Raw genomic sequence first — 43,033 nt, forward strand, 5'->3', positions numbered from 1 at the left:
CACAGAAGAGTTAACCACTGCTGCAATGGTAATGATGGAACTCGCCCATTCAATTGATCTAGGGGAGGACCTTATTGATATTGTTGGAACTGGCGGCGATGGAAAAAATACTTTCAATGTCTCAACTATTAGCAGTTTTGTAGTTGCAGCAGCCGGTGTTCGAGTTGCAAAACACGGCAACCGCTCCGTTTCAAGCCGCAGCGGCAGCGCTGATTTATTATTGCAAGCAGGTTTTGAACTGCAGCTTAGTGATGAGCAATTCCAGAACTGTATGCAGCAGTGTGGGGTTAGTTTTTTATTTGCACCTCATTTTCACCAAGCAATGCAGCATGCGCGTAAGGCCCGCCAACAACTCGGTATTCGTACTTTATTCAATCTTCTTGGTCCACTCATAAATCCTGCACATGTCAAAAAGCAGGTGGTTGGGGTGTATACAAAACATTGGCTTGAGCCTTTGGCTAGAGTTTTAGCAAATTTAGGAAGCCAACATGCTTTAGTTATCAACTCTCGTGACGGTATGGATGAGGTCAGCGTTTCAGCCATTACTGACGTCATAGAATATCAACATGGGGAATTAAAACATTGGACTATCAATCCAAAAGAGTATGATTGCTACCATCTCTCCCTGGATGAAATAGTTGTTGAATCGCCAGCTCAGAGTTTAGCCTTAGCTGAAGAAGTATTTAGTGGCCAACAAGGCCCTGCCCGTGACATCGTTTTATTAAATACAGCTACCGCACTTTATTGTGCCGATCCCAGCATGAGTTTTGGTGAGGCAATTGAAAAAGGAAAAAAAGCAATCGATAGCGGCGAAGCTGGACGCAAATTTCAGCAACTAAAAGAATTAACCCATATGAGCAAAAAATAATGACGAGTATTCTCAATAAAATAGCAGAGCATAAAAAATTAGAGGTTGCCGAAGCGAAACAACGGATTCCCTTGGAAATTTTAATGGAACATCAGGGTTCTACCATCCGAGATTTCATCACAAGTCTTCAAAAAACAAGTCCTGGTATTATTGCCGAAATTAAAAAGGCATCTCCTAGTAAAGGATTAATTCGTGCTGATTTTAATGTGGCTGAAATTGCCACAATCTATGAGCAAAATGGAGCAAGTTGTTTGTCGGTTCTTACCGATGTTAATTTTTTTCAGGGTGATCCCGCTTATATAGCTCTGGCAAAACAATACACGCGTTTGCCCATTCTTCGCAAAGATTTCATTATTGATCCCTACCAAATTTATGAAAGCCGTTTTTTAGGTGCTGACTGCATTTTGCTTATTGTGGCTATGCTTGATGACTCTCAACTCAATGACTATTGCCAATTAGCTCAAGAACTTAATATGGCCGTTTTAGTAGAGAGTCATACACTTGAAGAATTACAACGCGCACTTAAGCTCCCTACTCCTTTAATGGGGGTAAATAATCGTAGCTTACATACTTTCACCACCGACATCAGCACAAGTATTGAATTAGTTCACTATCTCCCTGAAGATAAGATCATGATTACTGAAAGTGGCATTAATTCGCGTGAAGATATCGAATTGATGTTAGACAATGACATCCATTGTTTCCTTATTGGCGAAAGTTTAATGCGAGCTCCAAATATAGGAGCAAAATTACAAGAATTTTTGTCACAATAATATTCACCTACCGTGGGGCTCCTTTGCTTGGAAATGCATACGGTAAAGGGCCTCTATTCAATTAGTCCACAAATCCCATTCGTGTAAGCCCCCTGAACTTCCATCTAAATTTGCCCTTTTATTTGTATTAGTGTGCTAAATTTAGCATAATGCAACCCCATTTTTTCTACTAGAGAGTCTATGACACAGAATAAAATAACTGTTGATCTCTTGAAACAACTGGTGAGCAAAGCAGAGCTTAGCCAGGAAGGCGATACAGCCAACTATATCCCTGAACTAGCGAACGTTAATAAGGATATTACTGCCATGGCTGTTCATACTTTGGGTGGAGAAACGCTATCCTATAGCAACCAACCTCTTGCACCAGTAACCCTACAAAGTACGGGTAAAATGATTACGCTCATTGGCCTACTTGAAGAGTTCGGTGCAGAACAGCTTTTTGAGTGGGTTAAAGTTGAGCCATCAGGGGATGATTTTGCGTCTATTACTCGCCTTGAACAGTTTGGCCCCAAACCCTCTAATCCGATGTTAAATGCGGGAGCCATTACTTTATGCTCTCATATTCCTGGGGTAAGTGAACAGCAATTTGCCTGGCTAGAACATTGGGTACAAAAACTTTTTAACCAGAAACTTAGCATTAATCCATTGGTTTTTGCTTCTGAGAAAAGAACAGGGAATCGCAACCGTTCTCTTGCTTATTTACTTAAAAGCAGAAACAACTTAGGCGCAAACGTTAACGAAACGTTAGATTTGTATTTTACTCTCTGCTCTTATGAAGCAATGCTTGAACAAATGCTTTATTTGCCCACTATACTTGCCAACGCAGGAAAAGATCCTGCAAATGGCGAACAAATTATTTCATTGGAAACTTGCAAAATCACCTTGGCTATTATGGCAACTTGTGGTTTATACGATGAAACAGGAACTCACATGGTTAAAACCGGTATGCCTGCCAAAAGTGGCGTTTCTGGTTATACTATCGCAGTAGTTCCCGGCAAGGCTGGTATTGCTGTTCTTAGCCCTCGCGTGAACTCAAAGGGCAATAGCATTCGTGGGGAGATTATGTTGGAAGAGTTATCCAAAGCAATGAATTGGCATTTTGCTCTTCCCTAAGTGAGTAACTTTAAACTATCTCCGATTTTATAAGCCGCAGTGTAATGTTGTATGGATGGAAGTCCGACAACATTCACAGTCAAGCCCTACTCTATTAGCAAATTACGATACGCATACCCTCATTTTTTTATAAACTAAGATTAGAGGCTGAATTTTTTAAAAGTTAAAGATATCTTCGTAATACAGAGAAAAGATAATGGAATACTGGAAATGATAGATGACCAAAATTATTTCGATCATGATGCGGATATTGGCATTATTGGACAAGGTGCCACAGTAGAGGAAAGTTTTGAGCAAGCAGCAAAAGCGATGTTCGCTTTAATGGGCGATTTATCGCAAGTTTCTGCCAACAAATCCATTTCTTTCGAATTTACAGAAAACGATATTGAATTGGCATTGGTGACATGGCTAAATTTGCTTCTCGCAAGTGCACAAGCAAATAATCTAATATTGTCTCATTTTAAAATTAGAAAAAAAGCTGACCTCTGGCACGGCAAGGCTCAAGGCGAAGTTTGGAGGCAGGATATTGAGCGAGGAATTGATGTAAAAGGTGCAACATTAACCATGCTCTGTGTTCAGCAAGTTGCTGATAGATGGGAAGCAAAATGCGTTGTTGATGTTTAAGGGTATACATCAAAGGAGAATTAGTTTATGGACATGGGCCGAATAAAACAACTTGATGATTATCGATGGGCCCCCATAGAAAGGCCCAATGCGGTCATCATGTACGGTACTCAAGAGTTGATTGCTGCTATGGATGAAAAAGTCCGTGAGCAAATTGTCAATGTGGCTAGTTTGCCTGGACTTGTAGGTCAGGCAATGACAATGCCTGATGCGCATTGGGGTTATGGGTTTCCTATTGGTGGTGTAGCCGCATTTGATGCTCATCAAGGTGGAATTATCTCAGCAGGAGGAGTAGGTTTTGATATTTCCTGTGGCATTCGTTGCTTACGCACAAATCTTTTTTTAGATGATGTTTTATCACACCTAGAAGATTTAGCTGAACAACTATTTTTTCATGTTCCTTCGGGTGTTGGCTCAACAGGGAAACTGCGTTTGAGCTTCCCCCAGTTGGACTCTCTCATGTGTAGTGGCGCCCAATGGGCTGTTAATCAAGGATACGGAGAAAAAGCCGATTTACAATATGTTGAAGAAAATGGCTGTATGCCAGGTTCTTTTCCCCAGTATGTTTCCGAACATGCTAAAAAACGTCAACTGCAAGAAATGGGAACCTTAGGATCAGGTAATCATTACCTGGAAATTCAACTCGTTAAAAAAATTTATGATCAAAATGCAGCCGAAGCATTTGGCCTTCAGGAAAATCAAATTGTCATTGCGATTCATTGTGGTTCAAGAGGATTAGGGCATCAAATCGGTTCAGACTATCTAGTCTCATTGGCCAAAGCAGCCAATAAGTTGGGTCTTCATTTACCCGATCGCGAACTTGCTTGTGCTCCTATCCTTTCAGATGAGGGTCAGCGATACCTTGGAGCCATGTGTGCTGGTATCAATTGCGCCCTTGCTAACCGCCAAATTATTGTTCATTTAACCCGTGAGGCGGTTGCCAAAGTAATTCCTAAAGCTCATCTCGAAACCTTGTTTGATGTGTCTCACAATACTTGTAAGCAGGAAAAGCATTTAGTGAGTGGCAAAGAAAAAGAAATTTATGTTCATCGTAAAGGTGCTACACGCGCTTTTGGACCACAACACCCTGAGTTACCTATACGCTATAAGCAAGTAGGTCAACCTGTTTGTATTGGGGGAAGCATGGGTACAGGATCGTTTATCCTGGCTGGAAACTCTGCCGATACGAATCATGCCTTCGCCTCAGCCTGTCATGGTGCAGGACGTCAAATGAGTCGTAGACAAGCTCTAAAACTTTGGCAAGGAAGAGCCCTTGTCGATCAATTAAGAAATGAAGGCATTTACATTCGCAGTTGCTCAATGCGCGGCATTGCAGAGGAAGCTCCTGGAGCTTACAAAGACGTTCATAAAGTAGTTGAGGCCACGGAATTTGCTGGATTAGCCCGCCGCGTTGCTTTTTTAAAACCCCTTGCGTGTATCAAAGGATGAAATAAGTTTGCTCTAAGTAGATTTAAAACGATTCGCACTAAAGGGATCAGGATTGGTAATTAGCTCATCTCCAGTCATCATTTCAGCAAGCAGTCGTCCAGTAACGGGGCCTAGAGTAAGGCCATGGTGCGCATGGCCAAATGCAAACCAAAGATCACGATGACGAGAAGCCTGCCCTATCACTGGCAACATATCAGGTGTGCAAGGTCGGCATCCCATCCAGGGGAGCTCCTCCAAACGTTTTGTGATAGGAAAAAGCGTGCGCGCAATAGGCTCAACTGAGTTAAGTTGTACCGGAGTCTTTCGCGAATCACGCCGGGCAAATTCAGCGCCTGTAGTGAGACGAATTCCACGTGACATAGGTGCCATGACGTAACCATTCTCAATATCGAGTACTGGATGAGTAAGCCTGGCATCTGGCCTCATATCATAATGCATATGGTAACCGCGCTTGACAGCAAGTGGAAAACGATAACCAAGGCGAGATGTCAAAACGTCTGCCCACGGTCCTAAAGTAATCACTGCAGAATTAGCCCTAATCTTCCCCTCCTCTGTTTTAAGTGTCCATCCATTGGATAACGTATTTGCATTACCAAAGAAAAAACGACCACCAAGACCTTCAAAATGTTTCGCATAAGCCCTGACCAATGCTCCGGGATCACTAACAGATTCTGCTTCAGTGTATCGCAGGGCACCTAAAAGTGAGGTATCAAGATCTGGCTCGATCTGACGCAATGAGATAGTATCCAAGGACTCAAATTTAATGCCATACTCAACCTGACACTTCTCAGCAAACTGCATTTCAATATCTTGCTTTTTTGCTGTTCTAAAAACTTTGAGCCACCCGCCTTGCCGTAGTAAATGACTAACCCCTGCTGCCTGGGCCATTAGATGATGTTCACTTACACTATGTTCGATCAGGGTTGCATAGGAGCGAGCGATCTCAGCATGACGTAACGGATGTGAATTAGACCAGTATTTCCACAAAAAAGGCACAAGTCTCAGAATTGATTTCGGGTGATACCTGACTTCAGGCGAGCGATTGAATGCATATTTGATAAGAGAACCAATCTCTCGTGGGAATGCATAAGGATAGACACCTTCACGTTGAATTAATCCAGCATTGCCAAATGAAGTCTCGCTTCCCGGTAGTTTTAAATCAATGAGAGCTACCGAACGTCCACGCATTTGCAGATGTGTTGCCACCGATACACCAATGATACCGCCACCAAGCACAAAGGTATCAAATCTCATCACGCTACCTCTATTCATATTTCATCCGTAAATATCAATCATCTATTAAACACAATTGTTTATCTACAATTAATTGTACTTATACATACTACACTCGGAGTTGCGTATGCCGGAATGGAAGTCTTAGGATTCGAAGCTACAACAACGTATACAAAGGTAAGAATAAAGCGAGTCATACTCTTGTACTTAAAGCACAAAAAGGGAAGCGTGATATTAACTAATGAAATATATTGAAGGAGATCAATTAAAAAATATCTTTTCTAGCCTTTCATTTCAGAAAAAAATTCAAGTTCTTATCGAACTAACACAGCAAGTACAATTTTTGCATGACAATGATTATTTACATTTGGATATATGGCCAGAAAATATCCTATTTGACGGCCAAGCGATACTTCATGATTATGGATGCAGTGCTAAATTATTGAATGGCACATTTGTAAGTAAATTAAAGGGATCACATATCCCCCAGAAATTATTGAGTCTCATAAAATGCTCACCCCATGTATTTATGGGAAATTTTCAGATACCTATGCACTTGGGATGACTTTTTATGAATTACTTTATGAAGATTACTATGACTATACATTAGATAAGACACTTGACGATTTTATGAAACGCTATACTGCTTATTATAAGTCGGTAATAGAGCTCTTAAATTCAAAAGAAGATTTATTAGCAGGATTAATAATCAAAATGATTACTCCTAGTATTAATCAACGAATATTGACTAGGGATATTTTATCCTGTTTGGCTCTAATAAAAGAAAAACTTAGCCCTGAATTAAATACAACTTATTCTGTTACTTATTAAATTAAAATCTAAGCAGGCGACTGGGCCATCAAATTAACAAGTCCACCCCACATCGGATACTCACTTAATAGTTTTTTTGACTTGCATAAATCATCAGGGACTTGTTCTCGCTTTGTCCGTGTTGACGCCAATGTAATGAGCTTTAGTTCCTTGCTCAATTTTTAAACTCTGATGAATCATCCTATTGAATTTTGTCGAAAAGCTTCCCTCGTTAATAAATGCTTAATATTTAATCTATATAATTGCGCCCCTCACTTATTGTCAATATTAAATACAATCATTTTTGCAGTTAAGAGATTTATATGAAAAGAAAATTCGACACATGCGCCAATAATCAGGGAACAGAAGCGGAAACCTATATAAACTATGTCAAACTAAACAAAACAGTAATTTTGGTTAGAAATTGGATTAAACATAAAAATATACTTATCAGTACACCTTGTAATGAAAAATTTCATTCTGTTTATTCAATCGCAAAATTAGTTGATAATAAAAACCCCCTACCTCTTATGATGCCCGGGGTATATTTCGATGCTAACTATTGTTCTACTAATTATGAAAGCTGGGAAGAACTTTATCTAAAAGATGATATATTTATTTCACTAGAAAATTTACACCATAGTCATCCTCAAGCCTTTTCATTAGAAACGGTTTTTTTGTCAAATAAATATAATGGTTTTTTACGAACAAATCTGCGTTACGATGATATCCAGCTAACGACAATGAGTAAGTACGATCAAGAACGCTTCCTCATTCAGTTAAAAAAACGGTATCCATCTTACTATAAAGACTATTTAGATGCTCAACCTTCTATAAATGCTTTATTAGCAATAAATAAACATAAGTTGGATTATATATTAAATACCGTTGAAACAATGTTGGTATTGAGTTGTCATAAAGGTGGTTTGCGAACCACTAGTCTACCTGATAGTTTAACCGACCTTTTAAGTGCATATGGTTACCAGTTATTAATTCAAATCTTATCAGAAAATTTAAGTGAAAATGAAAGACGAGGATTAAAAAATTTGTGGGCCAAGAATATCCACAACCAATCAGAAAAAAGCGTCCAAGATTTGATTGATTCGGCATTGAGTGGATCTTGTACGACAACTTTAGGTTTATATTGGCTAGGACTTATCAGGGGGGTTCGACAAAATTTCTCGTTTACCTTCAATGAGGTTTTTTTAGATCAAATATATGACAACTTTGTTGCAAATAATCCCATGGAGTCAGCAAAGATATCAAAAGCATTATTTATGGCATGCATTAAAGAGAATATGCGATATATTGCTACGGAAATGTTAAATCCAGTCGATGAGCAACGCGTTTCTGTTACTACTATGTTTTAATCGAAGACATTAAAGAAATAATTCTGAAAATAGGGTTAAATTACAGCAACGAAGAAAAATATCGACGATGCTTCTATTCAACCCTACTCAGGTCATGCTAAGCCTTCCAAGCTCTTTTTTCATTCATTCTATAAATTGCTCTAGACGCTTTTGATAGCTGATGGGACACTGCCTTACTCTTTTCTAAAGCCCAATTCTATGGGTAATTTTACAAATGTTTAAATAAATATCATACTGATGATATTTTGCGCAAATCATGATTTAAAAAATGATACCTCCTCTAATAAGGAAAATTTATGGGTCAACCCGTTATAGATAAGCGACAATTGCAAGTCCTTAATATAATCCTGGCTAAATGGCCATCACTTTACTATACGTTAAATAAATACAGCGAAGGAGCTCTCTTATGAATAAAAATGATAAACAAAAGGATCATCCTGAGATCACAGATATTAAACATATTTGTGATATTTCGCCCGATACAAAAGATACAGAGGGTGTTTGTGAAAAAGTTAGTCATCATGATAGATCTAATAAAAAAACAAGCAATAAGAACCCGAAAAAAAATAAAACTTAAGTGATCCATAAAATTTTCATTTAGTGGAAATTGAGTATTTGTAGATTTTTCTGCAATTAAAGAATGATATTATCCCATGCTCCATAAGATGAACGAATGATTCCGCGAGGAAGTGATAGGATAAATAGTAATCCCCCACAAACTATGCTGGCGATGGTTGCCAGAATTGTTGCTGTATAAATAAAAGGGGTGATTAATAAAGCCACAGCACAAAACAAATTTAGCACGCGTAGTACACGAACTGTTTCAGCTAATGCAGTTATAGTAATTGTTATTACTAGTGAACCAATCAGATGATCAGCATTCGCCATAGAGCCTTCAGTGCCTAAAGTGATGCGAGTGAACATTAGCCATAACCCAATGAGTAAACAAAGTATTAAGTTCCAAGGAAGGGTTATACCGCCACTTAACATGTCTCTTATGACTATTCGCGGTGGCTGTTCAAAGGGATATGCTTCTTCTTTTGTGACTTTAGTTATTTCATCACTGTCCCCAACAAATAAAATCCGTAATAATGGTCTGCCAGCTTTCCATCTTCGCCAAAGAAAGACACTTGTGGCAATTAATTCATCAAAGGAGTATGGCACTTGAATTAACATGGCAATAGCGGCTATCAGACATAAAGTACACCAGGTATTTAAAAGAATTGGCTGAATTATTATAAAGGTAATAGAGACAACCCCAAGAGGTACAATCATAATACCAAACAACAACACCAACCAGGGCATTGTTCGCCAACGATTTGAACCTCCAATGATACCCGTTAGTATCTCCAAAATGTAAACTGCGGCACCAAGCCCTGCATCTGGAACCGGAAAAGCTTTAGATACGGAAGACGTAATAATTTCTTCCGTACCATTTTTTGCGTCTGGCAAATGACCAATAAAAAAAGGGTCCCATACATGCTCGATATGGCCTAGTTGGTAGGCTGCCATATAGCGCGAAATATAAAAACCTACGAATGCCAAGATGATAATAGGTAATCGTTGAACCCAGCTAGAGGGTGAATAATCCCATCCCAATGGAATGGTTGGCCCCTCTAAAGCATTAGGTGCCACTCCTATGTCAGGTCGGACAAGTACGGAAAAACCAATAACAAGTGAGCCAATAAGAGTATCATTTAAATAAGCGGCCGCGGTTGGAGCCCAAAAAATAAGTGGAGAAAATAATACCCACAAACCTATTATCGCACACCCCCAGCGAGCCATTGCTAAACGCCATGATAAGCTTAGCAATGCCAGGAAAATTAAGACAGTACCACTGAGGATATCACTCCACATAAGAGAATAAGATACGTAACCTAAAGTTACTGGAGAAGTTATAAGCCAAAAACCAAAGGCAATATTTAAAAAATGAGCCCATAGATTTTGTTGATGTTGTTTACGAAAATTAGATTCGTAACGCAAGCGAATCTGCTCGGGATTATTTTCCTCAACTGCAACCATCCAGTCAGGCTTGGTTAACCCATTTTCTTCGTACCAACTTTCAGGATCAACCTTAAGCGCTTCAACCATTTTAGGTAGGGTTTCTTCGATTGTATGTTTAGGCTCCCAACGAAGTATTTTCCTTGCTTTAGAAACATCTAATGCATAATGATCAGAAGCAAGATCAATCATGAAAGGACGAACAAAGTTTTTTTCTCCCTGATCAAAATCATCGGGTATCAGCGGTTCTGCTTGATTCTCCAGCCAAGCCCCAGCTTTGGCAATGGGAGGGGGAACAGCATATAAAGCCAAGCTTTCGCTATGAATTAATTGAGTTATATGGCGTTGTAATTTTTCATAGCTGATGGTTTTCGGTTCTCCTGCAAGGATAATTTCTTCTTCGGCCAACTTGTTACGATACAAAAGTGCTTTTTTAAAAATCCTTATTAAATCCTCATGATGAATAAACGGCTGGCCTGCCTTGACATTACCAGCGTATAAATGACTTTTCATATCACGTTCATAGGTTCGTGCTATTTGATTAGCAAGTGTTGGTACACAGGTAACATCATCATATAGTCCTGCGAGGCGCAAGATAAGATAAGGAATTTTTCCATGATGACTAGCAATTATTTCTTCAGCCTTAGCTTTGGATTTTGGGTATACCCATTTGGGTCCAAGTAAATGGTCCTCATTAATGGTTTCTCCGACAGAACATGGCTTATGCACTAGAATAGTGCTTGAATAGATAAATCGATCTACTTCAAAATCTTGCAATCCCATCAGTAGGTTTTTTGTCCCATCTACATTGACAGATTTATATAGTGGAGATTCATCACCTGTAAAATCAAAATAAGCTGCAAGATGGATTACCGCTGCAATTTTACTACCATATTTTTCTTTAAATAATTTAAGTGCCAAGACGACAGAATTCTCTGAAGTGATATCACAGGGAATTTCGCAAGTATCTTTCTCTTTATCGAATCCAATAACCTTGTAAGTGTTTTTTAAGGCACGAGTTAGAGCTCGTCCTATCTTTCCAGCTGAACCTGTTATAATAACAATTGGTTTATTAGCTCCTTTAACCATATCAAAATCCCTTTAAATTTCCAGATAGTTAATTCTATAAATTATAGATAGTTTTTGAATGTATGGTTATTTGAAGAAATGGGAGTTGAGCAATTTATCAGGAAGATAAAATGCGGAATCCACCACAAAGCAGAGGTTATCTGGGCTATATCTTGTCGCAACCCCACCTTAGATGAGTGATAACATCACTGGTTTTAAATCAGACCGATTATGAAATGAGTCAGTAAAAATAAGACCGGCTCTTACTCCAGTCTATCCTAAATCGATTTGATCTTTTCTTGTCCTCGTTTAATCCATTTGGAATTCTTAGTTTATGATGTAGGTCGTGGGGTAGACGGAATCAAATTTGGTTCTTGGTCATCTGCTCTTGTGCAAATGAATAGCTTTTAAGATTATCTGGAATGAAATCTTAGTCTCTTTTCATCAATTTCGCATATACTCTACATTATGACTTCTACTTATCCTGATAGCTTAGCATGGGCACATCCTCTTGTTCGTGACTGGTTTGTTAAGCAATTTTTTTCTGCAACTGAACCCCAAGAACAAGGTTGGCCAAAAATCTTGGCAGGCAACACTACTTTAATTTCTGCACCAACAGGTTCAGGCAAAACGTTTGCTGCCTTTCTCGTATGCATTGATCATTTAGTGCGGCAATCTATTGCCAAAAAATTAACTAACCAGACTCAAGTTTTATATGTTTCTCCATTAAAAGCATTAACCAATGATATTCAAAAAAATCTTATCGGCCCTTTAACTGAAATTATGAAACTAGGTAAAGAGCAAGGTTATGAGATGGAAGAAATACAGATTGCGGTACGAACAGGCGATACACTTTCTCGTGAAAGACAAGCCATGTTAAAAAAACCACCGCATATTTTAGTAACCACACCTGAATCACTTTATTTACTACTTACTGCTGAGAAAAGTCGCGCTATTCTTAAAGATGTTGGCACAGTTATCGTAGATGAAATTCATGCACTTGCAAATAATAAACGGGGTACTCATTTATCATTATCCCTTGAACGATTAGAGGCTATCACTTTACAACCACCTGTTCGTATTGGTCTATCGGCAACACAAAAACCGATTGAAATAGTTGCCAATTTTCTGGCAGGAAGTAATCGTCCCCAACCTGTGATTATTAATATTGGACATATTCGTCATTTAGAACTTAATATCGAAGTTCCATCTAGCGAATTAGCACCTGTCGCCTCCAATGAACTGTGGGATGAAATTTATGAACGGCTTGCGGCATTGGCTCGGCAAAATCGCTCAACTCTAGTATTCGTCAACACGAGAAGATTAGCTGAACGAGTTGCTCATCATTTGGCAGAGCGACTAGGAAAAGACTTAGTAGCTGCCCATCATGGAAGTTTATCGCGTAAGCTTCGTCTGGCCGCTGAAACAAAATTAAAAAATGGTGAACTCAGAGCTCTTGTGGCAACAGCTTCTCTAGAATTAGGAATTGACATCGGGACCGTTGACCTGGTATGTCAGCTTGGTTCTCCGCGTTCAATTTCTGTTGCATTGCAGCGTATTGGACGAGCGGGTCATTGGCATGGAGCAATTTCAAAAGGAAAGATTTTTGCCACAACTCGCAACGAATTGTTGGAGTGTGCCGCCTTAGTTCATGCCATACACACAAAAGATTTAGACAAACTTGTCATCCCAGAAGTTCCCTTAGATATTTTGGCACAGCAAATTGTTGCAACTTGTGCTACTGATGATTGGCATGAAGAGGCGCTATTTGAGCTTATTAAGAAAAGTTTTCCTTATAAAAACCTCCGACGTGAAGAGTTCGACACAATTTTAGAGATGCTTTCTGAAGGCATTGCAGGTTCTCGTGGACGCTATGGTGCTTATCTTTTTCGTGATCGTGTTAATGGTATTGTTAAAGCGCGACGCGGTAGTCGACTAACCGCTATTACGAGTGGTGGTGCTATTCCTGAAAATGGTTTATTCACAGTAATCGCAGAACCTAACAATGTGATGGTCGGGACATTAGATGAGGATTTTGCCGTTGAAAGTAATCGCGGCGATATCATTCTCCTCGGTAATACGTCCTGGAAAATCAGGCGAATTGAAAGTTCAAAAGGCAAAGTATTAGTTGAAGATGCTCATGGAGCCCCACCTAGTGTTCCATTTTGGCGCGGTGAAGCACCATCAAGAACCGATGAGCTCTCTTTACAGGTCTCTGATTTGCGAAAAAAAATAAACGCGATGCTGCCACCAACCCTGTCTCCTACCAAAGAAATTCAAAAACAGCCTGATACAACAATGGCAATAGACTGGTTAAAAGAACACTGTGGGGTCAATGATGCTGGTGCAGAGCAATTGATCGAATATATTTTGGAAGGACGCATCGTTTTAGGTGCAGTACCCACTCAAGAAACTGTTATTGCCGAACGCTTTTTCGATGAGTCAGGAGGCATGCAACTTATTATTCACTCTCCATTTGGTGCACGTATTAACAAAGCCTGGGGATTGGCTTTAAGAAAACGGTTTTGCCGTTCTTTTAATTTTGAATTACAAGCGGCAGCAACAGATGATGGGATCAATATCTCACTTGCCGAACAGCATAGTTTCCCCTTGGCGGATGTTTTCCATTTTTTACATCCTAATACCATTCGTGATGTAATAACCCAAGCAGTTTTACAATCACCGCTTTTTACAACACGTTGGCGGTGGACCGCGACAAGAGCATTAGCTTTGGTACGGTTTCGTAATGGCAGAAAAGTCCCTCCTAATATACTTCGCATGCTTTCAGATGATCTCTTAGCCGCAGTATTTCCCGATGCAGCTGCCTGCCAGGATAATTTGGCGGGTCAAGATATAGAGCTTCCAGAACATCCTTTAATCATTGAAACGATGAAGGATGCTCTTACAGAGGCACTTGATATTGAAGGTTTTACAAATCTTCTCCAAGGCATTGTTACAGGAGCGATTCAATGCCTCGCTGTAGACGCACCAGTTCCTTCTGTTTTTTCTCATGAAATTTTAAATGCCAATCCTTACGCTTTTCTCGATGATGCACCATTAGAAGAAAGAAGAGCTCGCGCTGTCGAGATGCGCCGCATTTTGCCAGAGTCAGTGTTACGTGAGGTTGGAGAACTCGATCAAACTGCAATATTCGAAGTCCAGAAACAAGCTTGGCCCGATATACGAAATGCCGATGAGTTACACGATATTTTACAAAGTTTGATAGCCCTCCCCGCAGACATTCATTTTAGTGATGAACAAAAAATATTCCCGGCATGGCAAACCTTTTTTGAGCAATTGATAGCGAATGGCCGAGCAGGAAAAGCATCCGTTGAAAATAAACAATTTTGGCTCGCAACAGAAAAAAAGAAAACCTTTACCAAAATTTTTCCTGAAGCAACTTTTCTCACTCCATTAGTCGATATTAAGGAGAAAGAATTAAAACGCGAGAAAGCCATCATCCTTATGGTTCAAGGATGGTTACAACAACTAGGTCCTGTTAATTCTCACGAATTAGCTAATGCATTCTCCTTGAATCCAACAGAAATAGAACAAGCAATACTCCATCTCGAATCCACAGGCGCAATTTTACGAGGAAAATTTAGAACAACCCCTTCTAATCAGCTTGAATGGTGTGATAGACGACTTTTAGCCAGGATTCATCGTTTAACTGTTGGCAAATTGCGACAAGAAATAGAACCTGTTACAGCCGCTCAATTCATGCGCTGGTTAGTTAATTGGCAACATCTAATGCCCAATACGCAATTGAGGGGCGAGCATGGTTTGTTAGAAACTATACGGCAATTACAAAGTTATGAAATTCCGGCTAATGCCTGGGAAAAACAAATTTTTGCCAAACGCGTGAAAGATTATAGTCCCGACATGCTAGATCGCTTATGTTTAACAGGAGTAATTGGCTGGGGACGCCTATCCCCCCACCCAGCCCTTGCTCAAGAAGCGGCAGACTCTTTAAAGTATAAACGCATCATTCCAACGAGTGTTGCCCCTATTACTTTTTTCATTCGTGAAGATTCCGACTGGATGATGAGAGCCTCCCATTTAGAGGATGAGATACCCTCCTTAAGTCATGTTGCACAAAATATCTATTCTTACCTAAAAGAAAATGGCGCTTCTTTTTTTATCGATATTGTGTATGGGGTAAATCATCTAAAAGCAGAGGTTGAAACAGCGTTGTGGGAGTTAGTTTCTGCAGGATTAATCACTGCCGATGGCTTTGACAATTTACGTACTTTAATCGACCCTCATCGTCGCTCTGGAAGACGAAGCCGCAGTATTTTTAGACACGCCTCTGGAAGATGGTCTTTATTAAATACGACAAAAAGAGAAGTCACCAAAGAAAAACAGATTGAAGCAACCTGTTGGGTTTTGCTTCAACGATATGGAGTTTGTTTTCGTGAATTGCTAGCAAGAGAAAAAATTATTCCAACTTGGCGAGAGTTATTAATCGCTTTTCGTCGCTTGGAAGACCGAGGAGAAATAAGAGGTGGCCGCTTCGTCGATGGTTTTCTGGGGGAACAATTTGCCTTACCTTATGCAGTCGACTCTCTTCGTGCCATAAAAAAGAAATTGCCTGATGAAATAAGCGTTAGTATTGCAGCAGTAGATCCTTTAAACCTGGTTGGCCTAGTATTGCCAGGGGAACGTATCCCGGCTCTCTCAGGAAAAAAGTTAGTTTTGCGAGACGGGGTTGTCCATTCTGAAGAAGTTTATAACACCAGTTCATAATTTACTCCCCGAAAGACAGCAGGGTCCATCACTTCAGCCCACCATAAATGGATGCCGCGGGAAATCGTGATTAACAAGAGTACTACCTCGTTTATAAAAACTAATGAAAGCTTATCTTTTACAGTAACTATTTTTTCCAGCAGTTTAAATTGCTACTATAGCTCTCTTCGTCATCACCACTTAGCATTATGCAACAGGATTCATCAGCACTCACTGTAAGCCAACTTAATCGCCAAATCCGTTTCTGGCTAGAAAATGAAGTTGGTGAGATAGTGGTCATGGGCGAGTTATCTAATTTAAGTAAACCTTATTCAGGCCATTTCTACTTTACTTTAAAAGATGCGACAGCTCAGTTGCGATGTGTTTATTTTCGTAACCATCATTCCGCAGAAAGTAAAAATTTCAAAGATGGACAACAAGTCCTAGCAAAAGGGAAATTAAGCCTTTATGAAGCTAGAGGCGATTATCAACTGATTGTACATTCATTAAGCGAAGCAGGCTTAGGGGAACTTTATCGGCAATTTGAAGAATTGAAAGCCAAACTCCAAGCTCAAGGATTATTTGCAGCAGAAAAAAAGAAAAGAATCCCTCGTTTTTCATCCCTCATCGGCGTGATTACTTCAGCAAATGGTGCTGCACTACAAGATATCCTGATTACTTTGGCCAGACGTTATCCCTTGGCTTCGGTAAAAGTGTATGCAAGTGAAGTACAAGGCAAAGAGGCACCACAGCAACTGATTAAAGCGCTTCACAAAGCGAATAGGGATAATCAAGCCGAGGTCATAATTCTAGCCAGAGGAGGCGGTAGCATTGAGGATTTATGGGCTTTTAATAATGAACAATTGGCTATGGCGATAAGCGAAAGCAAAATACCAATTGTGACCGGAATTGGCCACGAAACTGATTTTACTATCGCAGATTTTGTTGCCGATTTAAGAGCCGCTACACCGACTGCTGCTGCCGAAGCAGTCACACCAAATCAAGTTGAATTAGCTGCTGCATTACAAACATTCGAACGGCGCATAATTTCCTTAATTAGCCGCTTTACACAGCACAAACAACTTTTACTATCCCATCGGATGGCTAAAATTTTGTCGCCGCAACAATTGATTGCCAAGCATTGGCAATCAGTTGATTTTTTAGAGCGGCAGCTTTACCAATCCATGTATGGTTTGGTCAGCAAAAGAAATAATCACCTCAACTTATTACTCACCAAATTACATGCCCAAAACCCGAATGCTTTGCTGCAGCAATCACGAAGTCAAATTCTTTCTCTTGAACAACATTTAACCCAACATATCAAAACTAAATTAAATGGATTAAAACAGCGTTTTACAGCGAAGCTGGCTACATTGCATGCCGTCAGCCCCTTAGCTACACTGGAAAGAGGATATGCGATAGCAACACTTAATAAAAAAATTATCTTTAGTACTTCACAAGTAAAAAAAAGTGATATCGTAAATGTACGCCTGGCACAAGGAACCTTAAGTTGCGAAGTAATTGAAAAGGAATAAATGATGAAGGATTATTTCATATCTAAAAGACTTGGGTATCAATCTTTACTAACTGCTGCACTGCTCTTTTTAGTAGCACATAGCTTATTTGCCAATACACTGCCTGAAAATCATTCAGTCAATGGTGGTGTTACTATTATTCCAATTGATATCAAACAAAAGCCTGAGGTTTATTTCGAGAACAAAAAAATCGCAGTTATCCCCAGTTCAAAACCTAATCAATGGTTACTTCTTGTTGGGATACCCTTGGATAAACAACAGTCCATTCAAAACCTTGTTATGACAAAGCCTTATCGCATGTCTATTCCGTTTCATGTCACCGATAAATATTATGCAACGCAATATTTAACCATTAAAGACGAGCGTCTTGCTAACCCCTACGCTGAAGACAAAATACGCATCGATCAAGAAAACAAAGAAATGACAGCTATATATTCGCAATTTACGCCTAATAATCCCTTTATCGAAGGTTTTAAAGCACCTGCACACGGCCCTATTACAAGTCTTTTTGGCTTAAAGCGATTCTATAATAATCTACCCTGGCCCCCTCACTCTGGTTTAGATATTGGCGCACCTCAAGATACCCCAGTTCATGTCATTGCGAAAGGAAATGTAGTCAGCACAAAAGAATATTTTTTCACGGGCAATACTGTAATAGTGGATCATGGCATGGGCGTGTTTTCTCTTTATGCACATTTAAAACGCATCGATGTCAAAGTTGGCGATCATTTGCAACAAGGTGCATCAGTAGGTACAGTTGGAATGACCGGCCGAGCAACTGGTCCTCATTTGCATTGGTCAATGGTCATGAATCAAACACTGGTCGATCCACTTCTTTTTGTACCTTTACGAGTAATTACTGCAGTACCTGCAACTAACAAAATAGTTCAGAAAACCACACAACCTACATCGAATTTAAATCAGTGATGCCTATTAAAAGGAATTTATATGCTTGAGGAAATTAATAACAGTTTGTCCGTCATCATTCAACAAACTCGGGCAAACACGAATATCCTTATTATTATTTTGTGCATACCGTGGCTAGTATATTTCCTTAATCTTTTTTTTAACAATAGATTGCTTTATTTAGGTATTATTCCAAGACGACTTTATGGATTGAGCGGTATCCTATTTTCTCCACTGCTGCATGCAAATTTCAATCATCTTTTTTTTAACTCAATCCCACTACTGGTATTAAGTAATTTTATTTTGATCAATGGATTGACATACTTTTTATATGTGACTGTGTTTATTACTATCCTTAGTGGTTTTTTAATCTGGTGTTTTGCCAAACCAGGAATTCATATCGGAGCCAGTGCTTTGATTACAGGATATTGGGGATTGTTGGTCAGTGATATCTTACAACAAGGTACCGTTACCGCAATTATCTTAGGAATTATAAGCCTCTATTATTTTGCCGGGATTTTTTTAGGAATCTTCCCTGGGAAAAAAGGAGTGTCTTGGGAGGGGCATTTATTTGGTCTGATAGCAGGTTTTGCTACCAGTTATATTGTGAGTTACCTTGGCTTAACCTAGTAGAGGGCATTATTCAAAGTAATTACCTATCAACCTTTTAGAGTTCAAATTTTGAACCGAGCCGTTTTTCTCTTGCATTATGATAAACCGTTTGCGCAATACCAATATCTTGAATTGCAAGGCCTACAGATTTAAAAACGGTCATCCGTTTTTTGTAATAATCTGTGTTTTTTTGAATCATATCCCCTAATTCTTTAAGTCTGGTTTTCGTCAATGCTTTATTCTCAATGGCATGAATAATTTCGCCTGCTTCTTTAAGTACAGCTCTTTTCTCATCGACGATAACCAAAGCTTTTTTTAAAACATCATTAGCAATCTCTCGCATTTCTTTGGTATGAGAGCCTATGGCGTTAATATGAATTGAAGGATTAATATCGCTTAAGTGAATAAGTGGTTCTGTACTGCCTGTTGCAGTACAAATAATATCTGCCTCTTTTACTGCAGCTTTCACATCTCTGTAAGTTTTTACATCAAAGTGATCGCGTATAGCCTCAGCAAATGAATCGGCATTTTTCTTATTTCGTGACCAAATCGATACGCGGCGAATATCTCGTACCGCAGCAACAGCTTCAAGTTGTGTCACAGCCTGGACACCCGAACCAATAATTGCTAAATGCTGTGCATCCTCTCTTGCAAGATATTTCGTTGCTAAACCTGAGACGGCTCCAGTTCTAAGGGCTGTCAGATAAGTTCCTTCCATAATGGCTTCTATTTGTCCTGTTTTAGCGTCTAAAAGCAGAATGGTTCCAAAAATATTAGGGAGATCTTTCTTGGCATTATTAGGAAAAATAGAAACAACTTTTAGCCCCAAAGCTTCTTGTGCTGGTATATAGGCAGGCATCGTCAAGGTCAACGCGTTTTCCTTTTCTATGGGAATAGGCGTTCTAAGCGGCATGACAACTTCATGTTTAGCTAACTGTATAAAAGCAGTTTCCATTGTTTCTATGGCTTCTTTCATCGTGATGCATTGCTTAATGTCTTCCAGCTTTAATAAAGTTAAACTCATAATTAAATACTCCAGGGATTTCAAAACACCTACAAAGTTAAGCTTAGAATAATATTCATATAAAGGAGACTTATATTTAGCACAAGGTTTTCACTCACGCGAGCTTTAGGAATATTATTGGTTAAACACTATTGAAAACAGTGCTAGAGGCTACATGATCGAACAGCAAAGAGGCTAAAATTTACTTTTTTCGTCAAATATTGGATACTTTATACTCAGTCTGTAGATTTTCCACATAATTAGCGCTATACTGTACCTCTCCTACTTTTTTACAAAATTGTTTGGCATAAAAATCTGCATCATCACAAACATGAGAATAGACATCATAGGGGGCACCATTTTTAGGTTCATCCTGAGGAGCACCTAAAGTAATGTCTTTAAGATCAATGCCAAATGCTTGTTGTACAATTCCTCTAACGATCCATTGAGTCGTACCCCCTGTTCCTCTCTCAAAGCTGTAATATCGAGATAACATAAATGCGAGCTTTCCTACTCCCTCTAACAATTCCTCAGGGGATAAGTTTTTATTATGAAGGTAATAATTCTGCCATGACCTAAGAGCTTCAGCTCTAGGAGTAACCGCACTTGCTGGGGGTTGGAATTCTGTCTTTACAGCAGCCAGAAGATTGTTAGAATCATAAATTAATGTTAATTTTTCTTCAGGAAGATAAATTTTCTCACCATTCCCCAGGATAACAGGTGATTTTAAACACAACTCTTTAGGATTGCCATCAAGTTTCTTTTGCAAGATCAGTGCATCTGACAGTGATACAAAAGCCGCGTTAGCAATAACACTCTCCAATATACTGTTATCATTTGAATATCCATCCTGATTAATAACTTCTGTTCTTGGGGTGCCAAAACGAGTTTCCTCTGATTCATGTCGTATCCCTGCTATCTTACCTCTTATTAAGGCGGCATACTTTAATACTTTTTCTAGTGGTTCATTTTGTTTTATTTGGGTGCCTATATTTTCTTCTACTGCATTGCAACATAAAGTCCAAAATTCACGTGAAGCTTTGCTTTTGGCATCCTGAGTAAAAAAAGTATAGGTGGTATTTAATCGTGCATCACAGGATTTATCTGTAATAGGCTTGTAGTCCAATATTTGCTCTTGCGTTGTCTTAGTTAACAAACCTAGACTATATAAGTCTTTTAATTGCTTTGTTTTTATTTCTACCACCTCCTTGTCCAAATTAAGCAACCACTTCTTCTGGGAGTCAGTCACTACTTCTGGTAAGTCTTTTAGGAACCTAAATTTTGCCAAAGTATCTTTTTTATTTCGTGATCCTACTTCTTCAGCACTTAGTAGAGTCCCTCTTAAGCTTTCTATTTCTTGGATAATGGATTGCTCCATCCATGCATTTTTTTTACTAATATTAGCGTCTAGATTCTCTTCCGTGTATTGGTTAAGGTTACCGATTTGTTGATTTGAGGCCGATATAATGTCAGTAATCAATTGAGGATGCTCAGAAATTCCATTCGCGATAGCTGTAATATCCTTTTGAAATGCTATAATTTCCCCTTTGAGATTATCTCTTCTCTCTATAAGAATCCTTGCTTCAGGGATAGAATAGTCGAGAGTAAAATCCTTCTCTGTAATTTTAGCTATGGTCTTTTCCAGTTCTTGTACTTTTTTTAGAAGAAGCGGGTATTTTTTGTATATTTTTTCTTCAAGTTCTAAGAGTTTTTGATTGTTCAATAATAATCCAATTTCATCTTCATGAATAAGAGCTTCAAATTCATTGGGCATTTCTTTTTTTTCATATGCCTCTAGAAGCAATTTTGCAATGCTTTGTGGCTCAGCATTATAAAAGGCCGCTTGCACAGATAAAATCTTAACCCCCTTCTCATCGCTCCATGTTTGAATGGAAAGGTCATCCTTATCCTCTATAGAACCATTATAATCATTGCGATTTACTGATAACGGAGCATCCGTCAACAAAAATGAAATTTCTACACCATTCTGGTTACAACTAAATTTTAACTTCATACATCTTGCCCGCATAGCAAAGATTCTTAAAGTATAACCAAATGGTTATATTTTGCACATTTGATCCAAATAAATACCCCACACAGTTCGTTGAGACTAGAATAGGAACTACTTTTTTGTAAAATCTTAAGCAGCAGATTTGATTGACAAAAAAATATTGGAATTATTGGTAGTATTTATCAAGCCAATCGTAGCAGTCTTGTAATATTGTTATTCGTATGCGACAGTTTAAAATTCATAGCCATAAGGAAATATTATGAAAGTTAGAACTATCGCTGAATTTGTTACAGCATTATCTTTGGTTACATTTGTGGCAAACGCCAACTGGGTTTGTAACGTGGCCAACAAGCGCGGCGAACACTGGACTTTTACAGCCCCCACTCAAGAAGGTGCCCAATCAATGGCGAAAAATGCCTGCGATGTTAACAGTATTAATCCTAACAACTGTAATCCTGATTGCTATGATAATGGTGTAGCAGCTGGCCGTTGGCATTGCGTAGTTAGCAACCTGAAGGGACAGAATTGGTCGTTTTTTGCACCAACCCAAGAACAAGCAAATGCTTTAGCTAAGAATGCCTGTGATGTAAATAGCATTAATCCTAATAATTGCAATCCTTCTTGTGTTCCTGAATAATCCATCTCGTTCGGGCGGGTAAGAGCCGCCCCTGCCAGAATCGTCGCAAACTTACAAAAATGTTTTAATTATCTAGAGGTTAGGGCGAAACCCCAAGAATAGAAGCCATGGCTATTTTATAGTATACTAACGCCCCTTGCAGTTTATAGACACACGTTCACTCCATGGCCAAACTTATCCTCAATCTTCCTAAAATTGATAAAAAACAGACATGGGGCCAGTTGTATGGCAGCAGTCTTCCACTAGCAATCGCTGAGTTTTGTCAGCAAAAATCAGGAATTAAACTGTTAATTACCCCTGATAATTTAAGTGCCGGACAGCTTCTGGCGGAATTGCGTTTTTTTTTAAGTGATGAAGAAACTTCACCAGAATTATTGTTTTTCCCAGATTGGGAAACACTGCCTTACGACCAATTCTCCCCTCACCAAGATATTATTTCCGAACGATTGGCAAGCTTAAGCCGCCTACAACAAGCGGCAAACGCCATTGTCATTAGTTCAGTTAATACATTAATGCATCGTTTGTGTCCATCACAATTTTTAAACCATCATGCTTTAATGCTCAAAGAAGGCCAAACACTGAACCTAGAACATTTCAGACATCAGTTGCAGGAAGCAGGCTATTACTGTGTAAACAAGGTATTAGAACATGGAGAGTTTGCCATTCGCGGGGCAATTATCGATATTTATCCCATGGGGAGCACTATCCCTTTTCGCATTGAGTTATTTGATGATGTTATCGATAGTTTGCGTCAATTTGATACTGAGTCACAACGCACAATCACAAAAATTGCCGAGATTCAGCTTTTACCAGCCCGCGAATTTCCATTGAATGAACAAAGTATCACTTTATTTCGTCGTGCGTTTAGAGAACAATTTGCCGGCAACCCTAGTCAATGCCCTGTTTACGAGGCAGTCAGCGAGAACCAGTACCCTTCAGGAATTGAATACTATTTGCCTTTATTTTTTGAACAGACAGCTACCTTTTTTGATTACTTACCCGCAGATGCCAATGTATGTCTCATTGAAAAAGTCTCTGAGCAGGCTGAGCAATTTTGGCAAGAAGTTACAACACGTTATGAGCAGCGAAGTTATGACATTACCCGCCCCATTCTTAAGCCGAATCACTGCTTTCTAACACCTACGGAACTACTCACTTACGCCAATAAATACCAGCAGCTTCGCTGTTACCATCAACCTGTTGAAAAGAAAGGGGCGGTACTTAATTTTAATGTTGATAAAGCTCCTTCCTTACCAATTGAGCGTCAAGCAGAAAACCCGCTTACAAAATTGAGTACCTATTTAGATAATAAGAACAAACGCTTTTTAATGGTTGTTGAAAGCGCTGGAAGACGGGAAGTGCTTCTGGATTTACTGAAACAGGCCACCATAACACCTAAAATCCAGCCCTCTTGGCAAGCCTTTCTCAATGACACCTCTTCGGTCAACATTACTACGGGCCCTCTCATTTATGGTACTGAATTAATTGATCAGCAAATCAGTATTATTGTGGAAGCGCAATTATTTGGTGAGCAAGCTATACCTCAACGTCGTAGCACGCAAAAAACAGTCGATCCTGATTTGATTATTCGCGATTTAGCAGAATTGCGGATAGACACCCCCGTTGTTCACCTACAATTCGGGGTAGGTCGTTATAAAGGACTTAAAACTTTAGACAGTAATGGCACTCTCAATGAGTTTCTTGTATTAGCTTATGCCGGCGATGATAAAATTTATGTCCCAGTGACATCACTTCATTTGATCAGTCGTTACACAGGCATGGATAGTGAACACGCGCCCCTCCATAAATTGGGGACTGATCAGTGGCAAAAAGAAAAGAAAAAAGCAGCTGAAAAAATCCATGATGTCGCTATCCACTTATTAGAAGTTTATGCCAAGCGTGAAGCCAAACCAGGCTATATTTACCAATTTCATCCTAGCGATTACCAACGCTTTGCCAGCGGCTTTCCTTTTGCTGAAACAACGGATCAATTGAAGGCAATTGAACAAATCATTAAAGATATGGAATCGCCCCGTCCAATGGATAGACTGATTTGCGGAGACGTCGGTTTTGGGAAAACTGAAGTTGCCATGCGTGCTGCTTTTATTGCCGTTCAAAATAGCAAACAAGTTTGTATCTTAGTCCCTACTACCTTACTTGCTGCTCAACATTTCGAAACTTTCCGCGACCGTTTTGCCGAGTTTCCCGTGAATATTGAACTACTCTCACGATTTCGTAGTGGCAAAGAATCCGAAAAAGTTATTGAGTCTTTAAAAAGTGGGCAGATTGATATTGTAATTGGAACACACAAACTTTTTTCCAAAGACATTACCTTTAAAAATCTAGGATTACTCATCATTGATGAGGAGCATCGCTTTGGTGTCAAACAAAAAGAACATATCAAATCATTACGTACCCATGTTGATATCTTATCAATGACAGCCACCCCTATTCCCAGGACTCTAAACATGGCTATGGCAGGCATCCGCGATATCTCTCTTATCGCAACTCCTCCTGCAAAAAGATTAGCCATTAAAACATTTTGGCAAGAAAAAAATGACTATATTCTCCGTGAAGCAATGCTGCGGGAAATTTTAAGGGGTGGCCAGGTTTATTTTCTTCACAACAATGTGCAAACCCTTGAACAAGTTAGCCAGGATTTACAAGCTCTGGTACCAGAAGCTAAAGTACGTGGCGCACATGGACAAATGCATGAACGTGAGTTAGAGCGGATTATGTCTGATTTTTATCATCACCGCTTTAATGTGCTGGTCTGCACAACGATTATTGAAACCGGCATCGACATTCCGACAGCCAATACCATTATTATTGATAGAGCTGACAAATTTGGTTTAGCGCAACTCCACCAATTACGTGGCCGCGTGGGGCGTTCGCATCACCAAGCATACGCTTATCTGTTAACTCCTAATGAAAAATTATTAACCCCTGATGCCGTCAAACGTCTTGAGGCCATTGTTTCTCTAGAAGACTTAGGCGCAGGTTTTACACTCGCCACGCACGATTTAGAAATCCGCGGGGCGGGTGAATTATTAGGGGAAGAGCAAAGCGGCAACATGCAAGCAATCGGTTTTAGCCTATTTATGGAAATGCTTGATAAAGCAGTAAGCGACTTAAAAGCCGGGAAAACCCCTGAATTAGCAACTCCTATGCAGCAAGGGCCTGATATTGACTTACGATTAAGCGCAATTATTCCTGAGGATTATATTGCTGATATCCACACACGATTAATTATGTATAAACGGATTGCGAATGCCAAAGATAAACAACAATTGCGTGATCTGCAAATTGAAATGATTGACCGCTTTGGCTTATTACCACAGCCTGCTAAAAATCTTTTGTTAGTCACGGAACTTAAATTGTTGGCAACTAAATTGGGCATTAATAAAATTAACGTAGCCCAGCAAAATGGCAAACTTGAATTTACTGATCAACCCCAAATTGATCCCGCAATATTGATTAATCTCATTCAACTACATGCTAAACGCTATCAAATGGATGGGCCTACTCGCTTGAGGTTTACCCTGGATAGTACTGCAGCAGAAGAACGCATTCATGAAACACAGTCATTATTAATAAAGTTAGCAAATAAAGAAATAGAATGGTGATTAAGACACCATTTGGAATACGACAATCTAAATCATAACGCTCATTAAATGATCTATATATCCAAATTTAAATATGACTTGGGATTTTGTAATTCCTCTGGTACCACTTCTTTGAATTGGCCTTGATAGCGGATAAACTCAAGACGACGCATCAGTGAACCCTGCGCATTAAAATTCGGATTCTTTTTCATCTCCATCTCAAGTTGCTCTAATACAAAACTAATATTAGCCTCTTCTTTCTGCAGACTCTTTATAGAAGCAGACACTATTTGATGGTGATTGCGATTCCAATGACCAGTAAAAAATAAACCTAAAGTTGGAGAAAACCAATTTTGCTTGTTGTAATCAATGAGTATGTCTAAAGCATTTTCATCAAAAGATTTCTCTTCATGCCATAAATGAGTATAACGCTCATAAAGACTCTTCACCTGCTTGGCAGCTTCCACTGTCCCTATATCTGCTAAGAATTGAGACTCTTTAAATGTAAAATCGAATTGCTGTGGCGAAACTAAATATTGGATTAATGTTCTATTGGCTTCTTGCAAATAATTTTTAGGCTGCGACGCTAAAAAATTGCTCATTGAATTGTTATCATCTATCTCATCTAGGTCAGCTAATTTGCTAAGCGCAATATAGATAGCAACCAAATCTTTAGCGCGCTTTTCTGATTTTGATGAAGCATCAATTGCTATTTTTTTCCTAGTGAATGGGCAAACGACCTGATTTTCAGTTAGCACTTCCCCTTCATGTAGTAATGTTTTTTTCTTTTGATCAACGATTGCCGCTTGCTTCAATACCATTGCTTGGCAAAATTGCGGTAAAAAGAGTATGGGGTCATTTGGACCCAATCCTTTCATGATTTCAATGATTGACAGAATATCTTCCAGGAAAGGAAGAAAATCATCATTTAATCTTAATACTACCTCATTTAAAATGACCGGTTGTAACAAACCGATCATAATAATGCTCTGAAATTGAGCACATTTTCGGAATATTGTTTCAATAGGTTGATTACCCATAGTTAACAAAATGGATTTATACTTTTTTTGCAGCTCTGGTAATTCATTCTCTTCTTCTAGCGCAATACTAATTGCTGATACATCAGCTTCATCTCGTGTAATTAACTTGCGAATGTCATCTAATACTTTCTTAAGTCCATTTATTGTGTCCTCTGATATTAAGCGAACTTCAGCATAAGGGTCTTCATAGCTTGCAAGGAGGGGTGTTTCTGGAATTTCAAAAAGCTGAGAATCTATAATATACGTTGCTTTTTCTTTGATTTTTTCTGCGAATTTACGAGTATCGATTTGAGTAAAAAATGGCACAGCAACCCCGTCTGATGGATGAATCACATAGCACTAATGACTCATTTTTTTACAATTTGGGCATTTTAAATAAAATATGAATTTTGATCAATAACTTTTTACTAGTTCCTAGGAACCCCAAGGCCCTTTTGGCCTTTCCCACAATTCATCTTTATCATGCAATTGCTTACTGTAAGCCTTGTCTAAATATACCTTGGTGCCTTCCAGTAAATTAGCAGCTACCCTTCTAAACATCGGATCGGAATCTTTATTAATCATCATTTCTAATGTGTCATAAGCTGTACCGTGTCTGTTATTGACTCGATGAGTTACTCTTGCCATTTTATCAATTATGGCTTCCGTGGAAGGCTGAAAAAATGCAGACCGGCTATTTGCTGCGGCATAAAAATCCTTCATTAGTGCAAAAATAGCCTCGACTGTAGGCTCAGTCAGGCTAGGACTAGGTGTTATGCTCACTGGAGGCAGCGATGCACGTTTAGAAGCAACAACAGGAGTCGCTAAAAACTCTGGCGGTTGATATTCCGAGACAACATCTACCTTAGGATTCACAAGACCATGCCAAATTTTTGCCGCTTGCTCACTTTTATTTGCCATAACCTTCCCAGCAGTTTCCCTAAAGCCGATTAATAAAGTTTCAACCTGGCCACTTAAACCTAAGTTGATAGCCATAGCCTTAATAAGATTTTCATGAGTTGTTTTCCAAAGTTCTATCGCGCCGACATCAGCAACCGTTAACTCTTTGCTCCAATCAATAATATGTTCTGGTTCAAAATCAAAAAAATAGAGTTTATCGCTAATTACCACATTCCTAGCAACGATATTATCACCCATTCCTTTCACAACACTACGATCGCGATCAATTACTCCTGCATCAAGCATCGCGAAAGATAAATTCATAGCCTGACTTAGTAAGGATTTCGACTGTCCCTTAACATCTGACCATTTCGTTGCTAGTTTATTCGGGTAAGCTTCGCGGATAAAGAAGTCCTCTCCTGCAACAATAACTGGCAAAAATCCCGGCGCTTTTCCTTGCAGCTTTAATGAGGCATCAAGATCCTTACGAGCACCCAACCCTTGTTTAAATACAATAGAAGCAGGATGAGTAGGATCTGTATCGGTTGATTTTTTGCTTCCTACTAGAACAGTAATCGCCTCGCCCTCCTTAGCAACCTCAAAATCATAGTAATCACGCATATTGTCAGCGGTTAAATTAGGCACGTCTATTCCCTGTTCTTTATCAACTTACTTGTTGATTTAAATATAGGATAAAAAACAGGCAATAGACTGAAAAACAGGCTCTATGCAGGGAAAAAACTTTTTAAAAAATTTACAGTAAACACTGTTATGATGATGAAAAATAGGGAATAATTAACTAAAAGTCGCGCAAAAATCTGGCTTGCATATATACTATAAACGAGAACAATTTAGTATAAGGTTTATATCATGGACATAAAAAAATACATCTTATCCATTTCAATGGGTACCCTATTACTAAACTCAGTATATGCCACCACCCAGGAAGGCGAGGCAGCTTATAACGAAAAACGTTACGAGAAAGCATTTCTTCTACTCTCTGAAGAAGCTGCCAAAGGGGATGCAAAAGCACAATATCTACTTGGTAAAATGTATTATAACGGAGAAGGAGTCACTTATAATCCTGATAAAACCGAGCAGCTATTATTGGCTTCAGCCAATCAGGGAAATGTCGATGCCCAGGTATTACTAGCTGGATTTTATTGGTATCAAGAGACGCCAGACGGATATAGCAAAGCATTGCAATGGTATGAAAAAGCAGCTGCTCAAAATAACTCCGATGCACAATATGCTCTAGGTTACATGTACGATCATGCAACAGGAGTACCTCAAAATTATGAAACCGCGATGTCATGGTATAAAAAGGCAGCAGAGCAAGGCAATTCTGAAGCCGCCTTATCTATCGGATTTATGTATGATACAGGTACAGGCGTGCCGAAAGATTTAAATGAAGCCATCAAATGGTATCAAAAAGCTGCGAGCATGGATAATCCTGGTGCCTTATATAACCTTGGTCTTTTGCATAAATATGGTGAAGGCGTGTCAAAAGATGAATCTAAAGCCTTCGAATATTTCCAAAAAGCAGCCGATAAAGGACATGCCAAATCCCAGCTTGAAGTAGGCTATTTTTATGACACTGGTAAATCAGGTACAGCAGATTTACAAAAGGCTGCTTATTGGTATCAAAAAAGTGCCGATCAAGGCAATGCCAATGCCCAGTTTAACATAGGTGATATGTACCTTTATGGTGATGGAGTCACCAAAAATTTAGAACAAGCAGTTAGTTGGATACGTAAATCAGCCGAGCAAGGCTATGGTAGAGCACAAAATAAAATGGGTGTTTTTTATCGTGATGGTATAGGAGTAACAGCCAATCCAATTGAGGCTTATGCATGGTTTAGTGTAGCTGTCACTAATGGATTTACTGATTCCAGTAAATCACGGGATGAGCTTGAAAAAACATTAACTCCTGATCAATTACAACAAGCCAAAGACTTGGCTAATAAATATTCTGAGCAGTACAAAACCAAATAACGTGAATTCGACATAAATGGCATAAAAATGCCTTTATATCCCGTAAAATGCGCAGCATTTAGCAGCATTTATACGGGCTCCAGTTCAGAATACTCAATCAACATAGAAAATCAAAATAATTAGGCTGCCTGTTTTGCAGAATAGCCTAATTAGAGCCTAGGCCCAAACAATAGTGTTATGTTGTGTAATCGCCCTTTTGATAATGTCACGATAGTTTTCTTCCACAGTTCGTCTTTTCACTTTAAGAGTGGGGGTCAACAAACCATTTTCAGGGGTCCAGGAATCATTTAAGACAATAACATGACTAATTTTTTCATAATTTGCCAATTCGCTATTAATTTTACGCAAATTTTCTTGTAAATCTTGTTTGATATTTTCTTTATTTCGATTACGACCTAATTCGCTTAAGGTAATAATCAAAACATTATTGGGTAGTTCGCGTCCTACCATACATAATTGCTCAATAGCCGAATTTGTAGCAAATCGCTTCTCAATCGGTGCAGGCACAATAAACTCACCCTTCTGATTTTTAAAGTTTTCAGAAAGACGGCCTATTATTTTAACGTTATTAGTTTCATCTAACTCAGCAATATCACCGGTGTATAACCAGCCATCTTTAGTCAATGCAGCATCAGTAGCTTCTTTATCTTTATAATACTCCTTCATCAAGCAAGGTGATTTAATCATCAACTCACTCTCTCCCCCCAATTTCAACTCAACCTTAAGCCTCGGGGTTCCCACATAACCCGGACGACGATTCCCAAGCATAGAAAATGTCGCATAGGCTAAATTTTCTGTTTGGCCATAGCCTTCTTGAATTTTTATATCGAGCTTATCAAAAAAATCAAGAATAGAAACAGGTAAATGAGATGCACCAGAGAAACAATTGGTACATCGATTTAAACCCAAATGATGTTTAATCTTATTTTTAATCAAACTCGATATTAAGGGCAATTTAAGAAGAAAATTAAGCTTTTTGGGAGGTAGTTTTTGTTCAATTTTTTGTTGAAATACTCCCCAAATTCGCGGTACTGCTGTAAAAAAAGTAGGTTGCGCTTCTCTTAAGTTGTCAGCAAATTTATCAAGACTTTCTACAAAAGAAACATCACAAGGAATAGTGACACTACCTAATTCTATCGCAGAGCGTTCATAAACATGGGCCAAGGGTAGATAAGACATAAGATGATAATGTTCAAGTACTTTTATACGTCCAATATCTTCAGGAAATAACTCAAGGTAATTAGCAATTGTCCCATGAGTATAAACTGCACCTTTAGGTTGCCCTGAGGTACCTGATGAATAGATTATTGTGTATAAATCATCTGGTGAAGAATCTGTTACTTCCTGCATGGGTTCTTTATTAAGAATATCGGCCCACCGATGAGTGGTATTAAGATCATGATGGTAATCAAAACTAACAGAGGGCAATTCCGCTGGAATATAACTGCGAACTCGTTGATGATCATCCAGTTTACCGATGAATACCAATTTAATTTCAGCATGATTCAAAACGAACTTTATACTGTCTTGATGTTGATTAGCGAATAACGGAACATTCACCATACCAGCGAGGCTAATCCCAAAATCTGTAATAAACCATTCAGCGCAATTTTTTGAAAAAATTGCCACATGATCACCTTTGCTAAGCCCAATATCCTGCAGCAAACGTGCGACTTGTCTTGCTTGGCGTATCACCATGCTCCAAGTTAACTCATGCCACTGACCTTCTCGTGGTTGTCTTAAATAAACTTTATTACCCAGTTGCTTCTCATTTTTTAACAAGATCTGATTAAGTGATGTCGATTTCATGATCATGTCCCACCTTTTTCTGCTTATTAGTAATGATAGTATTCAAATAGATTTCTTAGTTACCGAAGTACTCTAAATGCATAACGTTCTGTTTCTTCCTTTTTACCCGTGATATTCTAGGCTCCAATTTTTTCGTCAATATCCAGGTCTCAAATGCAAATAAATAGCAAGAAGGATGCCTTGAAATTAAACCTTTCTTTAAAATTCAAATCACTTTTGCGAGAGTGGGGTTCTTTTGCATTATTAATTTTTGCTTTATTCGCTGCACGTTCTGCTATTGCGGACTGGAATCGCATCCCCTCTGGCTCTATGGAACCCACCATCTATGTGGGTGATTTACTTTTTGTGAATAAATTAGCGTACGACCTGAAAATTCCTTATACAACTATTCATCTTACTGAATGGTCAGATCCAAAGCAGGGAGATATCGTCGTTTTTAATAAGCCTGGTGATGGGCAGCGATTGATTAAACGAGTCATGGGCACCCCGGGTGATACCATCGAAATGAAGCATAATGTTTTAATTGTGAATGGACACCCTGCTGCCTATACTCCTATTGCGTCAAACACCGCCAATCTCTCGAAAGAGGAACGCAATTTAGCCATTTTTGCAACTGAACAATTAACCAACCTATCACATGCCGTAATGGCGCTGCCCTCACAACCAGCCTTACGCTCATTTGGTCCGATTAAAATCCCACAAGGCCAATTTTTTATGCTGGGGGATAATCGCGACAATAGTGCCGACTCAAGATACTTTGGTCTGGTTTCTCGTCAGCAAATTATTGGTCGAGCAGAAACAGTCATTATCTCCTGGGACAAAGAGAACTTTTATAAACCCAGATTTGAAAGATTTCTGCAAAAACTCATTTAATCAATTTCCTACCTAATATTGTTCTCTAACTTAAACCTAGGTCTGTTGACATTTCGCTAGCTTTGCAGCTAGTAGAAATACCAACAGACCTAAAAATAGGCATAGTTTTTGAATATTATAACGACAGTAATTCTAGGGTAAGGATTATGAAATGAAAATTAAGACTCTGATAAAAATTTTCCCTTTAGCTCTTTATGCACTGATTTCAATCTATCATAGTTCAATCTTTCTGTATTAAGGGGTTATTCTGTTTTCACCCCAGGGATATCCTTACCTAATTAGTTAGGGACTGTCCTAACTTGGTATAATTATCCTTACATTCTAAGATATAATAGGCTTTTGAGATCGCAAAAATCAGTCTCTAATGTATCCAATATCAATCTGAGTATCTAACGAATGAAAAAGAAACGTATTATTGTAGGTATTTCAGGAGCATCCGGAATCGTCTATGGCATTCGCCTTTTACAGTTATTAGCCAAAACAGATTATGAAACCCACCTTATAGTTTCCAAAGCAGCTCAACAGACGCGCGCCTTCGAAACCAATTTATCAGCCAATGAATTATCCGCATTAGCTAATATTTCCTATCATATAAATGATATTGCAGCTTCAATTTCAAGTGGCTCATTCAAAACAGCAGGAATGATAATCGCCCCTTGCTCCATGCGAACCTTAGCCAGTATTGCTTGCGGCACAACCTCTAATTTACTGACCCGGGCTGCTGATGTCGTTTTAAAAGAACGTCGTAAGTTAGTTTTGCTAGTTCGTGAAACACCATTACATTTGGGACATCTTGAAAATATGAAAAAAGTAACGGAACTTGGCGCTATCGTTGCTCCTCCTGTCCCTGCTTTTTACAACCAACCTCAAACAATTGATGATATCGTTACCCATAGTGTGGGGCGTGTGCTCGATTTATTTGATATTGATGTTGATGTCGTCAAACGTTGGAAAAATCCTAATTAATAAAGATTTATTACCCAATTAATGGAAAGTTTTTGGAGAAACAACAGTATTAAATTTTTGAAGTTTACAAGATAGCATCTAATATATATCTATAAATCCAAGATTTTGAGAATGAGGACCATAAAATCTATAACACGGATGACATTATGAATATTCTATCAAACATCAAAGTCCGATCTGCAATTGTTATTCGTCATATATCTCAATCTACAACAGCCTGCCTTATTTCAATGACAAAGGGTAATTTAGGCGCTCTTACAGTGGATCATTGGAAAATTGCCCTTATAACAGGGTTGGGTGCGGGGCTCATTGGCCTACTCTTTTCATTTGGAAGTTTGGTCAAATTGCAAACCTCTCGTTTTGGGGTAGCCTTTGTTGCCTTTGGAGGAACGGTTATTGCTGATTATTTTAGCCATGCAACCTTCCCTGAAGCGCTGGCAACTGGCGCAGGGGCCTCATTATTGTCTTTAGCGTTATCATTTACACCGCTTGATGAGGTCATCTCTAAAATGCAGGACAAGAAAACCGAAGAAACTGAATCTTAAACCCCCAACATTAGATTCAATTCATTACCCATCACATTGGAAGTCACAAGATCCCGCGATTTTTGCAGAATTCGATAATGAGGACGAATCTCCGCGTCAAAGACCGCGGAGTCCAAAACTCATCACAATTCGAACCCTGATTCAATATCACGGTAATTAGATGCCTTATAGGACATTGTTTCTTTTAAATCAAAACTGTATAATATTTGTCTTTTTTTACTTCTTCTGTCTTCCTATGCGTAAAACCCTTTTATCTCTTGCATTAGGCTTTACTACAGGCTTATTTTTTAGTTTTGCTGTCGTTGGTTTTAGTTTCACGGCATTGCTGAGTCTAGGTTTTTTCATACCTATGAGCATTATTCTTGGCTGTAGTCTGACTGCTGTCTTTCTGGGAAATTTCGTTCCTTGGCTCATACAAAGTGGCTTACAAAAATATATTGAATATCAAGTCAAATCCTCATTAACAGAAGATGATATCCATTGCTCAAAATTAAAATATTGGCTAAGTTTTGCCAATGATGGCTTTTTTGAACCAGCCAACATATGGAAATACACTTTTGACGACGGCCAGTCATTGGCAGAATATTTGGTGACTCGATCTAATCAACAGATGCAAAAATATATTAAATCAGGAAGAATTGATCGCAACCTACTACTGTCTGCCCAAAGCAATTTCAAAGCTTATCACTATTTAAGTTACGCGCAAAAACATCCCCGTGAAGAAGTTATTTCTTACAGCTTGGGGCATCGAATTCTACTCTGGCTTAAAAAGAGTATTGACTTAACTTCTAATTTTAATAGTGCACCACTCACTGATGCTCAAGAAGCAATGCGAATCGCACAACTCCTGCAAGAAGGCATTCAGGGAGACGGTGAAAACACTAAACCACATCCCGACTCTCTACGAGAAAAATTTACCCCCAACCAACTTCTCAAAAGGGGGATATCAATTCAGGAACCTCTACCATTACCCAAAGAATCTAAAACAGCAAAACATACTTTTCCCAAACACTTAAATATTTGGAAAACCCATTTGTCTTTACACCAACAAATTGACCAATTTCAAATTAAACAACAAACACTTGGTGTTCAGCAAAATAAAACAATCGATAAGAAGACAAGACTAGCTCATCAAACTGACAGTACACAGTGGACTGACTCCTCAATGGTTCACGACCGATATAAACTCTGGAATATTTTGCGCGAGAAGCATATCAATACAGCATTGTGGTTAAGTGCCTTAGAAGACGCTATAAAAGATTTTAATAACCACCAAGGCGAACAACAATTTCTATCAGAAGCTGGAAGCCGAGAATCAAAATACAATCCTAAGTTTAAGATGTATGTTACCGAAGAAGCTAAAAAGATATTACTTCTTGGTGAAAACTCCATTCGTGGACATGCAACAACCCACGATTTAGACATTTTGCCCTTAGGTTTTTTTCTCGATCGCAACAATGAAACCTGGACGCTTAAATACAGTCCCGACTACCGTTTATGGCAGCTAGAAAACCTCCCAGATGCTCATTTAATGATAGATCCCGCTTCCTCATTATTTAATGCACCAAGAACTAATTTTGCTGTTGATGGAGTTTATGAAACAAAAGGCCGCGCGACAAAAGAGGAATTTTTACAAGCCTTAGAAAAACTAAAAATCACGCCGTCTCAAGCCCAACTAGAACTTCTTGGCAGACTGGATAATGACATATTCCCTGCTTTTGAAACGCACAAAAAAGAACAGGTCTTCAAAGCATTAATCTTAATTGCTAGTGAATCAGCGCATTCTGGTCAAATTTTAAAAATACTTGATACTCTTTTAATCTTTGAACCTATTACATTTCGCTACTCCAAAACAACTACTTACTCTAACTGGTTTTCTGAAGATGACAATTCTTTACTATACTTTTTCCTTTATCACCATCTAACGCGTATAAATTCAGGTAAAGCCTTCGATCACCCTCTTTACATGGAATATTTTTCGCGTCTGACAAAATTAACTAGCGAAGAATTAAAATGGTTTGGCCATCTCACTGCGCAAAAAGCTCACGAACTTAGCTATTATGATTTTGAAGAATTGTGCAAAGGCTTATTTTGTTTCGTTGATTTTTTTAAAGCCCAGGGAATACCCTTACCCAAGGAAAAACCTGAAGGCAACTATATTGCCGATTACCAGGAGCCCATTGCTCAACTAAAAGGCTATTTAGACTGCATTAGCTTGACACAGAAAAACAAAAGCATGCAGCGCTTGCAAGCCCAATTTTTTGATTCCATGCCATTAGACATTGCTATTTCCAAGGCACAATTGCGAGCTGGTTATAGCTTTGTACATCGCTCCATGTGTTTCGATAGCTCTTACGTCGCGAATGCGAGTCTGCGAAAAAAATTTAACGCTAAATTTCCCCAGTTGGTTAACCCTTTTATCATCGGTGCAGAAGAATTTAAAAATACAGTGTATTCCTCTACCCTACCTGGTAAAGATGATGTGCTCTACTATCGAGCCTTATATTTACGCTTTGTTGCCCTCAATGTTGATCCAAGTGCCGTTGAGACTGCTTTAAACGAATGGGAAAAAATAACCCAAAGCTCTATCAACTCCTGTGAAAGTTTATGGCAAGATACAACTCATCAGACTGAATTTCATCATTTAAAACAATCCGTCAGTGCACACTGGGAAACCCTTAAGAATTTTGCTTTAAGCCTACCACGAAAAAACAAATCTCAATCCTCTGCCTACATTCCAGATGGCTTAGCCAATGAAGCCTATCCAATTAGAGCCAAAGAAAAATATATCGCTAGTAAACAGCATACGGATAGTGATGTCAGGGAACTGCTCGAAAAATTGTCATTAAGCGAATCGATGAAAATCGAGCTTTCAAAGCAAATATCTGAGTTAAATAATTTAATTGGAAAATACCATTCAATGAACTCAGATGAGTTAGACAGTGCTCTAAAAAATGCACGAGATCTTCCTCTGGAAGAGCGCTTAGCTTTATTACGCGAAACACACTATCGTTTATCACGCTCAGAAAAAAATGCTGCGGGTGAATGGCTACGATTAGAGCAATTAGTCTCCGTTTTAATTTCGCTTAAAAAAGACACTTTATTCCAGGTAGATACAAGCGAAGGGAAAACTTTAATTATCCAATTGATAACTTTATTAAAGGCGCTGGATGGTAACCCGGTCTATGTACTCACACATAATGAAGTTTTAGCAGAAAAAGCTTCTGATAAATTACAAACTTTGGCCTCACTATTACAACTTAAAGTCACTAATAAAAACAATTCTAATGATGATATTGCCACAAGCAACATCCACTATATAGACATTGCCAGTGCAGTCTTGGAAGAAAGATTAGCAAAATTACGTAATAACAATAAAAATGACAACCCTGTAAATAAAGTTGCTATTATCGATGAAGTGGATAACGTGGTGATTGATATACACGCCAACTCCACAATGCAAATCTCACAGAATAGCCAAGAAGCGAGTAAGGAATGTATTCAATTTTTAATTTTATTAAACAAGGCTGTTCGTACCCAACTCGTCAATGCCCAAACCCCAGATCCTACCAAGCATCGTCAAATTGTTAGAGATGCTGTAAAAGATTCAACTTATTATCAACAAGAAAATTTAGCCACCGATGAAAACCTCGATTTCTGGATAAAAGCAGCCGTTACAGCAATGCAATACCAGGAAAAACAAGATTATGTGGTAGAAAAAGAAGGTTTAGAAGAAATCGTTTATCTTGTGCATAAAGATACCACTGGACGAGTTGATAAAATATCGCAATGGAGTGACGGCGTACATCAATGTGTAGCAGCTTGGGAAAAAGAAAATGGCCACACTGCTATTAAAGTTCCTGGAATAGCCCAAGTACTTGCCGAAGGCGATATTGCTACCTACCTTGAAGAAAACTTCATTTCACGCTGTGCATTTACGGCCACATTGGGTGAACCCCACGTACAACAGCAAATTGAAGCTCTAGCCCACTCTGAATTAGTTGTAAAAATGCCTAGAGCGCAAAGAGAACTTGCTGAAGGCGCATCTTGGCCAAAAATTATTGACAAGACTGATCCTGCCGGAACGCCAACTGACTGTTTCAATCGCTCTTATCGGTTCCCACCTATTTACGTGGAAGGAGAGGAAGAGCATTTTGCAAAAATTGTTGAGGCCTTACGCAACGCCCATGACAATCAGCAATCAACTATCGTGTTTTTTAATACCATCACAGAATGCGAATATTTTTATAATTATTTGCTTGAGCATAATTTTTCAGGCGACTCTTTATCCAGCCATCTACAAATCCTTGATGACACTCACGCTCCAGAGGCTGCAGCAATTCGCCCAGACGAGGAAACAATCATTGCTCGTGCAGGTGAAAAACAGATGATTACGTTAACAACAGCCGCAGGGAGTCGCGGAACTGATTTTGAAGATATTGATGTAGGTATTATTGCCAAACCCGGTCTCGGTAGAGTTGTTATTCAAAAATCAGGGCGAATAGGTCGCAATGGGGCTCTTGGTGTGGTTTATGAAATTTATAATAACGAGGACTTAATTTTAAGTGACGAACTTGAGTCACCAGCAAATGAAGCTCCTATCCAAAATCCATTTCGCGAACGGGTAGAAAAATTTGAACAAAGAAAACAAGCTGCAGATCTCGAGGCAATTCTGTCAAGGGCAAAGCTTCGTAAAGAAAATCAGCAGTTACAAGAACATTTCTTTAATGCACGCTCCAAAATTACCTCTGAAAAACAAGAACTACTGGAGAACGCTTGGTGTCAATTTTTCTCTAAATATGGACGAAAAGAAAGTTCATTAACACTTTCAGAAAAATTAGAGCATTTTAACATTGAAGTAGGAAGTCTAGTTTCATAACTACATGCAGGAATAAAAAGAAGTTAAGTTGTTAATGCAGTCAGAATCCTACGCTTGCCTTTAAATGTAGACCTACCATGCATCGTAAGTACATTATCTAAAATCATTACATCACCTTTTGCCCAAGGATGGGGCACCGTATGTTCTTCCAATACATCAAGTATGTGATAAAGATCTTGGTGTGGTATTGTACTTCCATCAGCAAAAGTTACTTCATGCAAGCGAGTTAGGCGACGAAAATAGACTAATTTTACCGCAAGAAACCTCCATAGTCCTAAAAGCTTGACATTAAAGTCATAAAGATGAGCCTGGTTAAACCAAACTGTTTCTTTCGTAATGGGATGTTGCAGTAGCGCAGGCCTTGTATGCTTTATCTCAATCCAGTCCCCGTTAAGCCATTTCCATTTAATTTCGTTAGACTGGCAGAATGCTTCTACTATTTGTTTTTGATCGGTTTCGAAAACATCAATCCAAGATTTATGTGAGCGAGCCAAATAATTGATCCACTCCATCAGTTTACTTTTTCGATAGTAATGGGAAATATAGGTCACGCTTTTATTTTGAAAACGTGTTACCACATCCGGGTTTAATGCCTGAAAAATTTTTCGCGCATCAGCAATCACTGTTTCCCCTTGGAATTTTGGTGCAACTTCACAGAAAAAATAAATATGTTGGGGGTAAGTTTGCAAATATGACAGTTCCTGATGCAAAGGAATATAAATATTAGGCGGCGCTTCAGTAGAAGTATAAATTTTGTGAGTTACTTTATCTCGCGGGCTATCACCACCAATATAGTTTACAAAATTGCCTAAATTTATTGTGCTAATAAAGTCAGTGAAATGTTCGACAGTAGATAATGGGAAATCTCGAAAAAGGAAAGCGCCATTTTTCAATAATAGTTGTCTGATTTGAGAGAGGTTATTGACAAGCAAGTGCCTCCAATTATGGGGCTTTGCATTTTTCTTAAGCGTAATGAACGTTGGGAATCCTTCTTGAATACTAAAATCGTCCATAACAATTAGCCTCCATAATGGCTAAGCTTTAGTTTAATCAAGCCCAAGCAGCTAATACAGAACCCTTGCAATAACTGTAATTTAAGTTTATCAGAATCTAGATATGGCATCAAAAAGGAATGCTAATCAGCAAAATTGACGTCATCACGATAGACTTTCTATCTCGACTTTAAAAAGCTATTATTGACAACTACGTTAGGTATCATACCTCAACTTCAATTAAAATTTCGAGCATCATATTTTTAATTAAACTAATTAAATCAAGCTCATATTCCTCACCAAACGCCGTTGTTTGGAAAAATATTGCCTTATCCTTGTTAGAGTTGATAACTTTTTCTTTCAATTTACTGATTATATGAGAATTTATTAGTTCGTTACTTCCAATTAGCCCGATCATAAAAGAAGAATTATCGCGCTCAACAAAACGCTCAATGGCCAATTTTAGTCGTGACAAAACTCTGTCCTTTGCATCCCAATTATCCCCAACAATATCGTTAATATTAATGATGGAAACATTTAATTTTTTTTCTCCTAATATTCCTGATGCAAGCAGAGAATTTTCATCACTGATCCTTCTAATTTTTAAAAAATTATCATCCGCATTAATTATTAGTCTCAGAGAGTCACCAATAATATCACTTTCAATATTAGTTTTAATCTCAATTGATTTTTCTTGCAATAATTTGTAGTAATCATGTAATAATTTATTAGAAGAAAAAACTGGGTATAAATCACAGCTAATTACTTGGGGGATCGCTAATACCTTATTTAGCATCTTACTGAAACAGGAGCCAATTTGAGAAATAATTTCCGGATTGAATGCTTTGTCAACATAATTAATGTACATGTTCCACTGTGATTCCTTATCTATGGTGTAATAAATCATCAAATCAAGCCCCATATTTGTTGAGCCGATATTTTGTAACTGCAGGTGGGAAGATGAATAATCCCCCATGTAACCAATAACGATTGGTAGATTAAAATGGTTACGGGTTATGCCCATTTCCGTGATCACTTTTTCAATAGGAAAATAGCTTGCTTGAGCATCGATAAATTCTTGCTGAAGAGATTGACATAACTCCTTAAAATTTAAATTCCAGTCTATTTGAGGACACATCAGTAAATTGTTCACAAACAACCCTTGAGCACTGTTTGCCAGATGGTTTTTCCGCTTGTTCAAAGGAACTAATAGTTGGATTTTTTCATTTGCAGATAATGCATTCAATACTAAGCTCATCAGTGCCATACATATAATAAATCCCGTTGTATGATAATCACTTGTAAGAGTCATCATTGCCTCTTTAGTACATAATGGTATTTTTTTGCTAGAAAATATTTCATTATGCTTGATATTTTTTTGATGAAGCTTAAGATAATCCAAACCCTCCAGTTTTTTTGTCCATAGCTCTTTTATTTCTTTTATGAATTTTTCACTATAATCTATTTTTTGTTCCTTATTAAATATCGCGTGACTATAATTTTCTTTTGCCTCCTTATCAGGTTGTTTTAATTCTAGTTGAGCCATCATCATTGAGTGAATATCAGAAATAATATGATTTGCTATATAAAGCACCTCATGCTCACCTGTGTTATATTCAAAAATTACTATCTTGAACAATAAATCATTCATTAAATCAATTTTTTTTAACACCTCATTTCTTATTAATTCGTTTCTCGAATCAGTTGTATTTACTTTGATCCAATGAATATAAGAATCATAATTTGATGGAATTGTATAAATAAATTTAAAATTACTATTTTCTCTGAGAAACTTTATTCTTAATGTGTCATTATTATCAATAAAACTTATGACTTTATTTAAAACTTCCTCACGTTTAACATCACTTCCAAATAATACCGATGAAAATAAATTATACTGCGATAGCTCAGGATTAATGGAGTAATGATTTAGGATAGCCTCTTGCAGGAATGAACATTCGAACTCTTTGTTTTTCTCTTGAAAATCATCGTACTTCTTAGTAGTTTTTTCCTCAATCGATACCAATTCAATTTTCTTTAATAAATAATCGGCTAATTTGTCAATTCTATGACTCGAATATAATTCCCCCATAGAGATATTGATTAGTAATTTATTCTGTAATTTATCCGCCAACTGAGTTGCATTTAATGAGTCAACCCCTAACTCAAATAAGCTAGTCTTCTCATCAATAGTTGCTATATCAGGTATCTTCAATACTTCTGCGATTAATTTTTTAACTTTATCAATGAGCAGCATTTTCCTATTGTCAGGGTGTTCATTAAGAACGTCGATTAGCCAATTTTCTTCTATACCCTCAGCACTCGCATCCACTGCCGAAGAGCGATAACAATAAAGGTATTTAATTTGATTATTTTCAACTAATTCAGCACATCTTTTACGCTGCAATTTACCACTGGTGGTTTTAGGTATCGTTTTGGGTGGTGTCAAATAAATCGCATTTGCAGAGAGATTAAAAGAGGATGAGATTGCTTTTTGCATCATGACCACAATCTCAGAATAAGCCTCAGGGGGTGTATTAGCCTTTACGTCAGCAACTAAAACCAATTGTTCTGTTGCTTCTGTTTTTTCAGAAAATGCTATTACACACCCTTTTTGAATGTGGGGGCTCGCTGACATCGCTGCAAATTCAAAATCGTGAGGATAATAATTTTGACCGTTAATGATGATAAGGTCTTTTATCCGACCACAAA

29 protein-coding genes (1 of these 29 running past the window's edge) are annotated in these 43,033 nt (G+C 38.4%); 20 read left to right on the forward strand and 9 right to left on the reverse strand.

Going from position 1 to position 43,033, the window contains the following annotated elements; all coding sequences use genetic code 11:
* The 5 genes from trpD to Lbru_RS07195 all read left to right on the forward strand — a co-directional run.
* Positions 1-868, forward strand: partial view of an anthranilate phosphoribosyltransferase gene (gene trpD, locus Lbru_RS07175; RefSeq protein WP_058441508.1) — the 3' portion only. The gene continues 152 nt to the left of window position 1, outside the view; only the last 868 of its 1,020 coding nucleotides appear in the window; the start codon falls outside the window, past its left edge; it ends in the stop codon at positions 866-868.
* Entirely contained in the window at positions 868-1,641 is a 774-nt protein-coding gene (gene trpC / locus Lbru_RS07180) for an indole-3-glycerol phosphate synthase TrpC (RefSeq protein WP_058441509.1), read from the forward strand. Before trpD ends, trpC begins: the two co-directional genes overlap by 1 nt.
* 180 nt (positions 1,642-1,821) lie before the next feature.
* Positions 1,822-2,754 carry a glutaminase A gene (gene glsA, locus Lbru_RS07185; RefSeq protein ID WP_058441510.1) on the forward strand — a complete coding sequence of 311 codons (933 nt, stop codon included), beginning with the start codon at positions 1,822-1,824 and terminating at the stop codon, positions 2,752-2,754.
* Positions 2,755-2,964: 210 nt separating this feature from the next.
* Complete coding sequence (locus Lbru_RS07190; RefSeq protein WP_058441511.1) at positions 2,965-3,378, forward strand: archease; 414 nt, start codon at positions 2,965-2,967, stop codon at positions 3,376-3,378.
* 27 nt (positions 3,379-3,405) lie between these two features.
* Positions 3,406-4,827 carry an RtcB family protein gene (locus tag Lbru_RS07195; RefSeq protein ID WP_058441512.1) on the forward strand — a complete coding sequence of 474 codons (1,422 nt, stop codon included), beginning with the start codon at positions 3,406-3,408 and terminating at the stop codon, positions 4,825-4,827.
* Between the two features lie 12 nt (positions 4,828-4,839).
* Here the strand turns inward: Lbru_RS07195 and Lbru_RS07200 are convergent, their stop codons facing one another.
* Positions 4,840-6,099 carry an NAD(P)/FAD-dependent oxidoreductase gene (locus Lbru_RS07200; RefSeq protein WP_238583844.1) on the reverse strand — a complete coding sequence of 420 codons (1,260 nt, stop codon included), beginning with the start codon at positions 6,097-6,099 and terminating at the stop codon, positions 4,840-4,842.
* A 202-nt stretch (positions 6,100-6,301) separates the two neighbouring features.
* Between Lbru_RS07200 and Lbru_RS18060 the strand changes: the two genes are divergently transcribed.
* The 4 genes from Lbru_RS18060 (at position 6,302) to Lbru_RS17160 (ending at position 8,817) form a co-directional block, all read left to right on the forward strand.
* Positions 6,302-6,625 carry a protein kinase domain-containing protein gene (locus Lbru_RS18060; RefSeq protein ID WP_058441514.1) on the forward strand — a complete coding sequence of 108 codons (324 nt, stop codon included), beginning with the start codon at positions 6,302-6,304 and terminating at the stop codon, positions 6,623-6,625.
* Positions 6,571-6,891 carry a hypothetical protein gene (locus Lbru_RS17330; RefSeq protein ID WP_131793457.1) on the forward strand — a complete coding sequence of 107 codons (321 nt, stop codon included), beginning with the start codon at positions 6,571-6,573 and terminating at the stop codon, positions 6,889-6,891. The genes Lbru_RS18060 and Lbru_RS17330 overlap by 55 nt, the downstream gene beginning before the upstream one ends.
* Positions 6,892-7,193: 302 nt before the next feature.
* A complete protein-coding gene (locus Lbru_RS07215; RefSeq protein ID WP_058441516.1) occupies positions 7,194-8,240 on the forward strand; it encodes a hypothetical protein in 1,047 nt (348 codons plus the stop codon).
* 406 nt (positions 8,241-8,646) lie between these two features.
* Complete coding sequence (locus Lbru_RS17160; RefSeq protein WP_157061499.1) at positions 8,647-8,817, forward strand: hypothetical protein; 171 nt, start codon at positions 8,647-8,649, stop codon at positions 8,815-8,817.
* Positions 8,818-8,873: 56 nt separating this feature from the next.
* Here the strand turns inward: Lbru_RS17160 and Lbru_RS07220 are convergent, their stop codons facing one another.
* A complete protein-coding gene (locus Lbru_RS07220) occupies positions 8,874-11,330 on the reverse strand; it encodes a vitamin K epoxide reductase family protein (RefSeq protein WP_058441517.1) in 2,457 nt (818 codons plus the stop codon).
* Positions 11,331-11,777: 447 nt separating this feature from the next.
* Here Lbru_RS07220 and Lbru_RS07225 point away from each other — a divergent pair, with 447 nt between their 5' ends.
* The 4 genes from Lbru_RS07225 to Lbru_RS07240 all read left to right on the forward strand — a co-directional run bounded on the left by Lbru_RS07225 (position 11,778) and on the right by Lbru_RS07240 (position 19,105).
* Positions 11,778-16,055 carry a DEAD/DEAH box helicase gene (locus Lbru_RS07225; protein ID WP_058441518.1) on the forward strand — a complete coding sequence of 1,426 codons (4,278 nt, stop codon included), beginning with the start codon at positions 11,778-11,780 and terminating at the stop codon, positions 16,053-16,055.
* Positions 16,056-16,243: 188 nt separating this feature from the next.
* Positions 16,244-17,569 carry an exodeoxyribonuclease VII large subunit gene (xseA, locus tag Lbru_RS07230; protein ID WP_058441519.1) on the forward strand — a complete coding sequence of 442 codons (1,326 nt, stop codon included), beginning with the start codon at positions 16,244-16,246 and terminating at the stop codon, positions 17,567-17,569.
* Positions 17,570-18,496, forward strand: coding sequence for a peptidoglycan DD-metalloendopeptidase family protein (locus Lbru_RS07235; protein ID WP_238583845.1), 927 nt, complete (start codon positions 17,570-17,572; stop codon positions 18,494-18,496).
* A gap of 21 nt (positions 18,497-18,517) precedes the next feature.
* Positions 18,518-19,105 carry a rhomboid family intramembrane serine protease gene (locus Lbru_RS07240; protein ID WP_058441520.1) on the forward strand — a complete coding sequence of 196 codons (588 nt, stop codon included), beginning with the start codon at positions 18,518-18,520 and terminating at the stop codon, positions 19,103-19,105.
* A gap of 37 nt (positions 19,106-19,142) precedes the next feature.
* Here Lbru_RS07240 and Lbru_RS07245 read toward each other — a convergent pair whose 3' ends face one another.
* Together Lbru_RS07245 and Lbru_RS07250 are read right to left on the reverse strand one after the other, a co-directional pair.
* Entirely contained in the window at positions 19,143-20,111 is a 969-nt protein-coding gene (locus Lbru_RS07245) for an ornithine cyclodeaminase family protein (protein WP_058441521.1), read from the reverse strand.
* 193 nt (positions 20,112-20,304) lie between these two features.
* On the reverse strand, positions 20,305-22,104 hold the full coding sequence (locus tag Lbru_RS07250; protein ID WP_058441522.1) for a hypothetical protein: 1,800 nt from the start codon (positions 22,102-22,104) through the stop codon (positions 20,305-20,307).
* Positions 22,105-22,360: 256 nt separating this feature from the next.
* Between Lbru_RS07250 and Lbru_RS07255 the strand changes: the two genes are divergently transcribed.
* On the forward strand, positions 22,361-22,738 hold the full coding sequence (locus tag Lbru_RS07255; RefSeq protein WP_058441523.1) for a hypothetical protein: 378 nt from the start codon (positions 22,361-22,363) through the stop codon (positions 22,736-22,738).
* 164 nt (positions 22,739-22,902) lie between these two features.
* The gene (gene mfd, locus Lbru_RS07260; RefSeq protein WP_058441524.1) at positions 22,903-26,364 is read left to right on the forward strand and encodes a transcription-repair coupling factor; all 3,462 of its coding nucleotides are present in this window, start codon (positions 22,903-22,905) and stop codon (positions 26,362-26,364) included.
* 53 nt (positions 26,365-26,417) lie between these two features.
* Here mfd and Lbru_RS07265 read toward each other — a convergent pair whose 3' ends face one another.
* The gene (locus Lbru_RS07265) at positions 26,418-27,689 is read right to left on the reverse strand and encodes a DUF5617 domain-containing protein (protein ID WP_131793456.1); all 1,272 of its coding nucleotides are present in this window, start codon (positions 27,687-27,689) and stop codon (positions 26,418-26,420) included.
* A 108-nt stretch (positions 27,690-27,797) separates the two neighbouring features.
* Positions 27,798-28,907 carry a hypothetical protein gene (locus tag Lbru_RS07270; RefSeq protein ID WP_058441526.1) on the reverse strand — a complete coding sequence of 370 codons (1,110 nt, stop codon included), beginning with the start codon at positions 28,905-28,907 and terminating at the stop codon, positions 27,798-27,800.
* Between the two features lie 225 nt (positions 28,908-29,132).
* Between Lbru_RS07270 and Lbru_RS07275 the strand changes: the two genes are divergently transcribed.
* Positions 29,133-30,257, forward strand: coding sequence for an SEL1-like repeat protein (locus Lbru_RS07275; protein WP_058441527.1), 1,125 nt, complete (start codon positions 29,133-29,135; stop codon positions 30,255-30,257).
* A 156-nt stretch (positions 30,258-30,413) separates the two neighbouring features.
* Here Lbru_RS07275 and Lbru_RS07280 read toward each other — a convergent pair whose 3' ends face one another.
* Entirely contained in the window at positions 30,414-32,066 is a 1,653-nt protein-coding gene (locus tag Lbru_RS07280; RefSeq protein WP_238583846.1) for an AMP-binding protein, read from the reverse strand.
* 180 nt (positions 32,067-32,246) lie between these two features.
* Between Lbru_RS07280 and lepB the strand changes: the two genes are divergently transcribed.
* The 4 genes from lepB (at position 32,247) to Lbru_RS07300 (ending at position 39,329) form a co-directional block, all read left to right on the forward strand.
* Positions 32,247-32,939, forward strand: a complete 693-nt coding sequence (gene lepB / locus Lbru_RS07285) for a signal peptidase I (RefSeq protein ID WP_202967544.1) — start codon at positions 32,247-32,249, stop codon at positions 32,937-32,939.
* A gap of 396 nt (positions 32,940-33,335) precedes the next feature.
* Complete coding sequence (locus Lbru_RS07290; RefSeq protein WP_058441530.1) at positions 33,336-33,905, forward strand: UbiX family flavin prenyltransferase; 570 nt, start codon at positions 33,336-33,338, stop codon at positions 33,903-33,905.
* 146 nt (positions 33,906-34,051) lie between these two features.
* The gene (locus tag Lbru_RS07295; protein WP_058441531.1) at positions 34,052-34,450 is read left to right on the forward strand and encodes a hypothetical protein; all 399 of its coding nucleotides are present in this window, start codon (positions 34,052-34,054) and stop codon (positions 34,448-34,450) included.
* A gap of 235 nt (positions 34,451-34,685) precedes the next feature.
* A complete protein-coding gene (locus tag Lbru_RS07300; RefSeq protein WP_058441532.1) occupies positions 34,686-39,329 on the forward strand; it encodes a helicase-related protein in 4,644 nt (1,547 codons plus the stop codon).
* Between the two features lie 23 nt (positions 39,330-39,352).
* On the opposite strand, the gene Lbru_RS07305 is transcribed toward Lbru_RS07300, so the two are convergent.
* Positions 39,353-40,342, reverse strand: a complete 990-nt coding sequence (locus Lbru_RS07305; RefSeq protein WP_058441533.1) for a TauD/TfdA family dioxygenase — start codon at positions 40,340-40,342, stop codon at positions 39,353-39,355.
* A gap of 202 nt (positions 40,343-40,544) precedes the next feature.
* Entirely contained in the window at positions 40,545-43,022 is a 2,478-nt protein-coding gene (locus tag Lbru_RS07310; protein WP_420795317.1) for a condensation domain-containing protein, read from the reverse strand.
* Between the last annotated feature and the right edge of the window lie 11 nt (positions 43,023-43,033).

The organism is Legionella brunensis, assembly GCF_001467025.1.
In the GTDB taxonomy this organism is placed as follows: domain Bacteria; phylum Pseudomonadota; class Gammaproteobacteria; order Legionellales; family Legionellaceae; genus Tatlockia; species Tatlockia brunensis.

Coding starts and splice junctions, on each gene's coding strand:
- trpC (WP_058441509.1), top strand. CDS start 868: ATGACGAGTATTCTCAATAAAATAGCAGAGCATAAAAAATTAGAGGTT.
- glsA (WP_058441510.1), top strand. CDS start 1,822: ATGACACAGAATAAAATAACTGTTGATCTCTTGAAACAACTGGTGAGC.
- Lbru_RS07190 (WP_058441511.1), top strand. CDS start 2,965: ATGATAGATGACCAAAATTATTTCGATCATGATGCGGATATTGGCATT.
- Lbru_RS07195 (WP_058441512.1), top strand. CDS start 3,406: ATGGACATGGGCCGAATAAAACAACTTGATGATTATCGATGGGCCCCC.
- Lbru_RS07200 (WP_238583844.1), bottom strand. CDS start 6,099: ATGAATAGAGGTAGCGTGATGAGATTTGATACCTTTGTGCTTGGTGGC.
- Lbru_RS18060 (WP_058441514.1), top strand. CDS start 6,302: ATGAAATATATTGAAGGAGATCAATTAAAAAATATCTTTTCTAGCCTT.
- Lbru_RS17330 (WP_131793457.1), top strand. CDS start 6,571: ATGCTCACCCCATGTATTTATGGGAAATTTTCAGATACCTATGCACTT.
- Lbru_RS07215 (WP_058441516.1), top strand. CDS start 7,194: ATGAAAAGAAAATTCGACACATGCGCCAATAATCAGGGAACAGAAGCG.
- Lbru_RS17160 (WP_157061499.1), top strand. CDS start 8,647: ATGAATAAAAATGATAAACAAAAGGATCATCCTGAGATCACAGATATT.
- Lbru_RS07220 (WP_058441517.1), bottom strand. CDS start 11,330: ATGGTTAAAGGAGCTAATAAACCAATTGTTATTATAACAGGTTCAGCT.
- Lbru_RS07225 (WP_058441518.1), top strand. CDS start 11,778: ATGACTTCTACTTATCCTGATAGCTTAGCATGGGCACATCCTCTTGTT.
- xseA (WP_058441519.1), top strand. CDS start 16,244: ATGCAACAGGATTCATCAGCACTCACTGTAAGCCAACTTAATCGCCAA.
- Lbru_RS07235 (WP_238583845.1), top strand. CDS start 17,570: ATGATGAAGGATTATTTCATATCTAAAAGACTTGGGTATCAATCTTTA.
- Lbru_RS07240 (WP_058441520.1), top strand. CDS start 18,518: ATGCTTGAGGAAATTAATAACAGTTTGTCCGTCATCATTCAACAAACT.
- Lbru_RS07245 (WP_058441521.1), bottom strand. CDS start 20,111: ATGAGTTTAACTTTATTAAAGCTGGAAGACATTAAGCAATGCATCACG.
- Lbru_RS07250 (WP_058441522.1), bottom strand. CDS start 22,104: ATGAAGTTAAAATTTAGTTGTAACCAGAATGGTGTAGAAATTTCATTT.
- Lbru_RS07255 (WP_058441523.1), top strand. CDS start 22,361: ATGAAAGTTAGAACTATCGCTGAATTTGTTACAGCATTATCTTTGGTT.
- mfd (WP_058441524.1), top strand. CDS start 22,903: ATGGCCAAACTTATCCTCAATCTTCCTAAAATTGATAAAAAACAGACA.
- Lbru_RS07275 (WP_058441527.1), top strand. CDS start 29,133: ATGGACATAAAAAAATACATCTTATCCATTTCAATGGGTACCCTATTA.
- Lbru_RS07280 (WP_238583846.1), bottom strand. CDS start 32,066: ATGAAATCGACATCACTTAATCAGATCTTGTTAAAAAATGAGAAGCAA.
- Lbru_RS07290 (WP_058441530.1), top strand. CDS start 33,336: ATGAAAAAGAAACGTATTATTGTAGGTATTTCAGGAGCATCCGGAATC.
- Lbru_RS07295 (WP_058441531.1), top strand. CDS start 34,052: ATGAATATTCTATCAAACATCAAAGTCCGATCTGCAATTGTTATTCGT.
- Lbru_RS07300 (WP_058441532.1), top strand. CDS start 34,686: ATGCGTAAAACCCTTTTATCTCTTGCATTAGGCTTTACTACAGGCTTA.
- Lbru_RS07305 (WP_058441533.1), bottom strand. CDS start 40,342: ATGGACGATTTTAGTATTCAAGAAGGATTCCCAACGTTCATTACGCTT.